Annotated in this window: 59 protein-coding genes, 3 tRNA genes and 2 pseudogenes (1 of these 64 running past the window's edge); 15 read left to right on the top strand and 49 right to left on the bottom strand. The window is 37.6% G+C overall.

Annotated elements, in window-relative coordinates:
• A protein-coding gene (gene gyrA, locus K3248_RS07120) for a DNA gyrase subunit A (RefSeq protein ID WP_220717712.1) crosses the window boundary here: on the bottom strand, window positions 1-2,524 show its 5' portion. The gene continues 257 nt to the left of window position 1, outside the view; 2,524 of the gene's 2,781 nt are visible here — the first part of the coding sequence; its start codon is at window positions 2,522-2,524; its stop codon lies off the left edge, out of view.
• Window positions 2,525-2,761: 237 nt separating this feature from the next.
• The gene (ssb, locus tag K3248_RS07115) at window positions 2,762-3,283 is read right to left on the bottom strand and encodes a single-stranded DNA-binding protein (protein WP_220717693.1); all 522 of its coding nucleotides are present in this window, start codon (window positions 3,281-3,283) and stop codon (window positions 2,762-2,764) included.
• Window positions 3,284-3,603: 320 nt separating this feature from the next.
• Between ssb and uvrA the strand changes: the two genes are divergently transcribed.
• The 4 genes from uvrA to K3248_RS07095 all read left to right on the top strand — a co-directional run bounded on the left by uvrA (window position 3,604) and on the right by K3248_RS07095 (window position 9,305).
• On the top strand, window positions 3,604-6,501 hold the full coding sequence (gene uvrA / locus K3248_RS07110; RefSeq protein ID WP_220717692.1) for an excinuclease ABC subunit UvrA: 2,898 nt from the start codon (window positions 3,604-3,606) through the stop codon (window positions 6,499-6,501).
• A 301-nt stretch (window positions 6,502-6,802) separates the two neighbouring features.
• Complete coding sequence (locus K3248_RS07105; RefSeq protein ID WP_220717691.1) at window positions 6,803-7,141, top strand: P-II family nitrogen regulator; 339 nt, start codon at window positions 6,803-6,805, stop codon at window positions 7,139-7,141.
• A 52-nt stretch (window positions 7,142-7,193) separates the two neighbouring features.
• A complete protein-coding gene (gene glnA / locus K3248_RS07100; RefSeq protein WP_220717690.1) occupies window positions 7,194-8,603 on the top strand; it encodes a type I glutamate--ammonia ligase in 1,410 nt (469 codons plus the stop codon).
• Between the two features lie 156 nt (window positions 8,604-8,759).
• A complete protein-coding gene (locus K3248_RS07095) occupies window positions 8,760-9,305 on the top strand; it encodes a hypothetical protein (RefSeq protein WP_220717689.1) in 546 nt (181 codons plus the stop codon).
• Window positions 9,306-9,343: 38 nt separating this feature from the next.
• Here K3248_RS07095 and K3248_RS07090 read toward each other — a convergent pair whose 3' ends face one another.
• Window positions 9,344-10,126, bottom strand: coding sequence for an ATP12 family chaperone protein (locus K3248_RS07090; RefSeq protein ID WP_220717688.1), 783 nt, complete (start codon window positions 10,124-10,126; stop codon window positions 9,344-9,346).
• Between the two features lie 959 nt (window positions 10,127-11,085).
• On the opposite strand from K3248_RS07090, the gene K3248_RS07085 reads away from it, so the two are divergent.
• The 3 genes and pseudogenes from K3248_RS07085 to K3248_RS09205 form a co-directional block, all read left to right on the top strand.
• Window positions 11,086-11,508, top strand: coding sequence for a hypothetical protein (locus K3248_RS07085; RefSeq protein ID WP_246588331.1), 423 nt, complete (start codon window positions 11,086-11,088; stop codon window positions 11,506-11,508).
• 10 nt (window positions 11,509-11,518) lie between these two features.
• A complete protein-coding gene (locus tag K3248_RS07080; protein ID WP_220717687.1) occupies window positions 11,519-11,677 on the top strand; it encodes a hypothetical protein in 159 nt (52 codons plus the stop codon).
• A gap of 364 nt (window positions 11,678-12,041) precedes the next feature.
• Window positions 12,042-12,191: pseudogene (locus K3248_RS09205) on the top strand (transposase); the annotation flags it as partial.
• 73 nt (window positions 12,192-12,264) lie between these two features.
• Here the strand turns inward: K3248_RS09205 and K3248_RS07070 are convergent.
• A complete protein-coding gene (locus K3248_RS07070) occupies window positions 12,265-13,248 on the bottom strand; it encodes an RluA family pseudouridine synthase (RefSeq protein WP_220717685.1) in 984 nt (327 codons plus the stop codon).
• Between the two features lie 282 nt (window positions 13,249-13,530).
• Between K3248_RS07070 and K3248_RS08805 the strand changes: the two are divergent.
• Window positions 13,531-13,843, top strand: a pseudogene (locus K3248_RS08805) (glucan ABC transporter ATP-binding protein/ permease); the annotation flags it as partial.
• A 103-nt stretch (window positions 13,844-13,946) separates the two neighbouring features.
• Here K3248_RS08805 and alaS read toward each other — a convergent pair.
• The 35 genes from alaS to rpsL form a co-directional block, all read right to left on the bottom strand.
• The gene (gene alaS / locus K3248_RS07065; protein ID WP_220717684.1) at window positions 13,947-16,613 is read right to left on the bottom strand and encodes an alanine--tRNA ligase; all 2,667 of its coding nucleotides are present in this window, start codon (window positions 16,611-16,613) and stop codon (window positions 13,947-13,949) included.
• A gap of 207 nt (window positions 16,614-16,820) precedes the next feature.
• Window positions 16,821-17,864 carry a recombinase RecA gene (recA, locus tag K3248_RS07060; protein WP_220717683.1) on the bottom strand — a complete coding sequence of 348 codons (1,044 nt, stop codon included), beginning with the start codon at window positions 17,862-17,864 and terminating at the stop codon, window positions 16,821-16,823.
• 602 nt (window positions 17,865-18,466) lie between these two features.
• Window positions 18,467-19,786 (bottom strand): replication-associated recombination protein A, encoded by a 1,320-nt coding sequence (locus K3248_RS07055; RefSeq protein WP_220717682.1) that lies wholly within the window; start codon window positions 19,784-19,786, stop codon window positions 18,467-18,469.
• Window positions 19,787-19,794: 8 nt separating this feature from the next.
• Window positions 19,795-21,189: a DegQ family serine endoprotease gene (locus K3248_RS07050; RefSeq protein ID WP_220717681.1), complete on the bottom strand. Its 1,395-nt coding sequence runs from the start codon at window positions 21,187-21,189 to the stop codon at window positions 19,795-19,797.
• 267 nt (window positions 21,190-21,456) lie between these two features.
• A complete protein-coding gene (gene rplQ / locus K3248_RS07045; protein WP_220717680.1) occupies window positions 21,457-21,885 on the bottom strand; it encodes a 50S ribosomal protein L17 in 429 nt (142 codons plus the stop codon).
• A gap of 24 nt (window positions 21,886-21,909) precedes the next feature.
• The gene (locus tag K3248_RS07040) at window positions 21,910-22,923 is read right to left on the bottom strand and encodes a DNA-directed RNA polymerase subunit alpha (protein WP_220717679.1); all 1,014 of its coding nucleotides are present in this window, start codon (window positions 22,921-22,923) and stop codon (window positions 21,910-21,912) included.
• Between the two features lie 95 nt (window positions 22,924-23,018).
• Window positions 23,019-23,408, bottom strand: coding sequence for a 30S ribosomal protein S11 (gene rpsK, locus K3248_RS07035; RefSeq protein ID WP_006589521.1), 390 nt, complete (start codon window positions 23,406-23,408; stop codon window positions 23,019-23,021).
• Window positions 23,409-23,531: 123 nt separating this feature from the next.
• Window positions 23,532-23,900 carry a 30S ribosomal protein S13 gene (gene rpsM / locus K3248_RS07030; RefSeq protein WP_220717678.1) on the bottom strand — a complete coding sequence of 123 codons (369 nt, stop codon included), beginning with the start codon at window positions 23,898-23,900 and terminating at the stop codon, window positions 23,532-23,534.
• A 180-nt stretch (window positions 23,901-24,080) separates the two neighbouring features.
• The gene (locus K3248_RS07025) at window positions 24,081-24,659 is read right to left on the bottom strand and encodes an adenylate kinase (protein WP_220717677.1); all 579 of its coding nucleotides are present in this window, start codon (window positions 24,657-24,659) and stop codon (window positions 24,081-24,083) included.
• Window positions 24,656-26,002, bottom strand: coding sequence for a preprotein translocase subunit SecY (gene secY / locus K3248_RS07020; protein WP_220717676.1), 1,347 nt, complete (start codon window positions 26,000-26,002; stop codon window positions 24,656-24,658). Before secY ends, K3248_RS07025 begins: the two co-directional genes overlap by 4 nt.
• A 160-nt stretch (window positions 26,003-26,162) precedes the next feature.
• Window positions 26,163-26,630 carry a 50S ribosomal protein L15 gene (rplO, locus tag K3248_RS07015; protein WP_220717675.1) on the bottom strand — a complete coding sequence of 156 codons (468 nt, stop codon included), beginning with the start codon at window positions 26,628-26,630 and terminating at the stop codon, window positions 26,163-26,165.
• 21 nt (window positions 26,631-26,651) lie between these two features.
• Window positions 26,652-26,858, bottom strand: coding sequence for a 50S ribosomal protein L30 (gene rpmD, locus K3248_RS07010; protein WP_220717674.1), 207 nt, complete (start codon window positions 26,856-26,858; stop codon window positions 26,652-26,654).
• Window positions 26,859-26,889: 31 nt separating this feature from the next.
• The gene (gene rpsE, locus K3248_RS07005; protein WP_220717673.1) at window positions 26,890-27,438 is read right to left on the bottom strand and encodes a 30S ribosomal protein S5; all 549 of its coding nucleotides are present in this window, start codon (window positions 27,436-27,438) and stop codon (window positions 26,890-26,892) included.
• A gap of 115 nt (window positions 27,439-27,553) precedes the next feature.
• Complete coding sequence (gene rplR, locus K3248_RS07000; RefSeq protein WP_220717672.1) at window positions 27,554-27,916, bottom strand: 50S ribosomal protein L18; 363 nt, start codon at window positions 27,914-27,916, stop codon at window positions 27,554-27,556.
• A gap of 12 nt (window positions 27,917-27,928) precedes the next feature.
• Window positions 27,929-28,462 carry a 50S ribosomal protein L6 gene (gene rplF, locus K3248_RS06995; RefSeq protein WP_220717671.1) on the bottom strand — a complete coding sequence of 178 codons (534 nt, stop codon included), beginning with the start codon at window positions 28,460-28,462 and terminating at the stop codon, window positions 27,929-27,931.
• Window positions 28,463-28,497: 35 nt separating this feature from the next.
• The gene (rpsH, locus tag K3248_RS06990; protein WP_220717670.1) at window positions 28,498-28,896 is read right to left on the bottom strand and encodes a 30S ribosomal protein S8; all 399 of its coding nucleotides are present in this window, start codon (window positions 28,894-28,896) and stop codon (window positions 28,498-28,500) included.
• Between the two features lie 14 nt (window positions 28,897-28,910).
• The gene (gene rpsN, locus K3248_RS06985; RefSeq protein WP_220717669.1) at window positions 28,911-29,216 is read right to left on the bottom strand and encodes a 30S ribosomal protein S14; all 306 of its coding nucleotides are present in this window, start codon (window positions 29,214-29,216) and stop codon (window positions 28,911-28,913) included.
• 24 nt (window positions 29,217-29,240) lie between these two features.
• Complete coding sequence (rplE, locus tag K3248_RS06980) at window positions 29,241-29,798, bottom strand: 50S ribosomal protein L5 (RefSeq protein ID WP_220717668.1); 558 nt, start codon at window positions 29,796-29,798, stop codon at window positions 29,241-29,243.
• Window positions 29,791-30,105, bottom strand: a complete 315-nt coding sequence (gene rplX, locus K3248_RS06975) for a 50S ribosomal protein L24 (RefSeq protein WP_220717667.1) — start codon at window positions 30,103-30,105, stop codon at window positions 29,791-29,793. The genes rplE and rplX overlap by 8 nt, the downstream gene beginning before the upstream one ends.
• Window positions 30,106-30,117: 12 nt before the next feature.
• Window positions 30,118-30,486, bottom strand: coding sequence for a 50S ribosomal protein L14 (gene rplN / locus K3248_RS06970; RefSeq protein WP_220717666.1), 369 nt, complete (start codon window positions 30,484-30,486; stop codon window positions 30,118-30,120).
• 143 nt (window positions 30,487-30,629) lie between these two features.
• On the bottom strand, window positions 30,630-30,869 hold the full coding sequence (gene rpsQ, locus K3248_RS06965; RefSeq protein ID WP_220717665.1) for a 30S ribosomal protein S17: 240 nt from the start codon (window positions 30,867-30,869) through the stop codon (window positions 30,630-30,632).
• Between the two features lie 11 nt (window positions 30,870-30,880).
• Complete coding sequence (rpmC, locus tag K3248_RS06960; protein WP_220717664.1) at window positions 30,881-31,081, bottom strand: 50S ribosomal protein L29; 201 nt, start codon at window positions 31,079-31,081, stop codon at window positions 30,881-30,883.
• Window positions 31,082-31,093: 12 nt separating this feature from the next.
• Window positions 31,094-31,507 (bottom strand): 50S ribosomal protein L16, encoded by a 414-nt coding sequence (rplP, locus tag K3248_RS06955; protein WP_220717663.1) that lies wholly within the window; start codon window positions 31,505-31,507, stop codon window positions 31,094-31,096.
• Between the two features lie 36 nt (window positions 31,508-31,543).
• Window positions 31,544-32,254 (bottom strand): 30S ribosomal protein S3, encoded by a 711-nt coding sequence (gene rpsC / locus K3248_RS06950; protein WP_220717662.1) that lies wholly within the window; start codon window positions 32,252-32,254, stop codon window positions 31,544-31,546.
• Entirely contained in the window at window positions 32,254-32,643 is a 390-nt protein-coding gene (rplV, locus tag K3248_RS06945) for a 50S ribosomal protein L22 (RefSeq protein WP_220717661.1), read from the bottom strand. The genes rpsC and rplV overlap by 1 nt, the downstream gene beginning before the upstream one ends.
• 3 nt (window positions 32,644-32,646) lie before the next feature.
• Window positions 32,647-32,925 (bottom strand): 30S ribosomal protein S19, encoded by a 279-nt coding sequence (gene rpsS / locus K3248_RS06940; protein ID WP_004855734.1) that lies wholly within the window; start codon window positions 32,923-32,925, stop codon window positions 32,647-32,649.
• 15 nt (window positions 32,926-32,940) lie between these two features.
• Window positions 32,941-33,774 carry a 50S ribosomal protein L2 gene (gene rplB, locus K3248_RS06935; protein WP_220717660.1) on the bottom strand — a complete coding sequence of 278 codons (834 nt, stop codon included), beginning with the start codon at window positions 33,772-33,774 and terminating at the stop codon, window positions 32,941-32,943.
• 21 nt (window positions 33,775-33,795) lie between these two features.
• On the bottom strand, window positions 33,796-34,089 hold the full coding sequence (locus tag K3248_RS06930) for a 50S ribosomal protein L23 (RefSeq protein ID WP_220717659.1): 294 nt from the start codon (window positions 34,087-34,089) through the stop codon (window positions 33,796-33,798).
• Window positions 34,086-34,706, bottom strand: coding sequence for a 50S ribosomal protein L4 (gene rplD, locus K3248_RS06925; RefSeq protein ID WP_220717658.1), 621 nt, complete (start codon window positions 34,704-34,706; stop codon window positions 34,086-34,088). The genes K3248_RS06930 and rplD overlap by 4 nt, the downstream gene beginning before the upstream one ends.
• A complete protein-coding gene (gene rplC / locus K3248_RS06920) occupies window positions 34,706-35,446 on the bottom strand; it encodes a 50S ribosomal protein L3 (RefSeq protein ID WP_220717657.1) in 741 nt (246 codons plus the stop codon). Before rplC ends, rplD begins: the two co-directional genes overlap by 1 nt.
• Window positions 35,447-35,466: 20 nt before the next feature.
• On the bottom strand, window positions 35,467-35,775 hold the full coding sequence (gene rpsJ / locus K3248_RS06915; RefSeq protein WP_004855744.1) for a 30S ribosomal protein S10: 309 nt from the start codon (window positions 35,773-35,775) through the stop codon (window positions 35,467-35,469).
• A 62-nt stretch (window positions 35,776-35,837) separates the two neighbouring features.
• Window positions 35,838-37,013, bottom strand: coding sequence for an elongation factor Tu (gene tuf, locus K3248_RS06910; protein WP_220717578.1), 1,176 nt, complete (start codon window positions 37,011-37,013; stop codon window positions 35,838-35,840).
• Between the two features lie 62 nt (window positions 37,014-37,075).
• Entirely contained in the window at window positions 37,076-39,160 is a 2,085-nt protein-coding gene (gene fusA, locus K3248_RS06905; RefSeq protein ID WP_220717656.1) for an elongation factor G, read from the bottom strand.
• A 27-nt stretch (window positions 39,161-39,187) separates the two neighbouring features.
• On the bottom strand, window positions 39,188-39,658 hold the full coding sequence (gene rpsG / locus K3248_RS06900; RefSeq protein WP_220717655.1) for a 30S ribosomal protein S7: 471 nt from the start codon (window positions 39,656-39,658) through the stop codon (window positions 39,188-39,190).
• 18 nt (window positions 39,659-39,676) lie between these two features.
• Window positions 39,677-40,048, bottom strand: coding sequence for a 30S ribosomal protein S12 (rpsL, locus tag K3248_RS06895; RefSeq protein ID WP_220717654.1), 372 nt, complete (start codon window positions 40,046-40,048; stop codon window positions 39,677-39,679).
• Window positions 40,049-40,538: 490 nt separating this feature from the next.
• Between rpsL and xth the strand changes: the two genes are divergently transcribed.
• The 5 genes from xth (at window position 40,539) to K3248_RS06870 (ending at window position 44,734) form a co-directional block, all read left to right on the top strand.
• Window positions 40,539-41,321, top strand: coding sequence for an exodeoxyribonuclease III (gene xth / locus K3248_RS06890; RefSeq protein ID WP_220717653.1), 783 nt, complete (start codon window positions 40,539-40,541; stop codon window positions 41,319-41,321).
• Window positions 41,322-41,438: 117 nt separating this feature from the next.
• Complete coding sequence (locus K3248_RS06885; RefSeq protein ID WP_220717652.1) at window positions 41,439-42,344, top strand: transporter substrate-binding domain-containing protein; 906 nt, start codon at window positions 41,439-41,441, stop codon at window positions 42,342-42,344.
• Between the two features lie 158 nt (window positions 42,345-42,502).
• The gene (locus K3248_RS06880; protein ID WP_220717651.1) at window positions 42,503-43,255 is read left to right on the top strand and encodes an amino acid ABC transporter permease; all 753 of its coding nucleotides are present in this window, start codon (window positions 42,503-42,505) and stop codon (window positions 43,253-43,255) included.
• 2 nt (window positions 43,256-43,257) lie between these two features.
• Window positions 43,258-43,974, top strand: coding sequence for an amino acid ABC transporter permease (locus K3248_RS06875; RefSeq protein WP_220717650.1), 717 nt, complete (start codon window positions 43,258-43,260; stop codon window positions 43,972-43,974).
• Window positions 43,943-44,734 carry an amino acid ABC transporter ATP-binding protein gene (locus tag K3248_RS06870; protein ID WP_371875521.1) on the top strand — a complete coding sequence of 264 codons (792 nt, stop codon included), beginning with the start codon at window positions 43,943-43,945 and terminating at the stop codon, window positions 44,732-44,734. Before K3248_RS06875 ends, K3248_RS06870 begins: the two co-directional genes overlap by 32 nt.
• 94 nt (window positions 44,735-44,828) lie before the next feature.
• Here K3248_RS06870 and K3248_RS06865 read toward each other — a convergent pair whose 3' ends face one another.
• From K3248_RS06865 to K3248_RS06840, 6 genes are all read right to left on the bottom strand, one after another.
• The gene (locus K3248_RS06865; RefSeq protein WP_220717648.1) at window positions 44,829-45,620 is read right to left on the bottom strand and encodes a tetratricopeptide repeat protein; all 792 of its coding nucleotides are present in this window, start codon (window positions 45,618-45,620) and stop codon (window positions 44,829-44,831) included.
• A gap of 337 nt (window positions 45,621-45,957) precedes the next feature.
• Window positions 45,958-48,681, bottom strand: a complete 2,724-nt coding sequence (locus K3248_RS06860; protein ID WP_220717647.1) for a valine--tRNA ligase — start codon at window positions 48,679-48,681, stop codon at window positions 45,958-45,960.
• Window positions 48,682-48,815: 134 nt separating this feature from the next.
• Window positions 48,816-49,382 carry a DUF2497 domain-containing protein gene (locus tag K3248_RS06855; RefSeq protein ID WP_220717646.1) on the bottom strand — a complete coding sequence of 189 codons (567 nt, stop codon included), beginning with the start codon at window positions 49,380-49,382 and terminating at the stop codon, window positions 48,816-48,818.
• A 235-nt stretch (window positions 49,383-49,617) separates the two neighbouring features.
• Window positions 49,618-50,874, bottom strand: a complete 1,257-nt coding sequence (locus tag K3248_RS06850) for a TolC family outer membrane protein (protein WP_503826673.1) — start codon at window positions 50,872-50,874, stop codon at window positions 49,618-49,620.
• 97 nt (window positions 50,875-50,971) lie between these two features.
• A complete protein-coding gene (locus K3248_RS06845) occupies window positions 50,972-51,646 on the bottom strand; it encodes a protein-L-isoaspartate O-methyltransferase family protein (protein ID WP_220717644.1) in 675 nt (224 codons plus the stop codon).
• Between the two features lie 209 nt (window positions 51,647-51,855).
• Window positions 51,856-51,929 (bottom strand) — tRNA-Cys (locus K3248_RS06840).
• A 186-nt stretch (window positions 51,930-52,115) separates the two neighbouring features.
• Between K3248_RS06840 and K3248_RS06835 the strand changes: the two genes are divergently transcribed.
• Window positions 52,116-52,190 (top strand) — tRNA-Asn (locus K3248_RS06835).
• A 182-nt stretch (window positions 52,191-52,372) separates the two neighbouring features.
• On the opposite strand, the gene K3248_RS06830 is transcribed toward K3248_RS06835, so the two are convergent.
• From K3248_RS06830 to ilvA, 3 genes are all read right to left on the bottom strand, one after another.
• Window positions 52,373-53,752: a DEAD/DEAH box helicase gene (locus K3248_RS06830; RefSeq protein ID WP_220717643.1), complete on the bottom strand. Its 1,380-nt coding sequence runs from the start codon at window positions 53,750-53,752 to the stop codon at window positions 52,373-52,375.
• Window positions 53,753-54,043: 291 nt separating this feature from the next.
• The gene (locus K3248_RS06825; protein ID WP_220717642.1) at window positions 54,044-54,580 is read right to left on the bottom strand and encodes a hypothetical protein; all 537 of its coding nucleotides are present in this window, start codon (window positions 54,578-54,580) and stop codon (window positions 54,044-54,046) included.
• A 35-nt stretch (window positions 54,581-54,615) separates the two neighbouring features.
• On the bottom strand, window positions 54,616-55,881 hold the full coding sequence (gene ilvA / locus K3248_RS06820) for a threonine ammonia-lyase IlvA (RefSeq protein ID WP_220717641.1): 1,266 nt from the start codon (window positions 55,879-55,881) through the stop codon (window positions 54,616-54,618).
• Window positions 55,882-56,040: 159 nt separating this feature from the next.
• Between ilvA and K3248_RS06815 the strand changes: the two genes are divergently transcribed.
• Window positions 56,041-56,126: transfer RNA gene (locus K3248_RS06815), tRNA-Leu, on the top strand.
• 319 nt (window positions 56,127-56,445) lie between these two features.
• On the opposite strand, the gene K3248_RS06810 is transcribed toward K3248_RS06815, so the two are convergent.
• The gene (locus K3248_RS06810) at window positions 56,446-57,399 is read right to left on the bottom strand and encodes an outer membrane protein (protein WP_220717640.1); all 954 of its coding nucleotides are present in this window, start codon (window positions 57,397-57,399) and stop codon (window positions 56,446-56,448) included.
• Between the last annotated feature and the right edge of the window lie 272 nt (window positions 57,400-57,671).

Below are 57,671 nucleotides of genomic sequence, written 5' to 3'. Positions count from 1 at the left end.
TACCAATTTCAGCTGTTTTAGATGGATCCGTCGCACGAATTCCCTTTCCACCACGTCCTGAAATTCGAAATTCATAAGAGGAGGATCGTTTTCCATAACCAAACTCGCTTACTGTTAAAAGCATCTGCTCGCGCGCATAAAGCTCTGCATAGCGTTCCTCTGTCAACTCTGTTTCAGCACCTCCATCTTCTTCATCAAGAGCTACAATATCCTCTGTATCAGAATCAGCAGCACGCCTTTCATTAATCATACGCTTAACGTAAGCAGAACGTTCAATTGACGTTGCTTCAACATGTTCTAAGAGTGTCATAGAAATAACTTTATCACCATTAACCAAATTAATGCCACGGACTCCTACAGAATTACGCCCTACAAAAACGCGAACATCAACAACTGGAAAACGAATACATTGCCCATTAGCTGTTATGAGCACAACATCATCATGTTCTGTACAAGTCTCGACAGAAAGAATTTCATCGCCTTCCTCATCAAGTTTCATGGCAATTTTACCATTACGATTAACTTGAACAAAATCTGATAGTTTATTACGACGCACAGTTCCACGTGTCGTTGCAAACATAATATCTAAAGCGCTCCAACTAGACTCATCTTCTGGTAAAGGCATGATTGTTGTTATGCGCTCACCCTTTTGTAAGGGAAGCATATTGATGAGAGCTCTCCCACGCGATTGCGGCGTACCAAGAGGTAAGCGCCATACTTTTTCCTTATAAACGATCCCACGTGACGAAAAGAAAAGAACGGGGGTATGCGTATTAGCCACAAACAAACGGGTTACAAAATCTTCATCTTTTGTAGACATACCAGAACGCCCCTTACCACCGCGACGTTGTGCACGATAAGTATTAAGAGGAACACGTTTAATATAGCCACTATGGCTCACCGTTACCACCATATCTTCTGGCGCAATGAGATCTTCACTTTCCATCTCAGCATTGCCAAAACCAAATACAGTACGTCGAGGTGTTGCAAATTCCTCACGAAGAGCATTCAATTCATTTTTAACAATATTCATAATGCGTAAACGCGATGCCAAAATATCAAGATAATCAGCAATATCTACGCCAATTTTATTCAATTCATCAGCAATTTCATCACGTCCAAGCGCTGTCAACCTTTGCAAACGTAATTCTAAAATAGCACGTGCTTGTTCTTCAGATAAATTATAAGTACTATCCTCATGAATGATATGGCGAGGATCATCAATAAGCTTGATTAAAGGGGCAACATCAGCAGCGGGCCAACGACGTTCCATCAATTGTGCACGGGCTGTTTGAGGATCAGGCGCTTTACGAATAAGCGCGATAATCTCATCAATATTAGCAACAGCAAGAGCAAGACCAACTAAAACATGTGCACGTTCACGTGCTTTTCGCAAAAGATATTTTGTGCGCCGACTGACCACCTCTTCACGAAAAGAAACAAATGCACGAAGCATATCAAGCAACGTCATCTGTTCTGGTTTTCCTCCGTTTAAGGCAACCATATTACAACCAAAAGAAGTTTGTAATGGTGTATAACGATACAATTGGTTTAACACAACTTCAGCTACAACATCTCTTTTAAGTTCAATAACAACACGATACCCATCACGATCAGATTCATCACGTAAATCAGAAATTCCTTCGATACGTTTATCACGTACCAACTCAGCCATTTTCTCAATCATGGTTGCTTTATTTACTTGATAGGGTATTTCACTTACAATGATTGCTTGGCGTCCATTATGAATATCCTCGATATCAACCTTAGCACGCATAATAATTGAACCACGTCCCGTTTCATAAGCTGAACGAACTCCAGCATGGCCAAGAATAATACCTCCTGTAGGAAAATCAGGCCCCGGAATGATTTCAATTATTTCATTAAGCGTTATATTGGGATTATCAATTAAAGCAATACAACCCTCAACAACTTCACCAAGATTATGAGGAGGAATATTGGTTGCCATTCCTACAGCAATACCACCTGATCCATTAACCAAAAGATTAGGAAAACGCGCTGGTAAAACAACTGGCTCACGCTCACGTCCATCATAATTATCTTGAAAATCAACAGTATCTTTATCAATATCAGCTAAAAGCTCTGCCGAAACTTTTTCTAAACGACATTCTGTATAGCGCATTGCCGCTGGCGGATCACCATCAACAGAACCGAAGTTTCCTTGACCATCAATTAATGGGTTTCTCAAAGAAAAGTCCTGTGCCATACGCACTAACGCATCATAAATTGAAGCATCACCATGGGGATGAAATTTTCCCATAACTTCACCAACAACACCAGCAGATTTTCGATACGGCTTATTAAAAAAAAGTCCCATCTCATTCATCGCGTGAAGAATACGCCGATGCACTGGTTTAAGACCATCACGTACATCAGGAAGTGCACGCGAAACAATGACGCTCATCGCATAATCAAGATAAGAGCGTTGCATTTCATCAATAATACTGACCGGCTCAATACCGGTCGATATATCACGTTCTGGGTGTAGAGTAAGATCAGTCACTGCTTTTAAGACTTTCAAAAAGAATCATTGTCACTTTTATTTATATAGAAAAATACACTAAAATGCTAATTTCTCTCCTCCAACAGAAAAGAAAATTAACAATAACTTTCAATATGTTACTCATTATATTAAAAAAATATAAATAAAATAAACAGAACTTCTTTGCTAAATTTTAAAAACCGAACACAAATAATAGAAGAAACATAAAGGATTAAGAATACTGTTTATTAAGAAACATCAAAAAGGAACATCATCATCTAATTTTTGCGAAAAATCTTCTCTCGGTTGATTCGCATTTCGACTAAAAGCGTCTCTCTGGCTTGCTACACTGTCACTAAAACTACTACCACTTCCGTAACCTCCACTCGCCTGACTGGTTCCTTGCACCTGCTCCCCACCAGCTGTTCCACGCCCATCAAGCATTTGTAATTCACCTCTATATTTTTGTAAAACGATCTCTGTTGTATAACGATCATTACCATTTTGATCTTGCCATTTACGTGTCTGCAGCTGACCTTCAATATAAATTTTGCTACCTTTTTTTAAATATTGCTCGACAATTTTGATCAAATTTTCGTTAAAAATAACAATATTATGCCACTCTGTGCGTTCTTTACGTTCATTTGTGTTTCTATCACGCCAACTTTCTGAAGTAGCAATTCGCAGATTTGCCACTTGATCACCAGAATTCAACCGGCGAATTTCAGGATCCGCACCAAGATTACCAATTAAAATAACTTTATTAAGGCTACCTGCCATTGCTTAAACTCCAAAATCTTAATTTACAAAAAAATTATTGTATAATGAGCAGTCATTTTATTATATTATTTTTTAAGCATCTGCCTGTGTAAATCTTATTACCCTTTCTAAAATATTGTATCATATAATTATAGCAAGATTTGATAATAACATATAGATTACTCCATCACCATAGAGTAAAAAGCTGTTTTCTCTATTTTTCTTTCTACAAAACTTGTATCCTCTGTTGGCATTAAAGCAATCAAAGAGATTATAATTAAAAAAAACAATTTTATTCCAATTTTAAATGCTCAATTTTTTACATATGCTAAGGGTAAAATATGACTCATCAGAAATACATTTCCATTCACGGTGCACGTGAGCATAACCTTAAAAATATTGATATCAACCTCCCACGTGATAAACTTATCGTCATAACAGGACTTTCTGGATCAGGTAAATCTTCCTTAGCATTTGATACAATTTACGCCGAAGGTCAGCGTCGCTATGTTGAAAGCCTTTCCGCCTACGCACGCCAATTTCTAGAGGTGATGCAAAAACCAGATGTTAACCGAATAGATGGCCTTTCTCCAGCCATTTCTATTGAACAAAAAACAACCAGCCACAACCCTCGTTCAACAGTAGGAACCGTTACTGAAATCCACGACTACATGCGCCTTCTCTTTGCACGCATCGGCGTCCCTTATTCTCCCGCTACCGGACTTCCTATTGAAAGCCAAACGGTAAGCGAAATGGTTGATCAAATTATGTCCTTACCAGAAGGTACACGAATTTTTATAATGGCTCCTCTCGTACGAGGACGCAAAGGAGAATATAAAAAAGAGCTAACGGAACTTTTAAAAAAAGGATTCCAACGCGCTAAAGTCGATGGAAAATTCTATGAAATTTCTGATATTCCTCCTCTTGATAAAAAGTATAAGCACGACATAGATGTAGTGGTCGATCGCATTGTTGTACATAACGACATTGCTCCTCGCCTAGCGGACAGTATAGAAACCTGTTTACAGCTCGCAAATGGGCTTGCGATCGCCGAAATGGCAGATCAGCCCTTGTCCCCAAAAGAAACCAAAAAAGAAGCTGCACATAAATCAAAAAATGAAACACACAAACGGCTTATTTTTTCAGAACGATTTTCCTGCCCCATATCTGGATTTTCTATTCCTGAAATTGAACCACGCCTCTTTTCATTTAATAATCCTTTTGGTGCTTGTCCTCTTTGCGACGGACTTGGTATAAAAAAAACAATAGACCCACTCAAAATTGTACCAAATGAAAATCTTACCTTAAAGAATGGAGCAATTATCCCTTGGTCTAAATCATCTTCACTCTACTATAACCAAACCTTAGAAGCATTGGGCAAAGTTTACGGATTTAAGCTCACCGATAAATGGTGTATGCTCTCAACTGAAGCACAACAAGCTCTTTTATATGGTACAAAAGACAAAAAAGTCTCCTTTATCTATAAAAATGATATAAGCTCGCATAAAACAGAGCAATATTTTGAAGGCATCATTCCAAATATGGAACGGCGATGGAAAGAGACCGATTCAACGTGGTCGCGCGAAGAAATCGAGCGTTATATGTCTTCTACACCCTGCCCCGCTTGTCATGGTTATCGTTTAAAACCAGAAGCACTTGCTGTTAAAATTCATGGCATGCATATTGGACAAATATCAGAGCTGTCTATCCTAAAAGCAGATGATTGGTTTGCCAATATTGATCAATATCTTACTGAAAAACAACGTAATATAGCAGTCCGTATTTTGAAAGAAATTCGAGAACGCTTAGCTTTTTTAAATCATGTAGGACTTGAATATCTTACCTTATCTCGCAGTTCAGGTACTCTTTCAGGTGGAGAAAGCCAACGTATTCGTTTAGCATCGCAAATTGGTTCTGGTCTTACAGGGGTCCTTTATATTTTAGATGAACCCTCTATTGGTTTACACCAACGCGATAACGAACGCCTCTTGAAAATGCTGCACCATTTGCGCGATCTTGGCAATACGGTTATTGTCGTTGAACATGATGAAGATGCTATTCGCACAGCGGATCATGTTGTTGATATGGGACCTGCAGCAGGTGTACATGGTGGAGAAGTCATAGCACAAGGAACACCACAAGAAATTATAGAAAACCCTTCTTCTCTTACAGGTCAATATCTGTCAGGGAAAATGACTATTCCAATTCCTACTCAACGACGCAAAATATCTCAATCAAAAACACTTAAAATTATTGGAGCAAAAGGCAATAACTTAAAAAATATCAGTGCTAACATCCCTCTTGGAACCTTTACGTGTATAACAGGCGTCTCAGGTGGAGGAAAATCAACATTTCTTATTGAAACACTCTTTAAAGCGGCATCCCATCATATCATGGGGAGTCATCATAGTCCTGCAAGCTATGACAAAATCGAAGGATTAGAATTTATTGATAAGGTTATTGATATTAACCAATCACCTATCGGACGCACCCCACGCTCTAACCCAGCAACTTATACAGGGGCATTTACTCCAATTCGTGAATGGTTTGCCGGACTCCCAGAATCAAAAGCGCGTGGTTATCAAGCAGGACGTTTTTCTTTTAATGTTAAAGGAGGACGTTGTGAAGCATGTCAAGGTGATGGAGTCATTAAAATTGAAATGCACTTTTTGCCTGATGTTTATGTTACATGTGATGTATGCCAAGGAAAACGCTATAATAGAGAAACATTGGAAATAAAGTTTAAAGGGAAATCTATTGCCGATATCCTAGATATGACAATAGAAAAAGCAGAAGAATTTTTCCAAGCAGTCCCCGCTATTCATCATAAAATGCAGACTCTTATCAAAGTCGGACTGGGCTATATTAAAGTAGGACAGCAAGCCACCACGCTTTCCGGTGGAGAAGCGCAACGTGTAAAACTATCTAAAGAACTTTCGCGTAAAACAACAGGCCGTACACTCTACATTTTAGATGAACCAACAACAGGTCTACATTTTCACGATATCTCTAAACTTCTTGAAGTACTACATGAACTCGTGGAACAAGGTAATACCGTTGTTATTATTGAACATAATCTTGAAGTTATAAAAACAGCTGACTGGATTATTGACTTAGGACCTGAGGGAGGAGATCGTGGTGGTAATATCGTCGCAACTGGACGACCTGAAGATATTATTCAGGTTGCTAGCTCTTATACAGGAAAATTCCTAAAAGAAATTTTACAACGCCAATCTTAAAATAACCCAAACACTTCCAGCATTTCTTATGAAGAAATAAACATATGGTATAAAAAGTAAACAACACCTCTCATTGTAGCATTTTAATTCCTTATAAATAAGGAAGCCCTTTTCCCTAAATAATAAGGGATTGAATTTATAAGGACAAAGATTTTCTTCCAAAGAATATCTAATTTCATAATTTTTGACTTTTTGTGCACAAAGTATCTATTGGATATCTCACAGTTGCTAATATCTCGCGGTTGCCAATATAATGCAATGCAGTCTAAAAAGACAAAATAACGTTGGAGACAATTTCAGCATGAAAAAAATTGAAGCCATTATAAAACCTTTCAAACTTGATGAAGTGAAGGAAGCGCTTCAAAAAATTGGATTACATGGTATCACAGTAACAGAAGCAAAAGGTTTTGGTCGTCAAAAAGAACATACAGAGCTGTATCGAGGTGCTAAATATGTTGTTGACTTTCTACCTAAAGTAAAGATTGAAATTGTTGTTGCCGATGAAAAGCTGGAACAAACAATTGATACAATACGTAAAGCAGCACAAACAAAACATGTTGGAGATGGAAAAATATTTGTTCTTTCTATTGATAATGCTATCCATATCGGTACTGATGAATCTGGAACTGAAGCCCTTTAACGTCTATTTTTGACTTTTTAATCACTTCATCCTCACATTAAGGAAATTGAATATGACAACCGCATCAGAAATTATCAAACAGATTACAGACAACGAAATACGTTTTGTCGACTTACGTTTTAGCGATCCGCGAGGAAAATTACATCATGTCACAATGGATATTTCAGAAATCAGTGAAGATACATTTAGCGACGGTGTTATGTTTGATGGTTCCTCAATTGCTGGATGGAAAACAATTAATGAATCCGATATGATTTTGATGCCAGATCCAGAAACAGCCCATATTGATCCCTTTTTTGCACAATCAACTTTGGTTCTATTTTGTGATGTACTCGATCCTGTTTCTGGAGAGTTTTATCGTCGAGACCCTCGTTCTATTGCCAAAAGAGCTGAAGCTTATATGAAATCTTTAAGCATAGGAGATACGATTAATGTAGGTCCAGAAGCAGAATTTTTTATTTTTGATGATGTTCGTTATAAAACTGACCCTTACAATACAGGTTTTAAACTTGATTCAAGTGAACTTCCATCCAATGATGATACAAAATATGAAATAGGCAACCTTGGTCATCGTCCACGAATGAAGGGAGGATATCTTCCTGTTCCCCCTATCGATTCTGGGCAAGATATGCGCTCTGAAATGCTTACAGCACTCAAAGATATGGGGGTCCGTGTAGAAAAACATCATCACGAGGTAGCAGCAGGACAACATGAATTAGGAATTCGTTTTGACACGCTCGTTCGCGAAGCCGATAAAATGCAAATTTTTAAATATGTTGTCCATCAAATAGCAAATAGCTATGGAAAAACAGCAACTTTTATGCCTAAACCTGTTTTTGGTGACAACGGTTCAGGTATGCATGTTCATATGTCCATTTGGAAAGATGGAAAACCAATCTTTGCAGGAAATGAATATGCCGGACTATCAGAAACTTGCTTATTCTTTATCGGTGGTGTTATCAAGCATGCAAAAGCAATCAACGCCTTTACAAATCCATCCACCAACTCTTATAAACGTCTAGTCCCAGGTTATGAAGCACCAGTCCTTCTTGCGTATTCTGCACGCAATCGTTCTGCATCTTGCCGTATTCCAATGAGTGCTTCGCCAAATTCAAAACGCGTAGAAGTTCGTTTTCCAGATCCAACAGCAAATCCCTATTTAGCCTTTGCAGCACTTTTAATGGCTGGCCTTGATGGAATTAAAAATAAAATTCATCCAGGGCATGCTATGGATAAAGATCTTTATGATCTTCCCTTAAAAGAACTGAAAGAAATTCCAACAGTCTCAGGAAGTTTACGCGAAGCACTTGAAGCACTTGATAAAGATCGTAGCTTTCTTAAAGCTGGAGATGTTTTTGATGATGATCAAATTAATTCTTTCATTCAAATAAAAATGCAAGAAGTTTTACGCTATGAGACAACGCCCCATCCTATCGAATTTGATATGTATTACTCTGTTTAAAGCATAATTTATGATGCTTTTTAATTTTAAAATGGAGATTAAAATCTCCATTTTTGTGGATATTCTTCTCATCACAGAGCACAAGAGGCTTTTTGCCCATGTGCTTTTCTTTTATAATTTAAAGGAATCCATTCAAATCAATTGAGAAGGTTTCTAATGCTACGAATTTGTTCCCTATTTTCCATTTTTTTATGCATTACCCTGATGATATCAATAACTCAAGCCTCTACAATTACACATCAAAAACTTATAGAGCTTGAAGAAGCAGCATCTGCATACAGTAAAGCAATTCAAAATGCCGATGCAAGCGCTATTTTAAATGCTATTCCACCCCAAATCATCAACAGTTTGACTGCGAAGAAAAAATTCAGTAAATCACAATTTCAACAAATTATGAAAAATCAAATAGAGCGATTAGCGAAAAATTATAAAATTGAGAGTATCCACGTTGACCAAAAACAAAAACGTGAAGGAGAACTTGATAATGGTATCCCTTATTTTATAATACCTGTAGAATTTGTAACCACAACAAATACTGGAAAAAAATGTTCTATTAAAACTGAGATTATTGCTCTTTTTGAGAATAATAAGTGGTATTTTATCCGTGGAAATGATGAGTCAATCTTAAACATCACAAGTAAATCATTTCCAGGGCTTGAAAAAATAAAAGTTAATCCTCAAAAAATCACAAAAATACTATAATAATGACAACAAAATACATGTTACCAAACCGCTTGTTTTTACAAGCACATTGTGATGATTTGAGCCGCAGCATTAAATTCAACCTTTTTATGCGCACGGCGTATCATGACTTCTTCATCCATTCCCCATTGTTCTATCATCCAATCTTCATCTAAATGGGCAATATTCCAAGCATGATCAGTATCGATTTTTCCAGTTGCAACAGCAAGCGCAATAAGAGCTGATCCTGTCAAAGTTGTCATCATATGAAGTGCAGCAAGCATATAAGGAGACTCAACTTTACGCAAATAATTGCTTACCGCTTGAATTGCTTCCTGTGATTGCTCAACATACATAAGCCCTTCTGTTATATGGAAATAGGCCCCAAGTTTCTCTTCTGCCCAGTTCAATAGAGGATCCCACTGTTCACATTGTCGCTGTAGAAGCTCTTTTGGTGTTTGTGCACGATAAAAGATCATATCACATGCAACAAAACGTAATAAATCTTCAAAAACAGCCTGCATGTCATCAGCGATGCCATCAATAACAGTATTCACAAGGCGTGTCATTGGCATTTTAGCTGGATCAATAACGTGCTTTTGGTTTTCAAATTCCTGCGCAACAAATGTCGCAAATACTTCAGTTGGTACAAGAAAATGGCGCTTTGCCGGTGTCTTGACCAGACGTTCATCTAATAATATAGAAAAGCCTCCCTCCTCATATGAAATTTTTACTTCTTTATAAAATCGTTTTGGTAAAGGCTGACATGAAAAACTTTGAATCTTCTGAGCAGGGTTATTTTTATCTAATGATCTATCAAAATGATTCAAAATTTCACGCATTTTGTTTTTACCTTTGATATTTTTAAAAAATCGATTACTTTTTTAAGTGCTGTATATGCGATAAGTTTAAGTTGCTTTTTTTTCTTACGCAAAAGAAGAAAAAAAGACAGAATTTTTATCTAATTTCAGGTTATATTTCATATTTATTTCATAAACAAGACAATGGCCTTATTCATATATTTAGAAGTAAAAATTATGAGAATAATTATCTGTATTTCAAGACGAAATGTACTAAACTTGATGATAATATCACCCTATAAATTATCTCCTACAAGCATGCTATCTACATTATAATTTTTCAAATATTTCTAACAAAAGATTAAAGCAAAAAACGCCTGCCACCTAAAAGATTATAAAGCTATATATTTTATTCTTTATCCTACCTTGTTTAATAGCCATAAAAACATCTCTCTCATTCTCTAACATATCCAACAAATAATTTCCCCTGCCTTATATCACAAACCTAACTACGATATTTTACAACATAATAGGATAAATTTGTACGCTCCATCATTATTCCTCTATAAAAAGAGAGCGTATTGTGATATTTTTTCTGAAAGCATAAAAAATATTCTATTTGTTTTCCTTGTCTTTATATTACTTGCTGTTTTTCTTATAAAGATTTTATCTGCAAGAAAAAGATATGTTGCTTTTCTGATACAGACGCAGTTTATTTGAAAGTAATCTTGAAAGAGTATTGAGAATTTTCTTTTAAAATGATTAACGTATCCTGAAACTATAAAGTGTTCAAATACTTCCGTATGTGTATTTTTTCATAAAAATACAAAAAGCTATGATGTCATTTGTACTATTTATGGTTTTATAGCAAATATACTTATCTGTTGGGGTACAGGTTTTTTCTTATATATCTTTACCTAAGAAAAAATAAGAAGAAGACTTTAAGGATATGCCTTTTAAAAAGGCCGTTGGTAAAAAATAGAAAGCGGGGAAATATCAATATGATAACAGATAAACCACAAGCAGAACATGAATCTTTTAAAATACACGAGAATGCACAATATAGAGACGTTAAGGAAGAATCTAAAGTTTGTTCCTTCAAAAAAACTATGATGCTCTCAAAAACAGACTATAAAATAATCTTTTGTATAACGATAGTTATGTTAATCTTAGGATCTATTCGTGCAGTATCTCTGCCAATATTTTTATTCGGATTGTTTAGCGGAAGAATTTATGTTGGAGGAGGCGGTTTTTTTGACTTTATTGTCTTCCTACCAACTTTTATTTGGGGGTTATCTATCATCTTCTTACCTGTCGTTTTAGTATTACACTTTATACTAGATAAAAGACTAAAAAAAATGCTTCAAAAACTGGAAAAGAGCTCCAAACAGCAAAGTAAATCAGGCACTGTAGAAAAAAGATAAGGGAAAAAAAATGATTCTTATTACAATATTATTAGGTATTCTTGCTTTTTTGGGTCTTATTATTGTTACTGTTTTAAACAGCATGCTTATTGTTGGCATTTATTACTTTTTTTTCAAACGGGCAAGATTGTATCTTGATACAGAAAAAGAATTGAACGAGCAATTTTAAAAAAGAAAGATAAAACTTTACAAAAATTATTACTTCCTTCTTGCTAAAAACCCATCCATTCTTTTTTAATTAATATCTTTTGAAGTTTAGCATTTATATATTTTGCTTTATGGTCCTTTTTCCGTATCCTAAAAAAGAATCTTACCAGTTCTCATCGGATTTAAGACTATGTTTTTTTTGGAAAATACAATAATGCTCTTTTTCTTATCTTCAGATAAGAGCTATTAGGGAAATTAAAAAAATATTTATCTTTTTCTACAAATTGAACGCGTTTAATTTAAAAGAAAAAATAAATTTATCACCTTGTAAATTATTTATATACAAAAGCGATATCTTCACGCATTCATAGCTTAAAAATACTTCTCACAAAAAAATGAAAACAGAAAAATGCGCACCACAAAAATTATGGGGAGGCCATCTCTGGTCACCTTCCTACTTCGCTAGTAGCTGTGGAAATGCTCCAATTGACATTATTCGTCAATATATCCAAAAACAAAACACACCTGACATGTGAATTTATTTTTCTATCCCCCTAAACAGTATTTACAGCACGACACTAAAGAATAAAAACTCCTCTTTCACTTTGCCTATTCTGTATCGCCATCATTTTCATTAAAAGCCAAAAGATTAAAGCTTTGTACCATATGAGGTGGTAAAGGGGCGACGATATCCAATATTCCCCCTGAAGGATGAGGAACACGAATCCGGCGTGCATGAAGATGAAGGCGATTTTGTATTCCACCTGGTAACGCCCAATTACTATCGGAAAAAAAATATTTTGCATCACCAATGATAGGATGATCCATATAAGCAGCATGTACACGAAGCTGATGTGTTCTCCCCGTATAAGGTTCCATTTCAAGCCATGAAAGAGCTCTTCCTCGCGTATCTAAAATACGATAATAGGAAACTGCATGCGATGAATCTGGCTCCCCATGCTCACAAACCCGCATTTTATCACCTTGGGAAGCGCTATCCTTAACCATCCATGTTGAAATTTTATCTTGCTTTTTTTTAGGCACACCACGAACCAATGCCCAATATGTTTTTTTCGTTTCACGCGTTCTAAAAGCAGCCGTTAAAGCCTGTGCTGCTCCCCTTGAGCGTGCAACAATAAGCACTCCTGATGTCTCACGATCAAGACGATGAACCAAACGCGGCTTTTCACCTTTTTTATTACGCCACACTTCAAGCATACTATCCACATGACGGACCAAACCAGAACCACCCTGTACCGCAAGACCAGCTGGTTTATTAAAAACAAAAATCTTTGAATCTTCATAAAGCAACATTTTTTTTAAAACCGTTTCATCATCCTGTTTACGAAGGGTTTTATCTGTTATAGCAAGAACTTCCTTATTATTAAGAGATAGAGGCGGAACACGAACAGATTGTCCTATAAGAAGACGCGTATCAGTTTTCACACGCCCACCATCAATTCTTATCTGGCCAGAACGCAGTAATTTTTGTAAATGTCCAAACCCAAGTCCTGGATAATGTAGTTTAAACCAACGATCTAAGCGCATTCCATTTTCATCTGCTTCAACTTTTTTTATTTTTACGCCTGTCATGAAAGTTCCCTTACCATATATTTTTCTCAATAACTTTATGACTCTGTTTTATATCTCGTCTTGTATAAAGCCAATCTTTATCCTATGAGATTAACTTTATCACATCATATTACAGTAAGTATCTAAAATTGCCTTTTATTCCCGTTTAAATTTTATTAGCTCACAATCTAATGATAAGAAAAATTGATAAGCTTTATGTTTACAATAACGAGTGGAGATGAGCACCTATGTCATTATTCAAAACCTATGTACGTATCCTCACTTATCTAATCTAAATAAAGAAAAAATGCACCTATTCTATTTTAAATGAAGCAACCCGTTGCCTTGATATTGAAACGGAAGAGCGCGCCAAAGCTGCGCTTGAATATATAAACCATAACCGCATCCCTTGTATTATAGCCCATCGTCTTTCAACAATAAGCAATGCTAACGTTGTACTCTTTCTAGAACAAGGGTATTTAATTGAAAAAGGAAGTTTTCAAGAATTTGATCGATAAAGGTGGACACTTCTATAAATTCTTAAAAAACAGTGGATTATCAATCAAGAAAAAAGAAGAAAAATGTCACCCCACTGCATAAGGCAATCGCATCATAAAAACGAGACGACTTTACAAATTTTTCTTTAAAAATAAAATTCAATAATAAAGCTAACACTTTATAAATAAACAAAATACCTGTAATGAAGAGGAATTTATTTTCTATAATTTTTCAAGAAAAGCTTTTAATGCCGTAAGAGACTGACCAGCTTTACTTCCTTTAGGACCACCAGCCTGCGCCATATCAGGACGCCCACCACCACCTTGACCACCAAGAACAGATGAAAGAATACGCACCAAATCAACAGCATTCAACTTACCCGTTAAATCATCTGTAACCCCAACAACAGCACTCCCCTTACCATCCTCAGAAACAGAAATAAAAGCAACAACTCCAGATCCAATTTGCTTTTTGCCAGAATCGACTAACGCTTTAAGATCTCGTGGTAAAATATTACTTACAACACGTCCTATAAAAGAAATACCATTGATAATGGTAATGTCTTCTTGACCATTGTTCATATTCCCACCCTTCAGCACAATTTTTTTTCGCACATCATTCAATTCTTTTTCAAGTTTACGACGATCTTCAAGCAAAATTTGTATCCGTCCCTCCACACCAGTAGTAGAAGTTTTTAAAAGATCAGCTATTTCACGAATACGTGCATCTTGGCGACTAAGATAAAGACGCGCTGCTGTACCTGTCAAAGCTTCGATACGACGTACCCCAGATGCTACAGAACTTTCACAAACAATATGAATAACCCCAATATCGCCAGTTCTCTTCACGTGGGTCCCTCCACAAAGTTCAATGGACCACTTCTTTTTTAATCCTCCCTGTTCAAGCTGGTTACCCATAGCAACAACACGTACTACCTCACCATATTTCTCACCAAATAACGCCATAGCTCCTTCAGAAATTGCATCATCCACCAACATAAGACGAGTTGTTACTTCACTATTTTGCAAAACAATATTATTCGCTAAATTTTCTATTTTTTTCAATTCTTCCAAAGAAACGGATTTGGGATGAGAAAAATCAAAACGTAACCGCTCCGGTGTTACAAGAGATCCCTTCTGTGTAACATGAGATCCTAATACTTGACGTAAAGCTTCGTGTACTAAATGGGTAGCAGAATGGTTGGCTCGGATTTTTTTACGACGAACACCATCAACGGCTAATTCCACACAATTAGATGTCTTTACTTGACCAGATTTAACCTCTCCAATATGAAGAACAACACCATCAGCTTTTTTTTGAGTATCATATACTTCAAAAATAAAGTCTTCAGCGGAAATGATACCACTATCACCAATCTGCCCTCCAGATTCACCATAAAAAGGGGTCTGATTTACAATAAGAACAGCCTTTTGCCCTGAAGAAAGCTCATCAACAACTTTACCATCATAGACAAGAGCTGTAACAATACCTTCCGCTTTTTCTGTTTCATAACCCAAGAACTCTGTAGCTCCTACCCGATCACGAACAGAAAACCAGATTTCCTCTGTTTTTGCTTCACCTGAACCAGACCAATTGGCACGCGCTTCCTCTTTCTGGCGTTCCATCGCTTTATCGAAGGCCTCAATATCAACAGATATTCCACGACGTCGAAGAACATCTTGGGTCAAATCAAGTGGAAAGCCATAGGTATCATAAAGCTTGAAAGCAACTTCACCATTCAAATCATCCCCTTCTCTAAGATGAGTACTTGCTTCATTTAATAAACCAAGTCCTCGTTCAAGAGTTTTGCGAAAGCGCATTTCTTCTAATTTTAAAGTTTCTGCAATCAAAGATTCAGCACGCACCAACTCAGGATAAGCTTGCCCCATTTCACGAATTAATGCAGGTAAAAGACGCCACATTAAGGGCTCTTTAACACCAAGAAGATGCACATGACGCATAGCACGACGCATAATACGCCGCAAAACATATCCCCTTCCCTCATTAGAAGGAAGAACACCATCAGCAATCAAAAATGCCGTTGAACGAAGATGATCAACAATAATCCGATGACTGGCAATAAAATCGCCCGTCGCCTCAACCCCTGTAATTTCTTCTGATGCAGCAAGCAACGCACGGAAAAGATCAATGTCATAATTATCATGCACCCCCTGTAAAACAGCAGCTATACGCTCTAACCCCATTCCCGTATCAATAGAAGGATGAGGCAATTCAACACGTTCCTCCTTACTCACCTGCTCATATTGCATAAAGACAAGATTCCAAATCTCAATAAAGCGATCACCCTCCTCATTTATACTTCCGGGAGGTCCACCCCAAATTTTATCACCATGATCATAAAAAATTTCCGAACAAGGACCACAAGGTCCAGTATCTCCCATTGCCCAAAAATTATCAGCCGTTGCAATACGAACTATCTTCTCGTCTGAAAGTCCTGAAATTTTACGCCACAATTCCGCTGCAACATCATCACTCTGATAAACCGTTACCAACAATTTGTCTTTTGGAAGACAAAATTCCTTTGTTAAAAGATTCCATGATAAAAAAATGGCTTCTTCTTTAAAATAATCACCAAAAGAAAAATTACCCAGCATCTCAAAAAATGTATGATGGCGTGCTGTATAACCAACATTGTCAAGATCATTATGCTTTCCACCCGCGCGAACACATTTTTGTGCCGTTGCTGCCTTTTTATAGGAACGCTGTTCCAGGCCAGTAAAAACATTTTTAAACTGTACCATTCCTGCATTTGTAAACATGAGTGTGGGATCATTACGCGGAACAAGTGGGCTAGAAGAAAGAACTTCATGCCCATTAAGACGAAAATAATCTAGGAAAGTTGATCGTATGTTCTTAACGCTATTCATATCAACACCTGAAAATATAACAGAAAAAAATGAAAGCAAAATCCATCTTTACTAAATATCCTCTTTGCCAAGCTTGGAGTTAATTTAATCAAAGAGTAGAATATTTGCTCAAAAAAATTTAAAAATAAGCAATTTTACATTTTAAAATTCTAAGAAATAAAAACAGAAAAATGTGAAGGAAAGAAATTACCTTTTAAAAATATCTTATCAAATGACTTCATCGCTTTCTGTTGTATCTGATCCTGCATTTTCTAAGAACTCAATAGCAATCAAACCAGCATTTTGACGCAAAGCTGTTTCGATTTCTGTAGCAATTTCTATATGCTCACGTAAAAATTGTTTCGCATTTTCTCGTCCTTGCCCTAAACGTTGAGAATTATAAGAAAACCATGAGCCAGATTTTTCCACAATGCCAAGTTTGACTCCCAAATCAATCAATTCACCTAATTTGGAAATACCTTCACCATAAATAATATCAAATTCAACTTGTTTGAATGGAGGTGCTAATTTATTTTTTACCACTTTAACACGTGTCTGATTCCCAACGACCATATCCTTATCTTTAATAGAGCCAATACGGCGAATATCCAAACGAACAGAAGCATAAAATTTTAAAGCATTCCCACCTGTTGTTGTTTCAGGAGAACCAAACATCACGCCAATTTTCATGCGAATTTGGTTAATAAAGATCACCATACAATTAGAGCGAAAAATTGATGCGGTTAGTTTCCGCAAAGCTTTACTCATTAACCGAGCTTGTAAGCCAGGTAAAGCATCACCCATTTCTCCATCAATTTCTGCACGTGGCGTTAAAGCAGCCACAGAATCAACAACAAGCACATCAACAGCACCAGAACGTACCAACGTTTCCGTAATTTCCAACGCCTGTTCACCCGTATCTGGCTGAGAAATAAACAAATTTTCTAAATCAACACCAAGCTTGCGTGCATAAATAGGATCAAGAGCATGCTCTGCATCAATAAAAGCGCAAACTCCACCGCTTTTCTGTGCCTCAGCAATCGCATGAAGAGCCAATGTAGTTTTTCCAGAGCTTTCTGGTCCATAAATCTCAACAATACGCCCCTTCGGTAATCCACCGATACCCAAAGCGATATCTAAAGATAATGAACCTGTTGGGACTGTTTCAATTTCAACAACCTGCTCTTTTTGCCCAAGACGCATAATTGAGCCTTTACCAAAAGAACGTTCAATTTGAGAGAGAGCAGCATCGAGAGCTTTTGTTTTATCCACGATTATATCCTTGACCAATTTACAATAATCCAATACCTAATCTACACTGTTATTTTGAATAAACTAAAGTCTTGCGTTGAGATTTTCACAGACTATTTTTATTCTTCTCCCCATATTGCGCCTACAGCACACAGTCTTCTGAAAAAACTGGGTATTTCTCATTTTTTAATAACAAAATACACTTCAACCCCAAATTTTACTAAGGAAAAAAATCAACATATTTATACCTCTCTTATAGAAAAGAAACAATTTAAATTTCAATACAATGCTTTATACACAGTTCTCAAATATCCCTTTGTAAGTTCTTAAAAGAAGATATCTCGTAATAGAATTTTCCTCAATAATGATAAGCAAAAAATTTATCATCAACCACGTAACATAATAACGCACACAGCCAACACATAAACACAAAGCAACTTATAGATAATCGCTGATAAATATTTTTTAAATTTGTTCTTTAGACAGATATAAACTTTAAATTATATAAAAATTTTTGAGATTACAAAATAATGAGATATAATTGAAAACATAAATAAATTTATAATTATACAATTGATATAACACCCATTCAAGAACAATAAACATTTTTCTCAATGAGACTTTTATTTTTTAAGAATTCTTTTCTCTCGTAATTGCTTCCACCATTTAAGGCGCTTTGCAATTTCACGCTCAAATCCACGTTCAACTGGCTGATAATAGACTTGACGTCCAAGTTTTTCAGGAAAATATTCCTGCCCTGAAAAAGCCTCTGGTTCATCATGGTCATAGCGATAACCATGCCCATACCCTTCTTCCTTCATAAATTTTGTAGGTGCATTGAGAATATGCTTGGGAGGAAGCAAAGAACCATTTTTACGAGCAGAATGCATAGCAGCTTTATAGGCAAGATATGTCGCATTTGATTTTGGTGCAGTTGCAACATAAAGACATGCTTGCGCCAAAGCCAACTCCCCTTCAGGTGATCCTAAATAATCATACGCATCTTTTGCTGCATTACAAATGGCAAGAGCTTGCGGATCCGCCAAACCAATATCTTCAACGGCAATACGAACCAATCTTCTGCCAATATAGAGAGGATCTTCTCCTGCATCCAACATACGCGCTAAATAATAAAGGGCTGCATCAGGATCAGACCCACGAACGGATTTATGCAACGCTGAAATAAGATTATAATGACTATCCCGTCCTTTATCATAAATGGGGACGCGACGTTGAATCTTTTTTTGCAAAGCGATTGTATTGAAGATCTCCCCTTCTCGTGCCATACACCAAACTTCCTCTGCCAATGTTAATGCAACCCGCGCATCACCATCAGACATCTCTATCAGAACATCTCTTGCATCTTCATCTAAAGGAAGAGATTTGCCTTCCACTTTTTCTGCCCGCTTTAACAGCATATCCAAAGTTTTATTATCATGCGGAAGAAATGTCATAACACGTGCCCTAGAAAGAAGAGCAGCATTAAGTTCAAAGGAAGGATTCTCCGTTGTAGCCCCTATAAGAATTATAGTACCATCTTCTATCATGGGAAGAAAACTATCCTGCTGTGCACGATTAAATCGATGTATCTCATCAACAAATAAAAGTGTTTGATACCCTGAGATAAAGCGTGCCTGAGCAACTTCAAAAATTTTCTTAAGTTCAGCAACACCAGTAAAAATAGCGGAAACTTGCTCAAAAGCGAACTTTTTTTCAAGTGCTAATAAACGGGCGATTGTTGTTTTTCCTGTTCCTGGGGGTCCCCAAAAAATCATAGAACCAAGTGAACCAGCAGCCATCATATGCGAAAGCAAACCATCTTCTCCAACCAAATGATTTTGTCCTACAACATCATGAAGAGAACGAGGACGCATTCTTTCTGCAAGCGGCTGATTTTTATGAACTTTAAAATCAAAAGATGAAGCAAAAAAATCCTTATTCAAAAAAAACCTCAACGAATAAACTGGCGAATATACATACCATCACGTTCATATTCTAATTGCCACATATTTTGATGACCTTGTATAAGAATCTTTTTCAACTGACTTACTGTCTGAATTTTATGGCCATTAACAATGCGCAAAACATCTCCAGGGCGAAAAATCCCAGCAGCATTGCTCATTTCATCAAGGTGCGTAATCACGACACCTCTTGCTGATATAGGCAGATGAAAACGTCGACTGTTTTGCGGTGTTAAATCTAACACTTCTGCACCAGAAAGAGGGCTATCACCAACAATTTTTTCAGACTTTGCAAATGCAGATTCTGGTATTGATAAAACAGTGATTTCTGTTTTAAAAGTCTTTCCATTTCGTAAATATTCTAAAGCGACACTATGCCCAATACCAGTAGTCATCAAACGATACCCAAGACTATCTGGATTATCAACACGTATCCCTTGCGCACTCAAAATAATATCGCCTATTTTTAAACCCGCTTTTGACGCAGGACTATCTTTGATAACTTCAATGATAAGAGCACCATAAGGACGTTCTAGCCCTAAACCATTCGCAATATCAGACGTAACATTTTGAAAAGATGCACCAATATAAGGAGGTACAAAATATTTTCCGCCACGTTTAACAGTATCAAGCATAACCTTTACAAGATTTGCCGGAATAGCAAAACCAATCCCTATAGAACCACCTGAGCGCGAATAAATAGCCGTATTAATTCCGATTAAATGTCCTTTCATATCAATTAAAGCTCCACCAGAATTCCCTGGATTAATAGCAGCGTCCGTTTGAATAAAAAAATCAAAATCAGAAATACCAACACGCGTACGTGCTTGTGCTGAAACAATACCACTTGTAACCGTCTGTCCAACACCAAAAGGATTACCAATTGCTAAAACAAGATCACCAACTTCAACAGCATCAGAATCTCCTAACGGAAGAACAGGAAATTGAGCACCCTCTGCATCAATTTCAAGCACAGCAATATCTGTTGCTTCATCTTTTAGCCTAACCCTACTCTCAAACTCCCTACCATCAGAAAGAGCCACTTTAATTTCATTTGCATCTTTAATGACATGATAATTCGTAACAACCAACCCCCGTGTATCAACAATCACCCCAGATCCCAATGAAGATTGCTTACGTACTGGAAAATTATCTTGAAAACGACTAAAAAATTGCTCAAAAAAAGGATCACCTTCAAAAGGCGAACGAGCCTTAATTTGCCGAGCTGCATAAATATTGACGACAGACGGAATAGTCTTCTTAACTAAAGGAGCAAATGAAAGAGTAATTTCTTTTTGTGTTTGCGGAATTTGAGCGTATGCGCAACAAAATGACATAGGTGTCATAATTGCCCCCAAAAGCCATACCACAAAAAAATATCTCATGACTCACTCCTTATAAAATCAAAATATTCCTTAAACATTCATAAGATAAACAATACATTCCTCAATGTAATATCAAAAGATATCCATTAATATTTATAATTAAAAATAAAAACAACCTCTCTAAATAATAAATGTTATAAAAATAAAATAATTCAATATATTGCAACCTCTTCTTATGCTTACATATCAAACAAAACTCATTTTACAACAGGCAAAAAAAAACCGTCTAAGAAAGACGGCTTTTTAAAATTCAACAAAACGACAAACTTATGAAGAAACTTCTTTTTCATTACTAGAACTTTCCATTCGCACGCGATCTATAGCACCTTTTGCATCAACATCACGATCCACAAACTCTATAACAGCCATTGGAGCATTATCACCTGAACGAAATCCTGCTTTCATAATACGTAAATATCCACCCTTACGTTCTGCATAACGCGGTGCAAGTGTATCAAATAATTTTGCAACTTTTCCAGTATCACGAAGAGCTGCAATTGCTTGTCGACGTGCATGTAAACCACCACGTTTACCAAGAGTGACTAATTTTTCAACAATAGGACGAATCTCTTTAGCCTTTGGAAGGGTTGTCACAATCTGCTCATGTTCAATTAGCGAAATCGCCATATTTGCAAACATCGCTTTACGGTGGCTAGCAGTCCGATTCAACTTGCGGCCTGACTTATTATGGCGCATAAGCCTTCTCCTTAAATTATAATATTAATACTGATCTTCATAGCGTTTTGCAAGATCATCAATGTTTTCAGGTGGCCATGCAGGAATTTCCATACCAAGGTGCAACCCCATACATGCTAAAACTTCTTTAATCTCATTTAAAGATTTCCGACCAAAATTTGGTGTCCTAAGCATATCAGATTCCGTCTTTTGAATAAGATCACCAATATAGACGATATTATCATTTTTAAGACAATTCGCCGAACGAACAGATAATTCTAACTCATCTACTTTTTTCAGAAGTGCAGGATTAAAAGCAAGTTCCGAATCAGCTTCTTCAACAACTTCCTTTTCCGGCTCATCAAAATTAACAAACAATGACAATTGATCCTGTAAAATACGTGCCGCAAAAGCAACAGCATCTTCCCCAGTAACAGCACCATTTGTTTCAATTGTAAGTGTTAATTTATCATAATCCAAAACTTGACCTTCACGCGTGTTCTCTACTTTATAAGAAACTTTACGAATTGGTGAATACAGACTATCAACAGGAATAAGGCCTATACGCGCATCATCCACACAATTGCGATCAGATGGAACATATCCTTTTCCTGAATTGATAATAAACTCCATACGAATCTCAGCACCTTCATCAAGTGTACAAATAACATGTTCTGGATTCAGAATTTCCATATCTCCAACAGTACTGATATCCCCTGCTTTCACAACACCAGGACCCTCTTTACAAACAACGACACGTTTAGGCCCCTCTTCCTGCATACGAAGTGCAATTTCTTTTATATTAAGGATAATATCTGTAACATCCTCACGAACACCTGGAATTGATGAAAATTCATGTAAAACACCATCAATCTGCACAGCAGTAATCGCAGCACCACGAAGCGATGACAACAAAACACGACGAAGTGCATTTCCTAATGTTAAACCAAAACCACGCTCAAGAGGCTCTGCAACCACACTTGAAACATTTGGATTATCATGCGTATAAAATTCAACCTTATTGGGTTTAATCAGTTCCTGCCAGTTTTTCTGGATCATATTTTTATTCCCGTTCTTTCGCTCCGTCACCATTCAATCGTAACGGTCAGTGTGAACATTAGAGAAGGCTCTAACAACAAAAAACAATACCCGAATTAAACACGCCGTCTTTTACGTGGACGACATCCGTTATGAGGAATCGGTGTTACATCACGAATAGAAGTAATAACAAAACCAACAGATTGCAACGCACGTAAAGCGGACTCACGACCTGATCCAGGACCACAAACCTCAACTTCCAAAGAACGCATACCATGTTCTTGCGCTTTTTTAGCACAATCCTCAGCAGCCACCTGCGCTGCAAAAGGTGTAGACTTTCTAGATCCCTTAAAACCTTGAGCACCAGCGGAAGACCATGCAATTGTATTTCCCTGAGCATCCGTAATGGTAATCATTGTATTATTAAATGTTGAATTGATATGCACAACACCTGATGAAATATTTTTTCGCTCGCGACGACGAACACGCGTGGCTTCTTTTGCCATAACTTTCCTTTCAACGATCTCCTCACTGCCGTAATATCAGCAGCTCCACCTTCTCACTTCTTGCAAAACTTAAGCAAGAAACAAAATATCTAAAAAAAATAAAATTCTTCTTTTAAAAAATTATTATTTTTTCTTACCAGCAATTGCCTTAGCCGGACCTTTACGGGTACGCGCATTTGTATGTGTACGTTGCCCACGAACAGGTAAAGAGCGGCGATGACGTAATCCTCTATAGCAACCAAGATCCATCAAACGCTTCACATTCATTGCAACTTCACGACGCAAATCTCCCTCAACTTGATATCCCTGATCAATCGCCTCACGAATTTGCAATACTTCCGCATCTGAAAGCTCATGCACACGTCGCCCCGTAGGAATACCAACTCTTTTAGTAATTTCTTGCGCAAATTTTGGTCCAATCCCATGAATATACTGAAGTGCAATAATTACACGCTTATTTGTTGGGATATTGACACCAGCAATACGAGCCACGCCTGTTCTCCTTGGTTATACTAAAAAAACACCCATAAAGTACCTTCTATACTTTACAGAAAAAAGCGATTCAGCATAGAATTTTCCGAATCCCATTATTTTATTGAAATAAATCAAAGCAGTTTTTGATAGATTTCATCGAAAAAGTCAACTCTTTTCATTTATTTCCCAAAAAAAACCTCATTGAAGAATCTTTTTTATCATATGTGAGACCTCATTAATATCGATCATCCCATCTACTTTCTTCAACAATCCCTTCTCGGAATAAAACTCAGATAAAGGTGCCGTTTTTTCACGATATTCTACCAACCTCTTTGCAAAAGCAACTGGATTATCATCTGAACGAACTTGACCACCAGCAGCTATCGTAGCTTGAACACGCTTTTTCATGCGTTCAATTAATGCATCCTCATCTACTTTTAGCTCAATAACAGCATCAAGATTCATATTTTTTGATTTCAAAATCTCCTGCAAAGCCTCTGCCTGAGCCACAGTGCGTGGATAGCCATCCAAAATAAAACCGTTTATACAATCACTTTCATCAATCCTATCCGATACAATCTGATTCACAATATTATCAGACACCAAAGCACCAGAATTCATAATAACTTTAGCTTCTTTACCAACTTCCGTTTCTTTAACAATAGCTTCACGCAACATATCACCTGTTGACAACTGAGGAATATGATATTCCTTAATCAACATCTTAGCTTGTGTACCTTTTCCAGCTCCTGGAGGCCCTAACAGAACAATTCTCATCGTTTCCTCTTACCTCCACGAAGTTTTGATTTTTTAATCAACCCTTCATATTGGTGAGCTACAAGATGTCCCTGAATTTGAGCAACTGTATCAAGTGTAACAGTAACAACAATCAACAACGACGTTCCTCCAAGATAAAAAGGAACCTGTAGTGTAGATATCATAAACTCAGGTAGTAAACAAACCAATATAATATAAATTGCTCCCACAACAGTAATACGCGTCAAAACATAATCTATATATTCAGCTGTACGCTCACCAGGACGTATGCCTGGAATAAAACCAGAATGCTTTTTTAACTGATCAGCCGTATCACTTGGGTTAAACACAATTGCCGTATAAAAAAAACAAAAAAACGCCATCAAAAATGCATAGATAAGCATATAAAGTGGCTGTCCATGACTTAAAGAATAAGAAATAGCTTGAACCCACTGTGGCATTTTGTCAGAAAAATTATTAATCGTTGCTGGTAACAATAACAAAGATGAAGCAAAAATTGGTGGAATAACACCAGCCGTATTTAGCTTTAAAGGAAGGTGAGACATATCACCTTGAAACATCTGATTACCAACTTGACGTTTTGGGTACTGAATAAGAATTCGCCGTTGCGCACGTTCTACAAAAACGATAATTCCAATAACAGAAACAGCAATAAACATAATAACTATAAGAAGAAAAGTTGATAAATCAGCCTGACTATGCGCAGTCAAAAGTTGGGCAAAAGTAGAAGGAAAATTTGCTACAATTCCAGTAAAAATAATAAGAGAAACCCCATTACCTACTCCACGTGACGTGATTTGTTCACCAAGCCACATAAGAAACATCGTTCCACCAACCAGTGTGATAACAGAAGAAATACGGAACATTAAACCTGGTTCCATAACAATATGAAGCCCTGTTCCTATGCCTGTTTCAAGTGCAACCGCAATACCAAAAGCTTGCAAAATTGCCAATACTACTGTTACATAGCGGGTATATTGATTAATAATCTTACGACCTAACTCACCTTCTTTTTTAAGAGACTCTAAAGAAGGAATAATAGAAGTTAATAACTGAACAATAATAGATGCTGATATATAAGGCATAATTCCTAGCGCAAAAATTGCCATACGCCCAACAGCACCTCCAGCAAACATATTAAAGAGCCCCAACACACCGGATGCATGATGTTCAAACGTTTGCCGTAAAGCATCAATATTAATACCAGGAAGGGAGATATAAGTACCAAAGCGGTATACAAGAAGTGCAGCTAATGTGAACCAAATGCGCTGCTTTAATTCAGTCGCACGAGAAAAAGTACCAAAGTTTATATTGGAAGCAAACTGCTCTGCTGCTGATGCCATAAAACGTCTCCCACGTACATAAGCTCTTTGGAATCATAGAAGTATAACTCTTTAATTTATATCGTTATACACAAATAAATGCAAATCGAAAGAACCCTTCAGAAAAGATATCATGAAAAGAGACATCCCCTCTCTAAACCATCATTCATACCATAAAATTTTATCGAGCAACTTCAGGAATAATAACCTGACCACCAGCTTTTTCAACTTTGATACGAGCAGCTTCAGAAGCACCAGATACATGAAAAATAATCTTATCTTTTAACGTACCATCAGAAAGAAGACGAATCCCATCCTTTACACGGCGGATAATACCTGCCTCTTTCAAAGCAACAGCATCAACAGGCTTCTCAACATTTAACTTTCCGGAATCAACAGCCAACTGAATTCTTCCTAGTGAAACTTCATTATAGCTTTTGGCAAAGTAATTTTTAAATCCACGCTTTGGCAAACGACGATAAATAGGCATTTGCCCACCTTCAAAACCATTAAGCGAAACACCAGAGCGCGATTTTTGTCCTTTTACACCACGACCACCCGTCTTACCAGTACCCGAACCAATACCACGCCCAACACGCTTCCGCCTTTTTGTTGCTCCTTCACAATCACTCAGTTCATTGAGTTTCATATTAAATACTCCTGCAACCTTTTAATCTTCATCAATAATGCGAACCAAATGTCTAACCTTAGAAATCATACCTCGCACACAAAGTGTATCATTTAAAACACGCCGCCGCCGTATTTTATTCAATCCAAGTCCCTTTAAGGTTGCACGCTGAATCTGTGAATTCCGAATTGGGCTTCCAATCTGTTCTATTGTCACAGTTTTACTATTCTGAGATTTTCTTTGCACCATTTCCTCATTCCTTTTCTGATAATCTCAGAAATTATCCTTCCATATCAACTAAATGCCGACGACGTGCCTGTAAAGTTGAATATTTTATACCACGTTGAGCTGCGATATCCCTAGGATGCATTTGATGTTTCAACGCATCAAAAGTTGCACGCACCATGTTATAAGGATTGGATGACCCTAAAGACTTTGCAACAACATCCTGCATACCAAGAGCTTCAAAGATAGCGCGCATTGGCCCTCCAGCAATAATACCAGTACCAGCAGAAGCTGAACGCAATAAAACACGACCTGCTCCATGACGACCTTCAAGATCATGATGCAATGTACGCCCAGAACGAAGTGGAACATAAATCATTCCACGTTTTGCAGATTCTGTCGCTTTACGAACCGCTTCTGGTACTTCTCGCGCCTTACCATGACCAAAACCTACACGCCCCTTTTGATCACCAACGACAACAAGAGCGGCAAAACCAAAACGCCGACCACCTTTTACAACTTTAGCAACGCGATTGATATGAACAAGTCTGTCAACAAATTCACCCTCACGCTCTTCTCGTTCACTACGTTCTTTCTGTGCCATTCCTCATTCCTTTTTCTTTTCCGGAAGCACGTCAATAAATTTCTACTATCACATTAGAGAAACTTATATGAAACACTCTAAGATTTTCCTTACTCATTGTTTTTAATAAGGTCTTTCAAAAATTCAAGCCAGCTTCGCGCGCAGCTTCAGCCAAAGCTTTTACTCTCCCATGGTAAACATATGCACCACGATCAAAAACCACTTCATTAACACCAGCCTCCTTCGCACGTTCAGCAATTAACTTACCAACCGCAAAAGCAGCTTCTTTATCAGAACCTTTTTTTAATGACTTTTTCAAATCACCATCAAGAGTAGATGCCGATACAAGCGTACATCCACGCACATCATCAATAATTTGAGCATAAATATTCTGATTTGAACGATAAACACTAAGCCGCGGACGATCGCTAGAAACCATTTTTATTCTACGACGAACACGCCGCGCACGACGCTGAAGAATGTCCTTAGATGAAAGCATAATACAAGATCCTTATTTCTTTTTACCTTCTTTACGAAAGATACGCTCATCTGCATGCTTAACGCCTTTACCTTTATAAGGCTCAGGCCTACGATACTCACGAATTTCTGCCGCAACTTGCCCAATTTGTTGTTTATCAATCCCAGAAATAACAATTTCTGTAGGTTTAGGAACCGTTACAGTGACACCAGAGGGAACTTTATAAATCACATCATGCGAAAAACCTAATGACAACTGAATATCTTTACCTTGCAAAGCAGCACGATAACCAACACCGTTAATCTCAAGTTTTTTCTCAAAACCATCCTTCACACCACAAAAAATATTTTCAATCATAGATCGTGACATACCCCATTTAGAGCGTGCATCTTTTGATTGATCCCGTGGTAAAACTGATATAACATTTTCCTCAAGTTTGACCAAGACTTCATCGTTAACGACGTAACTTAGCTCACCTTTCGGACCTTTTGCCTTAACCAGCTGACCTTCAACAGTAGCTGTGACCCCAGAAGGGATTGAAATGGGCTTTTTTCCAATACGAGACATTATTATAACCTACTTTTTTGTTTTTCTAAACATAATTAGAAAACACGACACAGAAGCTCTCCACCAACATTTTGCTCACGCGCTTCATGATCTGCCATAACACCTTTGGGCGTTGATAAAATTGAAATACCAAGGCCATTTGCCACTTGAGGAAGCGACTTAGCAGAAACATATACACGACGCCCCGGCTTTGATACACGCGAAATATCACGAATCGCAGCCAATCCTTCAAAATATTTTAACTCGATTTCAATTTCAGATTTCCCGTCACCTAAATTAACCTGATGATATCCGCGAATATAACCTTCTGACTGAAGAACATCAAGAACGCGCGCACGAAGCTTTGAAGCAGGTGTAACCACTTTACCTTTTTTTCGACCAAGTGCATTACGAATACGTGTTAACATATCACCAAGAGGATCTGACATAGACATTTAACACTCTCCTCTTACCAACTAGATTTAACAATACCGGGAATATGACCAATAGAGCCAAGTTCACGCAATGCAATTCGTGACATTTTCAATTTACGATAATAAGCGCGTGGACGCCCTGAAACTTCACAGCGATTACGAATACGGACTTTTGCAGAATTACGTGGCAATTCCGCCAATTGAACAGAAGCTTTAAAACGCTCTTCAAGAGAAACCTTCTGATCCATAACAACAGCTTTTAGACGTGCACGACGTGCAGCATAACGCTTTACCATCATTTCACGATGTTTATTTTTTTCAACGGCACTTACTTTTGCCATAACCTTACCTCACTACATTTGCCGTTACGAACGAAAAGGGAAATTAAAAGCACGCAACAATTCACGTGCCTCATCATCCGTTTTTGCTGTCGTACAAACGATAATATCCATACCCCAAATTTGATCAACTTTATCATAGTTAATTTCTGGAAATACAATGTGCTCTTTAATACCCATAGCAAAATTTCCACGACCATCAAAGCTTTTGGGATTCAAACCACGGAAGTCACGAACCCGTGGAAGTGCAATCGTAATAAGACGATCCAAAAACTCAAACATACGATCTTTGCGTAATGTAACTTTTGCCCCAAGCGGCATTCCCTCACGAACTTTAAAAGTAGCAATAGAATGACGCGCACGAGTAACAACAGCTTTTTGACCTGTTATGAGACCCAAATCTTCAGCAGCAAGAGATGGCTTTTTGGAGTCAGCAGTCGCTTCACCAATCCCCATATTTACCACAATTTTATCAACGCGTGGAATTTGCATCGCATTTTTATAATGAAATTTCTCTTGAAGAGTTTTACGAACTATTTCAAAATAATGCATCTTCATGCGTGGTGCTTGTTTTTCTTCAGCCATTAATCAATTCTCCCGAACGCTTGGCAAAACGAACTTTAATACCATCTGCATTCATACGAAAACCTACGCGTGTAGGTTTACCATCTTTAGGGTCAGCAATCGCCAAATTGGAAAGATGAATCGCAGCTTCTTTAGACACAATTCCAGCTTCTTGTTTTTGTGTCTGGCGCTGATGCCGTTTAACCATATTAACACCACGAACAAAAGCTTTATTTTCCTTTGGACTCACCTTAATAACTTCACCACTACACCCTTTATCCTTACCGGATAAAACAACAACCTTATCACCTTTTTTAATCTTTTGCATAATACTTGCTCCTTATAATACTTCAGGAGCGAGCGAGATGATCTTCATGTGGTTCCTACCACGAAGCTCGCGGGGAACAGGTCCAAAGATACGTGTACCTATCGGCTCTTTCTTATTATCTACCAAAACAGCAGCATTACTGTCAAAACGAATAACACTACCATCTGGGCGACGAATATCCTTAGCAGTACGAACCACCACAGCTTTCATTACATCACCTTTTTTAACACGTCCACGAGGAATAGCATCCTTAACTGCAACAACAATAATGTCACCGACCGAAGCATATTTTCGCTTTGAACCGCCTAACACCTTGATGCACATGACACGACGTGCACCAGAATTATCGGCAACATCGAGGTTTGTTTGCATCTGAATCATGACTGGCCACCTTTTCTTAATACTTATACCCAGTTATGCCTTTAACACACTTGGATTTGCCTGCCAAACAACAGCAAAGCTATTACTTATAAATCTATTAATGAAAAACCACTATTCAATTTTAAAACAATAAACTTAATTCACTACGCTACACTGTCTTTAACAACAATCCAACGTTTATCTTTCGAAATTGGTTTAGATTCCTGAATAGAAATTTGATCCCCAATTTTGAATTGATTGTTCTCATCATGCGCTTTATATTTTTTAGACTGCCGAATAGTCTTTTTAAGAAGTGGATGAGAATAACGACGCTCCACTTTGACAACTACAGTCTTATCACTTTTGTCGCTAACGACAACACCCTGCAAAATGCGTTTAGGCATCTCTTCTTTCCTTAAACCTTACTTTCGTTTATCTTTTGACGAAGAAAAGTTTTAACACGTGCAATATCACGACGAACCTGCCTAACACGCGCAGTCTTTTCTAATTGGCCTGTTGCCTTTTGAAAGCGCAAGTTAAACTGCTCTTTCTTTAACTTAGCCAACTCATCTTTCATTTGGTCGAGCGTTTGCGCCCGTAATTCTGTGGCTTTCATCGCTTAACCTCTTTATTCAGCAATACGCTGTATGAAACGTGTTTTAATAGGCAACTTCGCAGCCCCCAATCTCAGAGCTTCACGCGCAACATCTTCAGGAACTCCATCAAGCTCAAACATAACACGCCCTGGTGCTACACGTGCAGCCCAATAATCAACGCTCCCCTTACCTTTACCCATACGAACTTCAGTCGGTTTAGATGTAACTGGAAGATCTGGGAAAATACGAATCCAAACCCGCCCCGAACGTCTCATATAACGCGTAATTGCACGACGTGCTGCTTCAATTTGGCGTGCAGTAATACGCTCAGGCTCAACAGCTTTCAAACCGTAAGCACCGAAATTTAAATCCGTACCTCCCTTCGAAGCACCGTGAATACGACCCTTGAATTGTTTACGGAACTTTGTGCGCTTTGGCTGCAACATTGTTCTCTACTCCAAACTTTTATTCAATCATAAAAACTAAGTATTTTCGCGACGACGACTCGATGACGAACCAGAATGATCAACTTCTGTCGCACGACGTTCTGAAGCCATCGGATCATGCTCAAGAATCTCACCCTTAAACACCCAAACTTTAACACCACAAATACCATAAGCAGTTTTAGCTTCTGCTGTACCGTAATCAACATCAGAACGCAAGGTATGAAGTGGAACACGTCCTTCACGATACCATTCCATACGGGCAATTTCAGCACCACCAAGACGACCAGAACAATTAATACGAATACCTTCTGCTCCAAGACGCATAGCAGACTGAACTGCACGCTTCATTGCACGCCGAAAAGCAACACGACGCTCTAATTGCTGAGCAATTGATTGCGCAATAATCGTAGCATCAATTTCTGGTTTACGAATTTCTACAATATTGAGTGATGTTTCAGCATTGGTCATCTCTGAAAGCTTGCGACGAAGCTTTTCAATATCAGCACCTTTTTTGCCAATAATCAAACCAGGACGTGCTGAATGAATCGTTACACGACACTTTTTATGGGGCCGCTCAATAACAACCTTAGAAATAGCCGCTTGCTTTAATTCTTCCAGTACATACAAACGAATTTTTAAATCTTCATGAAGAAGACGCCCATACTCACCACTATCAGCATACCAACGAGAATCCCACGTCCGATTAACACCAAGACGAAGCCCAATTGGATTGATTTTCTGCCCCATTATGCGGCCTCCACTTTTTCGGTAACTTCACGAACAATAACAGTAAGGTGTGAGAATGGACGTTCAATCCGACTAGCACGTCCACGACCACGAACATGAAAACGCTTCATCACTATCGACTTACCAACATAGGCTTCTGCAACAATAAGCGAATCAATATCAAGATCATGGTTATTTTCTGCATTTGCAATCGCCGATTCAAGAGTTTTTTTCACAGTTCCAGCAATACGTTTACGCGAAAATGTTAAATCGGCTAATGCCACATTAACTTTTTTACCACGAATCATCGCAGCAACTAAATTAAGTTTTTGTGGACTTACACGAATTGTCCGAGCAACAGCTCTCGCCTCATTTTCCTTAAGCTGGCGCGGAACTTTAGCTTTTCCCATTACTTATTTCCTCTTCGCTTTTTTATCTGCACCATGCCCATAATAAGTCCGGGTGGGAGCAAACTCACCAAACTTATGCCCAACCATCTCTTCAGAAACAGAAACAGGAATATGCTTATTACCGTTGTAAACACCAAAAGTTAAACCAACAAACTGTGGTAAAATAGTGGAGCGACGACTCCATATTTTTATAACTTCATTGCGCCCACTTGCACGAACCTTCTCTGCTTTTCCAAGAAGATAGCCGTCAACAAACGGACCTTTCCAAACTGAACGAACCACTTCAGACTACCTTTCTCATTTCTTACGCTGATGACGCGTACGCATAATAAATTTATCAGTGGCTTTATTGGAACGCGTACGCTTACCCTTTGTAGGTTTACCCCAAGGAGATACAGGATGACGCCCTCCTGATGTACGCCCCTCACCACCACCGTGAGGATGATCAACTGGATTCATAGCAACACCACGAACATGCGGACGTTTACCACGCCATCGTGACCGCCCTGCTTTACCATCATTAATATTACCATGATCAGGATTAGAAACTGCACCAACGGTTGCAAAACAACTGCTCGATACTAAACGCTGCTCACCAGAATTAAGCCGTAGAATAGCCATCCCTTGATCACGCCCAACCAACTGTGCGTAAGTACCAGCTGAACGAGCAATTTGACCACCTTTTCCTGGCTTCATTTCAACATTGTGAATAATCGTCCCCACAGGCATATGACCAAGTGGCATAGCATTACCTGGTTTAACATCAACATTTAAACCAGCTATAACAGAATCGCCCACACCAAGACGCTGTGGAGCTAGAATATAATCTAATTGCCCATCATCATAGCGAATTAATGCGATGAACGCAGTACGATTCGGATCATATTCCAAACGCTCAACTTTTGCGGAAATACCACGTTTTAAACGCTTAAAATCAACAAAGCGATAACTACGTTTATGACCACCACCTTGAAAACGAGCAGTAACGCGACCACGATTATTACGCCCACCCTTTGAAGACAAGCCTTCTGTTAATCTTTTTACAGACTTGCCCTTATAAAGACAAGAGCGATCTACAATAACAAGCTGACGCTGTCCTGGTGTAGTCGGATTGAAGTTCTTAAGTGCCATTATTCTTATCTCCGAACCTCTTTAAAGACCTGTCGAAACGTCGATAGACTGACCTTTGGTCAGTGTCACAATCGCTTTTTTAACATCACTTTGCCGACCAACAATGCCTTTAAAACGCTTTACTTTACCCTTACGGATTATTGTATTAACTGACTTAACTTTAACGCCAAAAAGCGCTTCAACAGCAGCTTTAATTTCAGGTTTTGTCGCTTTCGATGCAACATTAAAAGCAACTTGATTATATTCAGAAATCATAGTCGACTTTTCAGTAATAACTGGACTAACAATTATATCATAATGGCGAAGATCTGTCATTTAAAACGCTCCTCAAGAGCCTCGACAGCTGCTTTTGATAAAACAAGTTTGCTGCGACGCAAAATATCATAAACATTAATTCCTTGAATTGGTAAAATATCAATATTAGGAATATTAGATGCTGCTCGAAAAAAGTTATTATCAATTTCCTTGCCACCAATCAAGAGAGCATTATTGAAGCCAAGCTTAGAAAAACTGGAAACAAGTAACTTTGTTTTAGCATCTTTAACACGCAATTCATCAACGACAATTAAATCTTGCGCCTTTAATTTTGCTGACAAAGCAAGACGCAAACCAAGGGCGCGAATTTTCTTAGGAAGATCATGTGCATGACTACGAACCACCGGTCCATGGGCCTTACCACCACCTCTAAATTGTGGCGCACGAGCAGAAGAATGTCGAGCACGCCCTGTCCCTTTTTGTTTAAACATCTTAGCACCTGTACGCGACACATCAGATCGCCCTTGTGCTTGATGCGTTCCTTGCTGACGACGCGCAAGTTGCCAACGCACAACACGCTGCAAAACATCTTCACGCGGTACAAGACAAAAAACACTCTCGGAAACCTTTAACGTCCCAGCCTCACTACCATCAAGAGTTTTAATTACAAGATCCATTATTCGGCTCCCTCTATTTCAGAGCTTTCCGCCACTGGAGCAACCATTTCTGTTTTTTCCTTTACAAGACGACGAATACCAGCAGGTTTTGGCGCATTTTCAGGAAGACGTTTCTTTACAGCATCACGCACCAAAATCCAAGCACCTTTAGAACCAGAAACAGCTCCACGTACTAAAATTAAACCACGTTCAACATCCGTCGAAATAACTTCAATATTCTGTGTAGTGACACGTACTTGCCCCATATGTCCAGCCATTTTTTTACCTTTAAACACTTTACCTGGATCTTGGCACTGTCCTGTTGAACCATGAGCACGATGCGTAATAGAGTTACCATGCGAAGCACGATGCCCACCAAAGTTATGCCGCTTCATTACACCAGCAAAACCTTTACCTATACTCGTACCTGTCACATCAACTCTTTGTCCTGGAACAAAGTGTTCTGCTGTAATTTCAGTCCCTATATCAAGTAAATTATCAGGACTGACACGAAATTCTGCTATTTTAGCTTTTGGCTCAACAGAAGCCTTAGCAAAATGTCCACGAAGAGCTCGTGACGTATTTTTAACCTTAGCAAAGCCTACACCTAATTGAACAGCAGTATAACCATTCTTTTCAACTGTACGCTGAGCAACAACTTGACAATTCTCCAAACGAAGCACTGTTACTGGCACATGCTCACCAGCATCATTATAAATACGGGTCATCCCCAGCTTCTGTGCTATTACACCTGAACGCATCCGGTCTATTCCTTCTGTCCTCAGAGCTTAATTTCAACATCTACACCAGCAGAAAGATCGAGCTTCATAAGCGCATCAACTGTCTGCGGTGTTGGATCAACAATATCAAGAAGGCGCTTATGTGTACGCATTTCAAATTGTTCACGACTCTTCTTATCAATATGCGGACCGCGATTAACTGTAAACTTCTCAATCCGCGTTGGAAGCGGAATAGGACCACGGACATTTGCACCAGTACGCTTAGCAGTTGATACAATCTCACGCGTTGATGCATCGAGAATTCTATGGTCGAACGCTTTCAAGCGAATGCGGATATTTTGACTGTTCATGCTCTTTATTTCCTCGTCATCCAAAGCACCTATAAAATAAAAGTGCTCTTCTACAACCATATTCACTCAATGATTTTAGAAACAATACCTGCACCAACAGTACGACCACCTTCACGAATAGCAAAACGAAGCTTTTCTTCCATTGCTATTGGAACTATCAGTGAAACATCCATTGCAACATTATCACCAGGCATCACCATTTCTGTACCTTCTGGAAGTGTAACAATCCCTGTAACATCCGTTGTACGGAAATAAAATTGAGGACGGTAATTCGTAAAAAACGGCGTATGACGACCACCTTCATCTTTCGTTAAAATATAGGCTTCTGCTTTAAAACGGGTATGAGGCGTAACAGAACCAGGCTTGGCTAAAACCTGTCCACGCTCAATGCCTTCTCTATCAACACCACGAAGAAGTGCACCAATATTATCTCCCGCTTGTCCTTGATCCAAGAGCTTACGGAACATTTCTACACCTGTAACCGTCGTCTTTGAAGTAGGACGAATACCAATTATCTCAATTTCTTCCCCAACTTTAATAACACCACGCTCAACACGACCTGTCACAACTGTTCCACGACCAGAAATTGAAAAAACATCTTCTATCGGCATCAAAAATGGCTGATCAACAGGGCGTTCTGGAGTCGGTATATAATTATCAACCTCACTCATTAAAAGACGAACAGCATCTTCTCCTATGCTTTTATCTTTATCTTCAAGAGCAGCCAACGCTGATCCTTTAACTATTGGTATATCATCTCCTGGAAAATCATATTTTGATAAAAGCTCACGAACTTCAAGCTCAACTAATTCCAAAAGCTCCGCATCATCAACTTGGTCAACCTTATTAAGAAAAACAACAATTGCTGGAACACCAACCTGACGAGCAAGAAGTATATGCTCACGTGTCTGGGGCATTGGACCATCTGCTGCTGAAACAACTAAAATCGCTCCGTCCATCTGCGCTGCTCCCGTGATCATGTTTTTCACATAATCTGCGTGACCAGGACAATCAACGTGGGCATAGTGACGCTTCTCTGTTTCATATTCAACATGCGCTGTAGAAATAGTAATCCCACGCGCACGCTCTTCAGGTGCTGCATCAATTTGGTCATACGCTTTAAATTCACCAAAAAACTTCGTAATTGCTGCTGTTAAAGATGTCTTCCCATGATCAACGTGACCAATCGTTCCAATATTAACATGCGGCTTCGTACGTTCAAATTTGCTCTTTGCCATTTGAGCTCTCCATTTTCCGTCCAAACCAAGGACTAAGTTAAAAATTAATTACATAATCTAAATTACGCGTATTTCTTTTGAATCTCCACAGCAACAGCCGAAGGAACAGGCTCATAATGATCAAACTGCATCGTATACTGCGCACGCCCCTGACTCATTGAACGAAGATTATTTACATAACCAAACATATTCGCCAAAGGAACCATTGCATTCACAACTGTCGCAATGCCACGCGCCTCAGTTCCAGAAATCTGTCCTCTACGAGAGTTTAGATCACCAATAACATCACCAACATAATCTTCCGGAGTCACAACCTCAACCTTCATAATTGGTTCAAGAAGCTGTGCACCAGCCTTTTTTGCCCCATCACGAAAAGCTGCACGAGCAGCAATTTCAAAAGCTAAGACGGAAGAATCAACATCATGATAAGCACCATCAATCAAAGTTGCTTTTACACCAAGCATAGGGAACCCTGCAAGAGGTCCTGACCCCATAACACTCTCAATTCCCTTCTGTACACCAGGAATATATTCTTTAGGAACAGCACCACCAACAACCTTTGACTCGAAAACGAAATCATCACCATCATGAGGTTCAAAAATAATTTTCACACGAGCAAATTGCCCTGCACCACCAGATTGCTTTTTATGCGTATAATCAATTTCTGCCAATTTTGTAATTGACTCACGATAGGCAACCTGTGGCTGTCCAATATTCGCCTCTACCTTAAATTCACGTCGCATACGATCAACGATAATATCGAGATGAAGCTCACCCATTCCAGCTATAATAGTCTGCCCCGATTCCTCATCCGACTTTACACGAAACGAAGGATCTTCAGCCGCCAAACGATTAAGAGCAATACCCATTTTTTCTTGATCTGCCTTTGTCTTTGGCTCAATCGCAATTTCAATAACGGGCTCTGGAAACTCCATTCGTTCCAAAATAACAGGTTTCAAGGGATCACAGAGAGTATCACCTGTTGTCGTCTCTTTAAGCCCTGCGAGAGCAACAATATCACCAGCAAAAGCTTCCTCAATATCTTCACGAGAATTTGAATGCATTTGGAGCATACGACCCAAACGCTCCTTCTTTCTTTTTACAGTATTTTCAAGCGAAATACCCTTTTGAACTTTACCAGAATAAATACGACAAAAAGTCAACGACCCAACAAAAGGATCATTCATAATTTTAAAAGCAAGCATAGAAAGCGGAGCTTCATCTGAAGATTCGCGTGTTGTTTCCAACTCAGTCTTTACATCAACACCTCTAATCGCCGGAATATCAACTGGAGAAGGAAGATATGCAACAACAGCATCTAAAAGCGGCTGCACACCTTTATTCTTGAAAGCTGTACCACAAAGAACAGGATGAAACTGAACCTCTATTGTTCCTTTACGAATAAGAGCAACAAGCTGCTCATCTGTTGGCATAACGCCTTCAAGATAAGCCTCCGTAGCAGCCTCATCAACTTCAACCGCCATTTCAATGAGTTTTTCGCGATATTCTTCTGCTTTTTCTTTCAAATCAGAAGGAATCTCATCAATTACAGCGGAAGCACCAATGGAACCATCCCATTTTAATGCTTTCATCTCAACAAGATCAACTACACCCTCGAAATCATTTTCAGCACCAATTGGCAACTGCAAAACAAGCGCTTTAGCCCCCAATCGAGAACCAACCATTTCCACACTACGATAAAAATCAGCACCTATTTTATCCATTTTATTAACAAAAACCATACGCGGCACACGATATTTCTCCGCCTGTCGCCAAACAGTTTCTGTTTGCGGCTCCACACCCGCATTAGCATCAAGTAATGCTATTGCACCATCAAGAACACGTAGAGAACGCTCAACCTCAATTGTAAAATCAACGTGCCCCGGCGTATCAATAATATTAAAGCGTCGTTTCCGACCATCTCGCCCCTCCCAAAAGGTAGTTGTTGCTGCAGATGTAATCGTAATACCACGCTCCTGTTCTTGCTCCATCCAGTCCATCGTAGAAGCACCATCATGAGTTTCCCCAATTTTATGGCTTTTTCCTGTATAGAACAAAATACGCTCAGTCATAGTGGTCTTACCAGCATCAATATGCGCCATAATCCCAAAATTACGATAATCTTCAATTTTATATTCGCGAGCCATTCTATTTGCCTTAAATTTTAAACAAGCCTACCAGCGATAATGAGAAAATGCACGATTAGCTTCAGCCATACGATGAACATCTTCACGTTTCTTAACTGCAGAACCGCGATTATGCGCAGCATCCACCAACTCACTAGAAAGACGATCGATCATCGTCGTTTCATTACGTCCACGCGCTGCCGCAATCAACCAACGAATAGCAAGAGCTTGGCGGCGATCAGGGCGCACATCAATTGGAACTTGATAAGTAGCACCACCAACACGCCGCGAACGAACTTCAATATGAGGAGCAACATTATCTAACGCCTGATGGAATAAAGCCACAGGATCTTTTTTTACTTTTTTCTCCACGGAATCAAGCGCACCATAAACAATACGCTCAGCAACTGACTTTTTACCATCAAACATAATGGCATTCATAAATTTTGTAATAACCAAATCACCAAATTTAGGATCTGGATTAATTTCACGTTTTTCTGCTCTATGACGACGGGACATTAGCTTTGTCTCTCAATATTATTTTGGACGCTTTGCGCCATATTTTGAACGACGCTGTTTACGATTCTTGACACCTTGAGTATCAAGCAATCCACGAATAATGTGATAACGAACCCCTGGCAAATCTTTTACACGACCGCCACGAATCATTACAACAGAGTGCTCTTGAAGATTATGCCCTTCCCCAGGGATATAACCTATTACCTCAAATCCATTCGTTAAACGGACCTTAGCAACTTTACGAAGAGCAGAATTTGGTTTTTTTGGAGTCGTTGTATAAACACGTGTACAAACACCACGTTTTTGTGGATTCGACTGAAGCGCAGGAACCTTATTGCGCTTAACAGGCATCACACGCGGCTTACGAATCAACTGGTTTACGGTAGGCATGCAACCTTCCTCTTTTAAATCTAAGTTCACTTCACCCATTCGGGCTTTTTTCTATTTCTATCTATTCAATCCAATAAGAACAGATATATAAGCTTACACAGAAAATCGGGTAGAGCTGCTATAAACAGTTTACCCGACACAAGCAGAGAAGGCAAAAGCCTCTTGCACTCGCATTTGCTTTTAATCTTTTAAAACAATCCTCGCTTTAATGACCTTTTAAGAAAATATCCTAAAACATCATCATTTTCACGTCGACTGTAGTGGTTTTTAATAACTAGAACATATACATTCGTCAAGAACTAAACATCAGTTTTTTTTAAAAAGTGAAAATAAATTAAACAATAATGTCTGAATTTAGCTTTTTATGAGGACTTATGATAAATGAAATTATCATAGTAATATTTCCCTTAATAAGGGAAAACACAATATTATAGGGGACATTTATAAAAACACCTTTTAACAAGTTATAAAGATCTCTATGGTGAGCACCATGAAAATAGTAACGTGGAATATTGCCGGCATAAAAGCACGACATGAAACATTATATCAATGGCTACAAAACAATCAGCCTGATATAATCTGTCTTCAAGAAATTAAAAGTACCGATGAAAAATTTCCCCGAGACGCTATTGAAAGCTTAGGATACCACATAGAAACACACGGACAAAAAAGCTTTAATGGTGTTGCTATTCTTTCAAAAAAAACACCTGATGAGGTTATTCGCCGATTACCAGGAAATAGTAATGATGAGCAAGCACGTTACATTGAAGCAGTGTATTCAACCAATAAAGGAGCTATCCGTGTTGCATCCCTTTATCTACCAAATGGAAATCCTGTCAATAGTGACAAATATCCTTATAAAATAGAATGGATGGAAAGATTATATACACATGCAAAATCACTGCTTGCATATGAAGAGCCTCTTGTCTTAGCCGGTGATTATAATGTCATCCCTACTCCACTGGATGCAAAAAATCCTCAAGAATGGAGTCATGACGCCTTATTCCTTCCACAAACAAGACAGGCATTTCAACGAATTATTCATTTAGGTTTTTATGATGCTCTGCGCAACGTTACAGATATCCCTTCCTTTAGCTTTTGGGACTTTCAAGCTGGTGCATGGCCTAAAAATAATGGGATTCGCATTGACCACTTTCTCTTATCCCCAGAAGCTGTTGATCAACTCATCTGCGCTTATAGTCAAATAGAAGTAAGAGGCTATCAAAAACCATCAGATCATACTCCCGTTTGGATACACCTGAATTGCCTTTGATAAATTATAAAACTTGTTTTAAAAGAATAAAAAATCACTCGCTTAAGAGATTAAAAATGTGCTAAACGATGCAGTTTAGTATCAAAAATAAAAACAAGAAAATAAATGGAGGATAGAATGAAAAAATCACTGTTAACATTTATTGCAGTGGCTACCATCGGGCTGACAAATGTCGTGTATGCCGCAAATGATACACTAGAAAAAATTAAAAAAACAGGAGAAATTACTCTAGGTGTACGAGAATCATCAGGTCTAGCCTATGCTCTTGGTAACGGTAAATATGTAGGTTTCCACACGGAAATGGCTGAACGTATCATTGGCGATATTTCCCAAAAAATTGGCAAGCCAATTAAAGTTCATTATCTCCCCATTACATCACAAAATAGAATTCCTCTCTTACAAAATAATACCTACGATTTTGAATGTGGCTCAACAACAAATGATATTGCCCGAAGTAAAGAAGCAGCTTTTGCTTATACCACTTATGTTGAAGAAGTTCGGATTGCTGTAAAGAAAAACTCTCACATTAAATCTCTTACTGATTTAAATGGAAAAACAGTCGCAACAACCACCGGAACAACATCTGTTCAACTGATCCGTAAAAACAAACGTGCGAAAAATATTCACTTTAATGTCGTAAAAGGAAAAGACCATGGGGATAGTTTCCTCCTACTAGAATCTGGTCGTGCCGATGCATTTGTTATGGATGCATCAATTCTCGCTGGACATATTGCTAAATCCAAAAATCCATCTGATTATGTGATCCTTGATCCTATACTTTCAGTTGAACCAATTGCTTGTATGCTACGGTTAAATGATAAAAATTTTGAACACGCAATTAACGATAGTATTGTGCGTCAAATAAAAGACGAATCACTCAAAAAACTTTATGATAAGTGGTTTATGAAGCCAATTCCTCCTACAAATGCTATTATGAATCTTCCCTTATCAACATTAACAAAATATGCTTGGGAACACCCAAATAATAAGCCAAGAGAAAGCTATATAGAAAATAATTTATAGAATTTTCAAAAGCATAACCACACTCTATAAGAATTGCTATGTTCTTTAAAAATTGAATGTGGTTATGTTTTAGTTCATTTTTTAATAAAGTTTGCTTATATAAAGCAGTTAATTTATTACTCTGTTTGTAAATGACTTAATTTAGGAAATATGAATTAATGGACTTTTCTTTCCTTTGTAGAGATGATCTTACACAAACACTAGTAGCAGGATGTTTAGGAACTCCTGGCACAACGCACACTTATTTAGATACACTACTTGATGGTTTTAAAAATACAGTTTTATTATCCATCTCTTCACTAATTTTAGCTGTATTTTGTGGTGTTATTATAGGAACAATGCGCACTCTACCCAATAGCACTATAATCAATCGTGTCTTACGCACTATTGCTGGTATATGGGTGGAAATTATGCGAAATATTCCTCTCCTTGTACAAGTGTTTTTGTGGTATTTTGTTGTTCCCAAACTTTACCCACCTGCAGTAAAGTTCTCACCGATTCTCTTAATAACATGTGCATTGGGTTTCTTTACATCTGCACGTATTGCAGAACAGGTGCGCTCAGGTATTGAAGCGATTTCTTCTGGTCAACGCTATGCAGCTATGGCAATGGGATTTACAACTTATCAAAGTTATCGCTATGTTATACTGCCGCGTGCTATGCGTACAATCATGCCTCCTCTTACTTCAGAAGCAATGGGCATTGTCAAAAACTCATCTATAGCATTTGCCGTTTCCATAAATGAACTCATGCAGTTCCAATATCAAGCAATTGAAGAAATAAGCCATGTTTACGAAAACTATTTGCTTGTTACAATTCTTTATATTGTCATCGCGTTATTCATATTCATTATTATGACAGTGATTGAACAAATGCTCAAAGTTCCTAATTTTCAAACGGGAGAGAATTGAACATGATAGATTTTATAACCTCTCAGTTTGATTTGTACTTTCCTTTCAATTTTTCAGGCTTTGATTTTTCATTCTTTACCTTTGATATATTTCGTTCTTACATTGTAGAAGGCTTACTGTTTAGCATTTTTTTAACCCTTTTTGCGACAGTCTTTGGGCTTATTTTCGGTACGCTCTTAGCAATGATGCGGCTTTCTTCTTTTAAACTACTCTCTTGGCCGGCAATAATTTATATAACGGTCATGCGCTCAGTACCACTTGTCATGGTCATCTTATGGTTTTTTGTGCTTTTACCATTTCTCATTGGTGAATCGATCGGTGCCAATAAATCAGCACTTATTACCTTTACTGCATTTGAAACTGCTTATTTTGCAGAGATTATGCGTGCCGGCATAAAGTCAGTTTCGCAAGGGCAAAAATATGCAGGACAAGCTCTTGGAATGACATATTGGCAAAATATGTATATTGTCATTTTACCTCAAGCCGTTAGAGACATGTTGCCAGTCTTTTTAACACAAGTTATTATCCTTTTTCAGGATACAACTCTTGTTTATGCAATCAGCGGAAATAGCCTTTTAAATGGTTTTGATATCGTTGCAAATAATTTTGGTGTTAAGCAAGAAGCTTATGTCTTAGCAGCTATTTTCTATTTTGTTATCTGTTTTACATTGTCACAAATAGTTTTGTATATACAGAAAAAAGTATCTATCATTCGCTAACAGGAAAAAAAAAATGTCGACACATATGATTAAAATAAAAAATGTTTCTAACTGGTATGGCGAAGTTAATGTTCTTAAAAACTGCACAACAAATATTAATAAAGGAGAAGTTGTTGTAGTTTGTGGACCATCAGGGTCAGGTAAATCAACGCTTATAAAAACCATTAATGCTCTCGTTCCTTTTCAAAAGGGAGAAATTTTTATTAATGGAATACCTGTCCATTCAAAAAAAACAAATCTGCCTAAATTACGCAGTCAAGTAGGAATGGTATTTCAGCATTTTGAACTTTTTCCACATTTATCTGTCACAGAAAATCTCACAATCGCACAAGTTAAGGTCTTAAAACGCAGTAAAAAAGAAGCACTTGAGCGTGGTTTATTATATCTTGAACGCGTTGGACTTATCGAACATAAAAATAAATACCCAGGACAACTTTCCGGAGGTCAACAACAACGTGTTGCTATTGCACGTGCCTTAACCATGGATCCTCTTGTCATGCTTTTTGATGAACCTACATCTGCTCTCGATCCTGAAATGGTTGGAGAAGTACTAGATGTCATGATTAGCTTAGCAAAAGAAGGTATGACAATGATTTGTGTAACACATGAAATGGGATTTGCACAAAAAGTTTCTGAACGTATTATCTTTATGGATCAAGGAGAAATTCTAGAAGACTGTTCATCTAAAGAGTTCTTTTCTGCCCCAGAAGCGAGAACACAACGTGCCCAAGAATTTTTGTCTAAAATCCTAAGTCATTAATTATGATCTATGGAAAAAGCTTGTTCTATTGCAAAAGAAAATACAAGAATTTAAGTTTTTATACTGTTTCATTAAGGAATGTAACAATCAATACTCAAAAACTGTTATTTTTTAGAATATCCGCTGCCAGTGATATTATTGCACGTCTCTCAAATTCATTACAAGTAGCAAAAGCATGTTCTTGTAAAGGACGAATCCAGTCTTTATCTTTTGCATTTGCTTTTTTATAGGCTGCAGTTAACATCGCTACACCGCGAATGATATCTCCTTCTTGAAGCAACATATTTCCAAGCATTGCTTGAGCAGGAGGATTTCCTTTTTTTGCCGATAATTGAAACCATCGTGCTGCCTGTACAAGGTTTTTTTCTCTTCCTTCTCCGTTGAAAAATATTTTTCCTAAATAATACTCAGCCTGAGGATTTCCATAATTCACCGCAGCCTGCATATAAAGACGAGCGGCATAAGAAGGATTGGCTTTTACAGGCGATTGAGGGATACCTTTTTTGATATAGCCTGCAAGTTTAACTAACGCATCAGAAACATAGCTTTCATTCTCTGAACCAAGATCAGCACCTTTTTTAACAATATATGCAAAAAAACGATATGCTTGATAATCATCTTTCGCTACACCATCACCCTCTGCATAGATACAACCTAGTTTCCAATTTGCACCAATATGCCCCATATTAGCAGCACAGCGCAATGCTGAAATCGCTTGATTTATTTGTCCGTTTTTATAGGCAGACATACCACGTTTTAAAAAATAAAATGAATTATCAGATACTTTTTGCCAACTATTGACATTTTTTACATAAACAATGGAAAGAAGTCCTCCTAAAGTCAGAACAATCACAGATTTTTTCCATACCTCAAGCCTATTTATCATATAAAAAATTCCCCTTATCTTAGGCTTAATCATGATATCTGCTCACAACGCTCTCTATACGCAGCTACTTTTTTCAAAAAACTATTCCATAAAAAATGTATTTATTAAGAAATAATCTCAAAATAGCTGAACTCTAGCATAAACAAACTTTTGCCCGCAATAATCATAACATAAGAACGATTATAGAATGATAGCGATAATCTATAACTTTAATAGACACAAAATGGGGGTATTTTTATAAACTTTGCATAAGATCTTTCTAAGAAACACTAAAAATAAGATTGAAGGTAAAAAAGTTTCTTCAAAAATCTATAAATGAGCACAAGAAAGATAACAATCACGCTAGACGCTCTAAAGCAACAGATATTTTTTTCTGCGCTGCACGTAATTCTATAATCCTATTACGTTCCGCCTCAACAATTTCCGGTTTCGCATTTTCTATAAATTTAGGATTGTTTAATTTTATTGATACCTTTTCAATATCTTGTGTAATTTTGCTAATATCCTTCATCAAACGAGTACGTTCAGTCTCCAAATCAATCAACTGCCCTAATGGCAAACAAAAAATCGCCTCTCCTATAATCATTTGCGCAGATACAGTTGGAATTTTATCAGAAAAGTCAATTGTTTCAATACGCGCTAACCTTTTAAGAAGAGTATCATAATGCTGTATACGCTCTCTTGTTATTTTTCCTCCCTCTACAATAATAAGAGGTGCCAAAATACCTGCTGGAATATTCATTTCAAAACGAACAGATCGAATCTCACTGACAACATCAATAAGCCAATTAATATCAGCTGCTGCTTCTTCATCTATAAACGTTGCCTCTGGCCATTGTGTCAATGCCAGCATATCCTTACGTTCCATGCCTATTGTTTCTGTAAGAGACCAGAGCTCCTCTGTCATATGAGGCATAAAAGGATGAAGAATCTTATACACTTCATCTAAAACCCAAGCAGCACACGCTTGAGCTTCATTTTTAGCATCTTCATTTGAACCTTGAAAAATAGGTTTGAGAAGTTCCAAATACCAATCGCATAATGTATTCCAAATAAACCGATAAAGTATACTAGCAGACTCATTAAACTTATAGTTTTCAATACCGGCTGTTACAGCTAAAACAGTTTTAGACAATTCTGTCAAAATCCAGCGATTAAGAGCAAGCTTTGCCTTTTCTGGCTTAAAAGTTGGATCATGCTTAACACCATTCATTTCTGCAAATCGAGTAGCATTCCATAACTTCGTAGCAAAATTACGATAACCAGCAATACGAGAAGGATCAAGTTTTACATCACGTCCTTGTGCTGCCATAATGGCAAGAGTAAAACGAAGCGCATCTGCACTATATTGATCTATGAGCTCTAATGGATCAACAATATTGCCTTTCGACTTTGACATCTTTGCTCCCTTCTGATCCCGAACAAGAGCATGCACATAAACTGTTGGAAAAGGAACATCACCCATAAAATGAAGCCCCATCATCATCATACGAGCGACCCAAAAGAAAATAATATCAAATCCTGTAACCGAAAGAGAAGTCGGATAGAAGGTAGCTAATTCTGTCGTTTTATTGGGCCAACCTAACGTAGAAAAAGGCCAAAGAGCCGATGAAAACCAAGTATCTAAAACATCTGGATCACGCGTTAACTTAACCACTTTACCATAATGAGAAAAAGATGAATCTAAAGCTTCCTCTACAGTTTTTTCAACAAAAACAGTGCCATCAGGACCATACCAAGCTGGAATCTGGTGTCCCCACCATAATTGACGCGAAATGCACCAAGGTTGAATATTTTGCATCCAATTGAAATAGGTTTTTTTCCAACTATCAGGAACAAATTGCGTTTTGCCTTGATGAACAGCCTCTATTGCTGGCTTAGCTAATTGAGCAGCATTAACATACCATTGATCTGTCAAGAAGGGTTCTATAGGTACCCCACTACGATCACCATGGGGAACGGTATGGGGATGATCATCAACAGCAACTAAATAGCCTCTTTTTTCCATTAAAGAAACAATTTGATCACGCGCGACGAAACGATCAGATTGATCAAGCTGTTCTACCAATTTTTTTAATTCATCAGATAAAGTCAAACCATCAAAAAACTCTTCATTCCCATGAAGAAAAATCTCAGCTCTTTGTGTAAAAATATTGATTAAACGTAAATTATTTCGCTTTCCTACTTCAAAATCATTAAAGTCATGTGCTGGTGTAATTTTCACGGCACCACTTCCCTCTTCAGGATTGGCATGGATATCACCAACAATCAATAATCTACGACCAACAAGTGGTAAAAGAGCATTTTTACCTATAAGATTTTTATAACGTTCATCCTCAGGATTAACCGCAATTCCCGTATCACCAAGCATGGTCTCGGGGCGTGTTGTCGCCACTATTATAAAAGTTTCTGGATCATTCGGATCAAAAGTTTTATCTTCAAGTGGATATCTAAAATGCCACAAATGTCCCTTAACTTCTTTTTGTTCAACTTCAAGATCCGAAATAGCTGTTAATAACTTAGGATCCCAATTAACAAGCCGCTTATCCCTGTATATCAACCCCTGTTTATAAAGCGTAACAAAAACTTCACGGACGGCCTGAGATAACCCCTCATCCATTGTGAAGCGCTCACGTGACCAATCACATGAAACACCAAGACGGCGTAATTGGTTTGAAATAATGCCCCCTGTTTCATGACGCCATTTCCAAATACGCTCAACAAACTTTTCTCTTCCCATTTCTTGGCGCGTTGGCTCTTGACGTTCTGCAAGTTGACGTTCGACAACCATTTGCGTAGCAATCCCTGCATGATCCATACCCGGCTGCCATAATACATTCTTACCACGCATCCGTTGAAATCGCACAACAATATCTTGAATTGTCGTATTAAGTGCATGTCCCATATGAAGTGAGCCCGTAACATTGGGTGGCGGAAGCATAACACAAAAAGCTTCTTTGTTACTGTTCGAACCCACTCCCGCTTTAAAAGCGCCACGAGCCTCCCACTTCTTTGCAACGCGTCGCTCTATGGAAGCAGCATCATAGTTTTTCTCTAACATTCTCTCCACCCATAACGCCGCTGAAAAAACACTATATCATCAAAAATTAAACTACATCATTCCGCAAACTGTATTCATCATTGAGTCTGCAAAACAAGAGACAAAACTCTCATAAAAAATGAGAAGATAAAGAATTAAGATGATTTCTTAATTGCCTTAACAATCTCTTCCCGTAAAATATCTTCAAGTAAAATAGGCAATTTATCTTGTAACCATTCTGCTATAGCTGGACGCAATACATCCCTTGCAATCTTCTCTGCAGAAGAAATACAATATGCAGATAATTCTACACGTCCAGCAGCCATATTCTCCGATTGAGATACACGTGCCTCATCATTATATTTTTTTGCTTTATGAACAAAATCTTGTTCTTCAGAAGAAAGTTTCACCTTTTGCATATCTACGCCAACCGTATTATTTTCCGCTGTTATATTTTCTTTTTCTTGCGTTAAAGAAAAGTCCTGATTTTCAGAAGAAAGGCCAATACGATCAGCCAAAGCTTTCATCGCATCATCAACAGACAACGTCGTATCATAAACACCATCCGATGCTTCTGCTGAATGATTTGTAGAGGAATTCACCGCAACATTTTCACTTAAAAAGTGATCGGACTGAACTGCATTTTCTTCGATTATTTCGCGAATAGATGTCAAAATTTCATCCATACTTGGCTCACGTAACACGCTTGAACTCTGTACCATACTTTAAAACCTCTCAAAAACGCAACAACAAACAGAATCACACTCTTAGTGTAAGAAAAAGAATCATAAGATCAATAACTCTCTTTGTCATGTTGTCATGAAGAAAGTGCTCCACACAACTTTCTTCATTTATAAAATAGCACCTAACCACAGTTTTTTAACACATCCAATCCTTAATTAATTGATCTTTTTAAAACAAAATTATTCGTAAATTTGAAAGAATCGTTTTTTCTATTTATCGAATATATTTAACCTCTTTTAAGCCTAAATACTTTGCAGTTAATTTCCCAATAAATGATTGAACACTATAACTAGCAACCACAACATTCCGTTCTGCCATAGCAAGGGCAATCTGTGCATTAATTAACTGCGTTCGAGAATTTAAAACATCCAACGTTGTTGCCTGTCCCACATGGTTTTCTTGAATACGGCCTTTAAAAGCAATTTCAGCAGCACGAACACTTTCACGATATGCAATAACAGATGCGCGTGCCCCCTCTAACTGAAACCAAGCAGAAGTAAGCGCTTGTCTCGTACTACTCTTAGCCAAATCAAGCTGAAGATGTGCCTGCCCCAACTGCTCTTTTGATTGGCGAATCTGCGCAGAGGTACGCCCACCTTCAAAAATTGGAATATGCACTGATAATCCTATAGATTTAGAAACACCATCCTCTCCAACACCACTATAAATACGGTTATAAGAAGCTGCTGCAGAAAAATCAACTTTAGGAAGTAAAGCGCCTTCTTTTGCTTTTACATTATAAGAGCGTGCATCAATTAAATACTGTGCATAAAGAATTGCTGGATGTAACGCAACACTTATTCGATAAGCAGTATCAAGATTTACAGGCAACCCCTGTGCCACTGGTGGACGTTTCAATCTTTCAGGATCAGAACCAACAACCTGTCTATAAACAGCTTCTGCTGCTTTTACATCAGCACGTGCAAGACTAAGCTCTGAAACAGCCACAGAACGTGCAGCTTGCGCCTGAGAAAGATCAACACGCCCCCCTTCTCCCACATCAAATTTTGCTTTATTCGAACGAACTTGCTCTTCAAGAGCTGCCAAATTCTCTCTCCGAAGATCAGCAATACGACGCGCTTGATAGAGATTAGCATATGCCGTTACAGTATCTAAAAACACATTTTGCTCAGCATTACGAAGATATTCATGCTGCGCCTGTAACTTAAGCTGAGCAGCTAAAAACGTATTTTGCGTAATAAAGCCATCAAATAACCTTTGATTTAATTTTATCCCAATAGACCCAGAAGTAGTATAAGGTCCCATTACAGCCTTATTACGCCCATAGCTCCCAACTCCTTCAATTTGCGGCAATAAACCGGACCGTGCAATGACCACATCATCACTAGATATACGCACAGCTGCTCGTTCACTATTCAATTTAGCATTGTTTACATAAGCTTTAGAAAACGCATCCATCAACGTTTCAGCGCAAACCGCTCCTGATAGACAAACACTTAACAACAGCAAAAAACACGCCTGAAATTTTTTGTTTATTCTAAACACAATACTCACAATAACACATCCCAATATTACAAAACTATTTTTAAATCATAAAAAACAAGTACTAAAATACAAAATCAGGTGTTTTTAAAAAACCAGGAAGACGTTTCACAGCGAGATTAAAAGCACGGCGAGCTGAAATAATTTCATCTTCTTTTATATAGATTCGTGCAACACCAGCATTACCATGCCCTTCAACCACTACAAGACGTCCACCTTCTTTCATTTGATCAAAGATAGCTTCTGGAATAAAATCAACAGAACCCTCAATAAAAATTACATCATAAGGTCCCTCAGCGGCATAACCTTGTTCTAATGGTCCATGAACAACAACCACATTATCACATTGATTACGTTCTAAAATTTCAGCAGCTTGTTCCGAAAGAGTTTTATTCCCTTCTAAAGCAATCACAGATCCCGCAATCTTTGAAAGCAATGCAGCACAATATCCACTATTGGCCCCAATATCTAAAACGATATCAGATGGTTTAACAGCTGCAAGCTGTAATAATTTTGCCAAAGATGCCGGCCCCATTAAATAACAGGCAGGTAAACCACCTTGCGCTGGACATATAACAATATCACTATCAAGATAACTTAAAGCTTTCCTCTCTTGAGGTATAAAATCTTCACGCGGTACGATTAAAAATGCCTCAAGAACTGATAAATCCGTAACATCTACCGTACGAATTTGATTGTCAACCATTTTGCGACGAAGCTCTGCAAAGTCTGCAACCATAATGATTATTTTCTCCTACATACAAACAACAACAAACAAAATAGTGACAAGGAAGATTAAAAACCTTTTACTATGGATGTTGCAAAAAAGTACGCGACAGTCAACAATTTAGATTTTAATCGCATTTTCTGTCATATAAAAACGTTCTTACTATGGAGGGAAATAATTTCTTTCACATAAGATCCCCCAAAGCCATTTTAAAAATTGGCTGGAGGCCTCGCCCGGAATCGAACCGGGATACAAGGATTTGCAGTCCTCTGCGTAACCATTCCGCCACGAGGCCTCATCAACAAATATAGAAGTGTCAATAAGGGAAGGCAACGCATCCGTCAAGATATAGAAATCTTCTCTAATCTTTTTTCTTCTTTTTATGTAGTTTTTAATATTTTTTTTTAAAAAATATAATTTTATCCTTTGCAAATCAGTATTGCTTTGCTATAGCCCTTGCAGTGAGATAGTTGAGCGTTGTTCCCCGGTAGCTCAGCGGTAGAGCAACCGGCTGTTAACCGGTTGGTCGCTGGTTCGAATCCGGCCCGGGGAGCCACTTATTGTTTTAAGCAATGTAACTTACTGCTTTTAATAGTATTATTAGATTTAGAATATGAGAATGGAATTTTCTTACTATATCTCTTAAATTTCTTCGAATCAGAGATTCTTTCCAAGCTTATTTCCATTAGAGTAGTGCTGTAACGACTATTTTTGTCATTTATTTTCTTTAACTCTCATTCAAGCTGCCTTCTTTGCCATTCTTCTTAAACGAGAAGATTTCGCACGTTTTGCCCTTTTTTTGGCTTTTTTATATTTTTCATTTGCAGACGAAAAGTTGCTCCCCTGTGACTGTGCCAAAACATCTTTACATCCTAAAGATCGCTTCTGGGAGTTAGATTTCCTAAGATTTTTTTTACTTTTTTCTTTTTCTCTATCTTCTAGCATAATTGATTTTTCTGCAAATGCTGTAAATTGTTCTGGAATAGATTCGCGCACTAGTTTTATACGAATCAAGCGCTCTATAGAATCCAATCGCGCCTTTTCTACTTTTTCATCAAAAAATGTGAGTGCCTCACCAGATGCATCGTTGCGTCCTGTACGACCAATACGATGTACATAGCTTTCAGCTTCATCAGGTAAATCATAATTAATAACATGACTTATTTCTGCTATATCAATACCGCGTGCAACAATATCTGTCGCAATAAGAATCTGTACCGATTTTTCACGAAAAGCTTTTAAAGCTGATTGGCGAGCACTTTGTGATTTATTTCCATGAATTGTTGCGACAGAATAGCCACTTCTTTTTAAATGACGTGTAACAGAATCAGCACCATGTTTTGTCCGAGTAAAAACCATAACCGAAGAAAAAACTGGATTTTTTAAAAGCTTACTTAAAACATTCTTTTTTTCACAGGTAGGAATACAATATAATTTTTGGGTAACGCCAGCAGCTGTAGTTCCTTGAGGAACAACTTCTATTTTAATAGGATTATTAAGCAAACATTGTGCCAATATAGTAATTTCCTTCGACATTGTCGCAGAAAAAAGTGCTGTCTGATGATCTTGATGCAATAGCTTTGCAATCTGCCGTACATCATTGATAAAGCCCATATCTAACATACGATCTGCTTCATCTAAAACCAAAAAACGAGATTGAGAAAGATCAACATATTTTTCACGAATAAGATCTCTTAAACGCCCCGGCGTTGCTATTAAAACATCCACACCTGCTTCCATACGTTTAATTTGTTTTAAACGTGATACTCCACCTAAAATAAGACAGGTCGAGAGATGTGTTCCTTTTGCCATAATTCGAATTGTTTCATCAATCTGCACAACGAGTTCACGTGTAGGGGCTAAAATCAAAGCACGCGCAGTTTTAGGACAACGCTTATCACCCAAAGCCAAAATTTGACTCAGTATAGGTAAACCAAAGGCTAATGTTTTACCAGAGCCTGTTTGTGCAATACCTAAGATATCATGTCTTTTTAGCATCACAGGGATAGCTTGTTCTTGAATAGGCTTTGGTCTATATATACCAGCTGTACGCAAATTTTTATTCAAAAGAGCGGGCAAACCCAACTTAATGAAAACATTTTCTCTACTTATATTCAAAATAAAATCTTTCCTCAGCTTAATAATTCTCAATGAAGAGTAATAAGCTAATTTTCTTGTTCAAGAATCCGCAAAAAGAAATATTGACCTATTAAACGAGTGAAGCAGTTCCTGAAAAAGTGATTTGCGCAACCCACGCGTACCCTAGAATAAGGATAAAGATGCATAAATTCCATTTTATAAAAAGCTCACGAACCGGCTTAAACATCTTTAATTCTATTATGATAGTATTATGCTAAAAAAGCAAGGGATTTGTAAAAATTATTGAACAATAATAAGAAAACAACATTTTTATCTATTATTTTTTATAATTGTTTCCTTTGGTAAATGAACTCTTTCAAAATCAGGATAAATCTCAAGAAAAACTGGATTTTGTACTGTTTTCTGACCACCGTAGATTAAATACCACTTGTTTTCATCAAAAATCGCCAAAGTCTTATAGAGAACGGTGTGCTCTTTTGCTTCAAGTATCGTAGGAATTAAAGCATAAAAACTCCCCTTATCTGTTTGTTGATATTCTACATTTGTTTCATCTAAATGATAAGTGCCAGAAGGAAATCTCTCAAACTGTACGCGAATCTGCTTAATTAAACTATCACGTAAATTATCCTCTGTCGTATTCAATCGACGCGCCATTTCTTTATAAAGCCGATCCGGCATATAAATAGAAAGAGACTCAAAGTTTCTACTTTTTATGGCGTTATTAACATCAATAATTAATCTTGAAAGTTCAGCTTTTTGTATTGCCATTGGTTCAATTGCCAAAGTTGGTTTAGCAATATTGAAAAACAAAAACAGACTCAGTACAAAATAAAAAAGAGATCTCATTTTATATTTCTTATTTTCATAAAAATTTTAATTGTTCAAATAACGAAATCAAATAATGTTTGATCATCAGTAATATCACGATAAAGCCAACCTAAAGCTTGGAATCTTTTCTCTAAAAGAGAAAAGTTATCGTATTTTTTTGTTTCAATTGCGACCAATACAGAACCGAAGCTTCTCGCTGATTTTTTAAGATACTCAAAGCGTACGATATCATCATCTGGAGATAATTGCGCAAGAAAATGACGTAATGCACCAGGATGTTGTGGAAAACTAAAAATAAAATATTTTCTCAATCCCTGAAAACGTAGTGAACGCTCTTTAATATCTGGCAAACGTTCAAAATCAAAATTTCCCCCTGAAACAACAAGAAGAATTTTTTTGCCTTTTAACTCTTCAGGAGCAAAACTATTAAGAGAATCAATTGACAAAGCACCCGCTGGTTCAAGAACCACACCTTCAACATTAAGCATCTCAACCATTGTAGAACAAATACGATTCTCAGGAACTGTAATAACCGAATCTGGTGAAAAATTTTTCAAGATCTTATAATTTAGCACTCCAATTTCAGCCACCGCAGCACCATCCACAAATGTATCAATTTTTTCAAGTTTGACACGTTTTCCACTCTTCAGACAAGCAAGTAAACTTGCAGCTTTTTGTGGCTCAACAAAACGAAGCTCTGTTTTCCAATCATATTCACTTAAAAATTTGCTTATACCACTGGCCAAACCACCTCCACCTACCGGTACGATAATCAAATCCGGCTCACTTTCTCCATTACGTTTTTTCCATTGTGAAATAGCTTCACATAAAACTGTCGCCTGCCCAGTAATAATATGCATATCATCAAAAGGCGGTGCCATCACACCACCACTCTGCTTAGCAAAGGATTGTGCTGCCTCATAACACTGATCAAACGTCTCGCCAGCAAAACGAATATCAATAAATTCTTTACCAAAAATGCGTGTCTTATCAATTTTCTGTTGTGGGGTCATCACAGGCATAAAAATCACGCCTTTACGTTTAAAATAGCGACAAACAAAAGATAGCCCTTGGGCATGATTCCCCGCCGATGCACAAACAAATGCACTATCTTGCGATACCTTACTAAGCATTTCTGAAACAAAATTGAAAGCACCACGAATTTTATAAGAACGCACCGGTGTTAAATCCTCACGTTTCAAATAAATCTCTGCATCATATTTCTGACTTAAAAAATCATTTCGTTGAAGTGGTGTTTCAGCAAATACATGATGCAAAGCCACCATCGCTTTAGTTACGTCTTGAATAAATTTGCTCATAAACACCAATCACTTCATGCTGTATTAATATTATACAACCTTCTTCTAACTATAAAGACAACTTTTGTCAGTTAAAATCTTACAAAAAATGAAAAGTTTCTTTCTTGTTCATTAGTTCTTGATTCAACAAAAGATATAGCTTATGAGAGGTCTCTTATCGCGGACGTGATGAAAACGGTAAACATAGCAGACTTAAAATCTGCCGGTCGAAGACCTTGCGGGTTCAAGTCCCGCCGTCCGCACCACTCTAGGTGAGTTTTTCCTTATTTCGTTTTAAAAAGTGAAACGGCTTTTTGTACCATTATCGTAATGTTATCTTATAGAAAACTGTAACAATAAAAAATGCGAATCATATTGCCTTTGATAAGCATCTGGCTATGCCATATGAATCTGAAAATTTTTATTCTAAACTATAAACACCTAAAAAGAACTCTTTATACTTTACCACAATAACTTAGAATTATTTGAAGTTTGGGGGCTATAAAGCTCTATTTTATAAGAGAGCAAAATACGATAGAGGTCCTATCTTGATAGGACCTCTTAAGTCATTTTAATCTTAAAAAACTAAAATTTGTAAGCTATTCCGACCCGAAAATCATTCGTTTTATACTTAAGTTCAATTTCGTCTTTAAATTTCTTCTTACCCAAATCAGAATAACGGTATTCCGCACGTATGATCATATTATCTGTCATTGCAAAGTCAACACCACCGCCAATGGTATAACCAACCATTGTCTTCGTAACATCTGATACTTTATCAAAGGGATCTTCTCCTGTAATTGAGATCGATAAAATATCCTGCAACTGTCCATAAGCAATACCACCAGCTATATAGGGTAGCATACGACCAGCAGAATAACCAATACGTACGCGTGTAGCACCGGTCCATTTTTGTTTCAAAGTATGAAAAAATGATATACTATTTTCTACCTCTTTTTTATTCTTCACAACTGACCGAGAAACTCCACCAACATAACCTTTCATAACCTTTGCTTTTTTATGATGTTTTGCTTTGCTCTCTGTACTTGCCTCATTATCAGATCCCTCATTATCAGATCCACTCGCAGTGGATTCAGTGCTTGATTCAGTACTTGATTCACTACTTGATTTCTCTGTAAGGATAGTACTTTTTGTATCCTTTTTGTTAGATAAAAGTATATCCGTATCAATTCCTAAAATAAAATGATTATCGAGCCCTAAATTAACACCTGCATAAAACCCACCTAAAAATCCAGAAAGTTTAGGCATATACTTTTTATCAAGTGCTAACCATTCCTTATTTCTACTACTTTCATCAGGATAAAGAGGAATATCAACATTAGGTACGGTTGCAGAACTTTTGCTCGAAAAATTACCAACTTGAGCTCCCAAATAAACACCTGTCCAAGAAAAAGATGGAAAAACCTTAACTGATGAAACGACCTGCTCTGATTGCTGAGGAACTATCACATCTGCAGCTTGGGCTACAGAAGTTGAAACGAAAGCAAAAACGGATGCTGTTATAAATTTTGTATTCATAAAATTATACCCCATTACTATTGTTTAAACATAATAAAAATCATATTTAGAAAGAATAAAGTACTAAAAATCTTATGTCGCAAATTATATATACTTCGCTATATTTACATCAAAATTAAATATTATCAAATAAATTTTGATCAAAATTATGATTTAGTCTATCAGAAATACTTAAAAAACTGAAATTAAACTATAGAGTCTATTATAGATTACTCTAAATAATATGAAAATAAAATACTTAGATTATGAAGTTATTGTACATGATTTTAAAT

The organism is Bartonella raoultii, assembly GCF_019659805.1.
Taxonomy (GTDB): Bacteria; Pseudomonadota; Alphaproteobacteria; order Rhizobiales; family Rhizobiaceae; genus Bartonella; species Bartonella raoultii.
Note: the sequence above shows the minus strand (reverse complement) of the source record. Positions and strands in the feature narration are given on the sequence as shown.

Coding starts and splice junctions, on each gene's coding strand:
- ssb (WP_220717693.1), bottom strand. CDS start 3,283: ATGGCAGGTAGCCTTAATAAAGTTATTTTAATTGGTAATCTTGGTGCG.
- uvrA (WP_220717692.1), top strand. CDS start 3,604: ATGACTCATCAGAAATACATTTCCATTCACGGTGCACGTGAGCATAAC.
- K3248_RS07105 (WP_220717691.1), top strand. CDS start 6,803: ATGAAAAAAATTGAAGCCATTATAAAACCTTTCAAACTTGATGAAGTG.
- glnA (WP_220717690.1), top strand. CDS start 7,194: ATGACAACCGCATCAGAAATTATCAAACAGATTACAGACAACGAAATA.
- K3248_RS07095 (WP_220717689.1), top strand. CDS start 8,760: ATGCTACGAATTTGTTCCCTATTTTCCATTTTTTTATGCATTACCCTG.
- K3248_RS07090 (WP_220717688.1), bottom strand. CDS start 10,126: ATGCGTGAAATTTTGAATCATTTTGATAGATCATTAGATAAAAATAAC.
- K3248_RS07085 (WP_246588331.1), top strand. CDS start 11,086: ATGATAACAGATAAACCACAAGCAGAACATGAATCTTTTAAAATACAC.
- K3248_RS07080 (WP_220717687.1), top strand. CDS start 11,519: ATGATTCTTATTACAATATTATTAGGTATTCTTGCTTTTTTGGGTCTT.
- K3248_RS07070 (WP_220717685.1), bottom strand. CDS start 13,248: ATGACAGGCGTAAAAATAAAAAAAGTTGAAGCAGATGAAAATGGAATG.
- alaS (WP_220717684.1), bottom strand. CDS start 16,613: ATGAATAGCGTTAAGAACATACGATCAACTTTCCTAGATTATTTTCGT.
- K3248_RS07050 (WP_220717681.1), bottom strand. CDS start 21,189: ATGAGATATTTTTTTGTGGTATGGCTTTTGGGGGCAATTATGACACCT.
- rplQ (WP_220717680.1), bottom strand. CDS start 21,885: ATGCGCCATAATAAGTCAGGCCGCAAGTTGAATCGGACTGCTAGCCAC.
- K3248_RS07040 (WP_220717679.1), bottom strand. CDS start 22,923: ATGATCCAGAAAAACTGGCAGGAACTGATTAAACCCAATAAGGTTGAA.
- rpsK (WP_006589521.1), bottom strand. CDS start 23,408: ATGGCAAAAGAAGCCACGCGTGTTCGTCGTCGCGAGCGAAAAAATATT.
- K3248_RS07025 (WP_220717677.1), bottom strand. CDS start 24,659: ATGAGAATTGTTCTGTTAGGGCCTCCAGGAGCTGGAAAAGGTACACAA.
- secY (WP_220717676.1), bottom strand. CDS start 26,002: ATGGCATCAGCAGCAGAGCAGTTTGCTTCCAATATAAACTTTGGTACT.
- rplO (WP_220717675.1), bottom strand. CDS start 26,630: ATGAAACTCAATGAACTGAGTGATTGTGAAGGAGCAACAAAAAGGCGG.
- rpmD (WP_220717674.1), bottom strand. CDS start 26,858: ATGGTGCAAAGAAAATCTCAGAATAGTAAAACTGTGACAATAGAACAG.
- rpsE (WP_220717673.1), bottom strand. CDS start 27,438: ATGGCACAGAAAGAACGTAGTGAACGAGAAGAGCGTGAGGGTGAATTT.
- rplR (WP_220717672.1), bottom strand. CDS start 27,916: ATGCTTTCATCTAAGGACATTCTTCAGCGTCGTGCGCGGCGTGTTCGT.
- rplF (WP_220717671.1), bottom strand. CDS start 28,462: ATGTCTCGTATTGGAAAAAAGCCCATTTCAATCCCTTCTGGGGTCACA.
- rpsH (WP_220717670.1), bottom strand. CDS start 28,896: ATGTCTATGTCAGATCCTCTTGGTGATATGTTAACACGTATTCGTAAT.
- rpsN (WP_220717669.1), bottom strand. CDS start 29,216: ATGGCAAAAGTAAGTGCCGTTGAAAAAAATAAACATCGTGAAATGATG.
- rplE (WP_220717668.1), bottom strand. CDS start 29,798: ATGGCTGAAGAAAAACAAGCACCACGCATGAAGATGCATTATTTTGAA.
- rplX (WP_220717667.1), bottom strand. CDS start 30,105: ATGCAAAAGATTAAAAAAGGTGATAAGGTTGTTGTTTTATCCGGTAAG.
- rplN (WP_220717666.1), bottom strand. CDS start 30,486: ATGATTCAGATGCAAACAAACCTCGATGTTGCCGATAATTCTGGTGCA.
- rpsQ (WP_220717665.1), bottom strand. CDS start 30,869: ATGCCTAAACGCATTTTGCAGGGTGTTGTCGTTAGCGACAAAAGTGAT.
- rpmC (WP_220717664.1), bottom strand. CDS start 31,081: ATGAAAGCCACAGAATTACGGGCGCAAACGCTCGACCAAATGAAAGAT.
- rplP (WP_220717663.1), bottom strand. CDS start 31,507: ATGTTGCAGCCAAAGCGCACAAAGTTCCGTAAACAATTCAAGGGTCGT.
- rpsC (WP_220717662.1), bottom strand. CDS start 32,254: ATGGGGCAGAAAATCAATCCAATTGGGCTTCGTCTTGGTGTTAATCGG.
- rplV (WP_220717661.1), bottom strand. CDS start 32,643: ATGGGAAAAGCTAAAGTTCCGCGCCAGCTTAAGGAAAATGAGGCGAGA.
- rplB (WP_220717660.1), bottom strand. CDS start 33,774: ATGGCACTTAAGAACTTCAATCCGACTACACCAGGACAGCGTCAGCTT.
- K3248_RS06930 (WP_220717659.1), bottom strand. CDS start 34,089: ATGACAGATCTTCGCCATTATGATATAATTGTTAGTCCAGTTATTACT.
- rplD (WP_220717658.1), bottom strand. CDS start 34,706: ATGGATCTTGTAATTAAAACTCTTGATGGTAGTGAGGCTGGGACGTTA.
- rplC (WP_220717657.1), bottom strand. CDS start 35,446: ATGCGTTCAGGTGTAATAGCACAGAAGCTGGGGATGACCCGTATTTAT.
- rpsJ (WP_004855744.1), bottom strand. CDS start 35,775: ATGAACAGTCAAAATATCCGCATTCGCTTGAAAGCGTTCGACCATAGA.
- tuf (WP_220717578.1), bottom strand. CDS start 37,013: ATGGCAAAGAGCAAATTTGAACGTACGAAGCCGCATGTTAATATTGGA.
- fusA (WP_220717656.1), bottom strand. CDS start 39,160: ATGGCTCGCGAATATAAAATTGAAGATTATCGTAATTTTGGGATTATG.
- rpsG (WP_220717655.1), bottom strand. CDS start 39,658: ATGTCCCGTCGTCATAGAGCAGAAAAACGTGAAATTAATCCAGATCCT.
- rpsL (WP_220717654.1), bottom strand. CDS start 40,048: ATGCCTACCGTAAACCAGTTGATTCGTAAGCCGCGTGTGATGCCTGTT.
- xth (WP_220717653.1), top strand. CDS start 40,539: ATGAAAATAGTAACGTGGAATATTGCCGGCATAAAAGCACGACATGAA.
- K3248_RS06885 (WP_220717652.1), top strand. CDS start 41,439: ATGAAAAAATCACTGTTAACATTTATTGCAGTGGCTACCATCGGGCTG.
- K3248_RS06880 (WP_220717651.1), top strand. CDS start 42,503: ATGGACTTTTCTTTCCTTTGTAGAGATGATCTTACACAAACACTAGTA.
- K3248_RS06875 (WP_220717650.1), top strand. CDS start 43,258: ATGATAGATTTTATAACCTCTCAGTTTGATTTGTACTTTCCTTTCAAT.
- K3248_RS06865 (WP_220717648.1), bottom strand. CDS start 45,620: ATGATAAATAGGCTTGAGGTATGGAAAAAATCTGTGATTGTTCTGACT.
- K3248_RS06860 (WP_220717647.1), bottom strand. CDS start 48,681: ATGTTAGAGAAAAACTATGATGCTGCTTCCATAGAGCGACGCGTTGCA.
- K3248_RS06855 (WP_220717646.1), bottom strand. CDS start 49,382: ATGGTACAGAGTTCAAGCGTGTTACGTGAGCCAAGTATGGATGAAATT.
- K3248_RS06845 (WP_220717644.1), bottom strand. CDS start 51,646: ATGGTTGCAGACTTTGCAGAGCTTCGTCGCAAAATGGTTGACAATCAA.
- K3248_RS06825 (WP_220717642.1), bottom strand. CDS start 54,580: ATGAGATCTCTTTTTTATTTTGTACTGAGTCTGTTTTTGTTTTTCAAT.
- ilvA (WP_220717641.1), bottom strand. CDS start 55,881: ATGAGCAAATTTATTCAAGACGTAACTAAAGCGATGGTGGCTTTGCAT.
- K3248_RS06810 (WP_220717640.1), bottom strand. CDS start 57,399: ATGAATACAAAATTTATAACAGCATCCGTTTTTGCTTTCGTTTCAACT.